Source organism: Ewingella sp. C233 (assembly GCF_055407225.1).
In genome coordinates, this window is record NZ_JBUZRI010000006.1 from 1 (window position 1) to 57,671 (window position 57,671).

48 protein-coding genes, 6 tRNA genes and 1 other RNA gene (1 of these 55 running past the window's edge) are annotated in these 57,671 nt (G+C 53.4%); 43 read left to right on the plus strand and 12 right to left on the minus strand.

The annotated features are described in order from the left end of the window. Nucleotides 1-20 precede the first annotated feature (20 nt). The 6 genes from ACZRKO_RS20300 to yjfF all read left to right on the plus strand — a co-directional run bounded on the left by ACZRKO_RS20300 (nt 21) and on the right by yjfF (nt 5,219). Nucleotides 21-97 (plus strand) — tRNA-Asp (locus tag ACZRKO_RS20300). Between the two features lie 52 nt (nt 98-149). Next, a tRNA-Trp gene (locus ACZRKO_RS20305) sits at nt 150-225 on the plus strand. A gap of 416 nt (nt 226-641) precedes the next feature. Beyond that, the gene (gene ytfQ / locus ACZRKO_RS20310) at nt 642-1,598 is read left to right on the plus strand and encodes a galactofuranose ABC transporter, galactofuranose-binding protein YtfQ (RefSeq protein WP_463739054.1); all 957 of its coding nucleotides are present in this window, start codon (nt 642-644) and stop codon (nt 1,596-1,598) included. A 123-nt stretch (nt 1,599-1,721) separates the two neighbouring features. Further along, nucleotides 1,722-3,203: a galactofuranose ABC transporter, ATP-binding protein YtfR gene (gene ytfR, locus ACZRKO_RS20315; RefSeq protein WP_463739170.1), complete on the plus strand. Its 1,482-nt coding sequence runs from the start codon at nt 1,722-1,724 to the stop codon at nt 3,201-3,203. Between the two features lie 10 nt (nt 3,204-3,213). Beyond that, a complete protein-coding gene (ytfT, locus tag ACZRKO_RS20320; RefSeq protein WP_463739055.1) occupies nt 3,214-4,233 on the plus strand; it encodes a galactofuranose ABC transporter, ATP-binding protein YtfT in 1,020 nt (339 codons plus the stop codon). Then, nucleotides 4,233-5,219 carry a galactofuranose ABC transporter, permease protein YjfF gene (gene yjfF, locus ACZRKO_RS20325; RefSeq protein WP_463739056.1) on the plus strand — a complete coding sequence of 329 codons (987 nt, stop codon included), beginning with the start codon at nt 4,233-4,235 and terminating at the stop codon, nt 5,217-5,219. Before ytfT ends, yjfF begins: the two co-directional genes overlap by 1 nt. A 20-nt stretch (nt 5,220-5,239) precedes the next feature. On the opposite strand, the gene hdfR is transcribed toward yjfF, so the two are convergent. Continuing rightward, nucleotides 5,240-6,067 (minus strand): HTH-type transcriptional regulator HdfR, encoded by an 828-nt coding sequence (gene hdfR / locus ACZRKO_RS20330; RefSeq protein WP_463739057.1) that lies wholly within the window; start codon nt 6,065-6,067, stop codon nt 5,240-5,242. 118 nt (nt 6,068-6,185) lie between these two features. On the opposite strand from hdfR, the gene ACZRKO_RS20335 reads away from it, so the two are divergent. Further along, nucleotides 6,186-6,524 carry a MaoP family protein gene (locus ACZRKO_RS20335; protein ID WP_463739058.1) on the plus strand — a complete coding sequence of 113 codons (339 nt, stop codon included), beginning with the start codon at nt 6,186-6,188 and terminating at the stop codon, nt 6,522-6,524. Between the two features lie 25 nt (nt 6,525-6,549). Here ACZRKO_RS20335 and ACZRKO_RS20340 read toward each other — a convergent pair whose 3' ends face one another. Further along, on the minus strand, nt 6,550-8,091 hold the full coding sequence (locus tag ACZRKO_RS20340; protein WP_463739059.1) for a YifB family Mg chelatase-like AAA ATPase: 1,542 nt from the start codon (nt 8,089-8,091) through the stop codon (nt 6,550-6,552). A gap of 364 nt (nt 8,092-8,455) precedes the next feature. Between ACZRKO_RS20340 and ACZRKO_RS20345 the strand changes: the two genes are divergently transcribed. The 7 genes from ACZRKO_RS20345 to ilvA all read left to right on the plus strand — a co-directional run bounded on the left by ACZRKO_RS20345 (nt 8,456) and on the right by ilvA (nt 16,512). Further along, nucleotides 8,456-9,694, plus strand: a complete 1,239-nt coding sequence (locus tag ACZRKO_RS20345; RefSeq protein ID WP_463739060.1) for an MFS transporter — start codon at nt 8,456-8,458, stop codon at nt 9,692-9,694. A 132-nt stretch (nt 9,695-9,826) separates the two neighbouring features. Continuing rightward, on the plus strand, nt 9,827-9,928 hold the full coding sequence (gene ilvL / locus ACZRKO_RS20350; RefSeq protein ID WP_463739061.1) for an ilv operon leader peptide: 102 nt from the start codon (nt 9,827-9,829) through the stop codon (nt 9,926-9,928). Between the two features lie 137 nt (nt 9,929-10,065). Next, the gene (ilvG, locus tag ACZRKO_RS20355; protein ID WP_463739171.1) at nt 10,066-11,712 is read left to right on the plus strand and encodes an acetolactate synthase 2 catalytic subunit; all 1,647 of its coding nucleotides are present in this window, start codon (nt 10,066-10,068) and stop codon (nt 11,710-11,712) included. After that, entirely contained in the window at nt 11,709-11,972 is a 264-nt protein-coding gene (gene ilvM, locus ACZRKO_RS20360) for an acetolactate synthase 2 small subunit (protein ID WP_463739062.1), read from the plus strand. The genes ilvG and ilvM overlap by 4 nt, the downstream gene beginning before the upstream one ends. Before the next feature lie 17 nt (nt 11,973-11,989). Then, the gene (locus ACZRKO_RS20365; protein ID WP_463739063.1) at nt 11,990-12,919 is read left to right on the plus strand and encodes a branched-chain amino acid transaminase; all 930 of its coding nucleotides are present in this window, start codon (nt 11,990-11,992) and stop codon (nt 12,917-12,919) included. A 192-nt stretch (nt 12,920-13,111) separates the two neighbouring features. After that, on the plus strand, nt 13,112-14,962 hold the full coding sequence (gene ilvD / locus ACZRKO_RS20370; RefSeq protein ID WP_463739064.1) for a dihydroxy-acid dehydratase: 1,851 nt from the start codon (nt 13,112-13,114) through the stop codon (nt 14,960-14,962). Nucleotides 14,963-14,967: 5 nt separating this feature from the next. Continuing rightward, on the plus strand, nt 14,968-16,512 hold the full coding sequence (ilvA, locus tag ACZRKO_RS20375; RefSeq protein WP_463739065.1) for a threonine ammonia-lyase, biosynthetic: 1,545 nt from the start codon (nt 14,968-14,970) through the stop codon (nt 16,510-16,512). A gap of 59 nt (nt 16,513-16,571) precedes the next feature. On the opposite strand, the gene ilvY is transcribed toward ilvA, so the two are convergent. After that, entirely contained in the window at nt 16,572-17,453 is an 882-nt protein-coding gene (gene ilvY, locus ACZRKO_RS20380; RefSeq protein WP_463739066.1) for an HTH-type transcriptional activator IlvY, read from the minus strand. Nucleotides 17,454-17,631: 178 nt separating this feature from the next. Between ilvY and ilvC the strand changes: the two genes are divergently transcribed. Next, complete coding sequence (gene ilvC / locus ACZRKO_RS20385) at nt 17,632-19,107, plus strand: ketol-acid reductoisomerase (protein WP_463739067.1); 1,476 nt, start codon at nt 17,632-17,634, stop codon at nt 19,105-19,107. 90 nt (nt 19,108-19,197) lie between these two features. Here ilvC and ppiC read toward each other — a convergent pair whose 3' ends face one another. Beyond that, nucleotides 19,198-19,479, minus strand: coding sequence for a peptidylprolyl isomerase PpiC (gene ppiC, locus ACZRKO_RS20390; RefSeq protein WP_112165480.1), 282 nt, complete (start codon nt 19,477-19,479; stop codon nt 19,198-19,200). Nucleotides 19,480-19,655: 176 nt separating this feature from the next. On the opposite strand from ppiC, the gene rep reads away from it, so the two are divergent. Next, complete coding sequence (gene rep / locus ACZRKO_RS20395) at nt 19,656-21,674, plus strand: DNA helicase Rep (RefSeq protein WP_463739068.1); 2,019 nt, start codon at nt 19,656-19,658, stop codon at nt 21,672-21,674. Nucleotides 21,675-21,758: 84 nt separating this feature from the next. Here rep and gppA read toward each other — a convergent pair whose 3' ends face one another. Both gppA and rhlB read right to left on the minus strand, forming a co-directional pair. Beyond that, entirely contained in the window at nt 21,759-23,255 is a 1,497-nt protein-coding gene (gppA, locus tag ACZRKO_RS20400) for a guanosine-5'-triphosphate,3'-diphosphate diphosphatase (protein ID WP_463739069.1), read from the minus strand. A 4-nt stretch (nt 23,256-23,259) separates the two neighbouring features. Beyond that, the gene (gene rhlB / locus ACZRKO_RS20405; protein ID WP_463739070.1) at nt 23,260-24,558 is read right to left on the minus strand and encodes an ATP-dependent RNA helicase RhlB; all 1,299 of its coding nucleotides are present in this window, start codon (nt 24,556-24,558) and stop codon (nt 23,260-23,262) included. 118 nt (nt 24,559-24,676) lie between these two features. Here rhlB and trxA point away from each other — a divergent pair, with 118 nt between their 5' ends. The 18 genes from trxA (at nt 24,677) to ACZRKO_RS20495 (ending at nt 40,337) form a co-directional block, all read left to right on the plus strand. Then, nucleotides 24,677-25,003, plus strand: a complete 327-nt coding sequence (trxA, locus tag ACZRKO_RS20410) for a thioredoxin TrxA (RefSeq protein WP_463739071.1) — start codon at nt 24,677-24,679, stop codon at nt 25,001-25,003. A 415-nt stretch (nt 25,004-25,418) separates the two neighbouring features. Then, the gene (gene rho, locus ACZRKO_RS20415; protein WP_140474565.1) at nt 25,419-26,678 is read left to right on the plus strand and encodes a transcription termination factor Rho; all 1,260 of its coding nucleotides are present in this window, start codon (nt 25,419-25,421) and stop codon (nt 26,676-26,678) included. Nucleotides 26,679-26,959: 281 nt separating this feature from the next. Further along, nucleotides 26,960-28,039 carry a UDP-N-acetylglucosamine--undecaprenyl-phosphate N-acetylglucosaminephosphotransferase gene (wecA, locus tag ACZRKO_RS20420; protein WP_463739172.1) on the plus strand — a complete coding sequence of 360 codons (1,080 nt, stop codon included), beginning with the start codon at nt 26,960-26,962 and terminating at the stop codon, nt 28,037-28,039. Between the two features lie 40 nt (nt 28,040-28,079). Continuing rightward, on the plus strand, nt 28,080-29,141 hold the full coding sequence (wzzE, locus tag ACZRKO_RS20425; RefSeq protein WP_463739072.1) for an ECA polysaccharide chain length modulation protein: 1,062 nt from the start codon (nt 28,080-28,082) through the stop codon (nt 29,139-29,141). Between the two features lie 76 nt (nt 29,142-29,217). Beyond that, the gene (gene wecB / locus ACZRKO_RS20430; protein ID WP_463739073.1) at nt 29,218-30,348 is read left to right on the plus strand and encodes a non-hydrolyzing UDP-N-acetylglucosamine 2-epimerase; all 1,131 of its coding nucleotides are present in this window, start codon (nt 29,218-29,220) and stop codon (nt 30,346-30,348) included. Then, nucleotides 30,345-31,607, plus strand: coding sequence for a UDP-N-acetyl-D-mannosamine dehydrogenase (gene wecC / locus ACZRKO_RS20435; protein ID WP_463739074.1), 1,263 nt, complete (start codon nt 30,345-30,347; stop codon nt 31,605-31,607). The genes wecB and wecC overlap by 4 nt, the downstream gene beginning before the upstream one ends. A gap of 19 nt (nt 31,608-31,626) precedes the next feature. Continuing rightward, the gene (gene rffC, locus ACZRKO_RS20440; RefSeq protein WP_463739075.1) at nt 31,627-32,325 is read left to right on the plus strand and encodes a dTDP-4-amino-4,6-dideoxy-D-galactose acyltransferase; all 699 of its coding nucleotides are present in this window, start codon (nt 31,627-31,629) and stop codon (nt 32,323-32,325) included. Nucleotides 32,326-32,329: 4 nt separating this feature from the next. Next, complete coding sequence (gene rffA, locus ACZRKO_RS20445; protein WP_463739076.1) at nt 32,330-33,460, plus strand: dTDP-4-amino-4,6-dideoxygalactose transaminase; 1,131 nt, start codon at nt 32,330-32,332, stop codon at nt 33,458-33,460. A gap of 1 nt (nt 33,461) precedes the next feature. Continuing rightward, nucleotides 33,462-34,712: a lipid III flippase WzxE gene (gene wzxE / locus ACZRKO_RS20450; RefSeq protein ID WP_463739077.1), complete on the plus strand. Its 1,251-nt coding sequence runs from the start codon at nt 33,462-33,464 to the stop codon at nt 34,710-34,712. Then, nucleotides 34,709-35,794, plus strand: a complete 1,086-nt coding sequence (locus ACZRKO_RS20455) for a TDP-N-acetylfucosamine:lipid II N-acetylfucosaminyltransferase (RefSeq protein WP_463739078.1) — start codon at nt 34,709-34,711, stop codon at nt 35,792-35,794. Before wzxE ends, ACZRKO_RS20455 begins: the two co-directional genes overlap by 4 nt. Further along, complete coding sequence (gene wzyE / locus ACZRKO_RS20460; RefSeq protein ID WP_463739079.1) at nt 35,791-37,179, plus strand: ECA oligosaccharide polymerase; 1,389 nt, start codon at nt 35,791-35,793, stop codon at nt 37,177-37,179. Before ACZRKO_RS20455 ends, wzyE begins: the two co-directional genes overlap by 4 nt. Continuing rightward, nucleotides 37,176-37,916, plus strand: coding sequence for a lipopolysaccharide N-acetylmannosaminouronosyltransferase (gene wecG, locus ACZRKO_RS20465; RefSeq protein ID WP_463739080.1), 741 nt, complete (start codon nt 37,176-37,178; stop codon nt 37,914-37,916). The genes wzyE and wecG overlap by 4 nt, the downstream gene beginning before the upstream one ends. Nucleotides 37,917-38,158: 242 nt before the next feature. Continuing rightward, nucleotides 38,159-39,553 carry a bifunctional threonine/serine APC transporter ThrP gene (thrP, locus tag ACZRKO_RS20470; protein WP_463739081.1) on the plus strand — a complete coding sequence of 465 codons (1,395 nt, stop codon included), beginning with the start codon at nt 38,159-38,161 and terminating at the stop codon, nt 39,551-39,553. Between the two features lie 144 nt (nt 39,554-39,697). Beyond that, nucleotides 39,698-39,774, plus strand: a tRNA-Arg gene (locus ACZRKO_RS20475). 71 nt (nt 39,775-39,845) lie between these two features. After that, nucleotides 39,846-39,921 (plus strand) — tRNA-His (locus ACZRKO_RS20480). A 30-nt stretch (nt 39,922-39,951) separates the two neighbouring features. Next, nucleotides 39,952-40,037 (plus strand) — tRNA-Leu (locus tag ACZRKO_RS20485). Between the two features lie 59 nt (nt 40,038-40,096). Next, nucleotides 40,097-40,173 (plus strand) — tRNA-Pro (locus ACZRKO_RS20490). Nucleotides 40,174-40,207: 34 nt separating this feature from the next. Then, a non-coding RNA gene (locus ACZRKO_RS20495) (RtT sRNA) lies at nt 40,208-40,337 on the plus strand. Nucleotides 40,338-40,952: 615 nt separating this feature from the next. Here ACZRKO_RS20495 and hemY read toward each other — a convergent pair. Genes hemY through hemC form a run of 4 tightly spaced genes read right to left on the minus strand, consistent with a single transcriptional unit; the run spans nt 40,953 to nt 45,014 of the window. Continuing rightward, a complete protein-coding gene (gene hemY / locus ACZRKO_RS20500) occupies nt 40,953-42,149 on the minus strand; it encodes a protoheme IX biogenesis protein HemY (RefSeq protein WP_463739082.1) in 1,197 nt (398 codons plus the stop codon). Nucleotides 42,150-42,152: 3 nt separating this feature from the next. Then, nucleotides 42,153-43,313: a uroporphyrinogen-III C-methyltransferase gene (hemX, locus tag ACZRKO_RS20505; RefSeq protein ID WP_463739083.1), complete on the minus strand. Its 1,161-nt coding sequence runs from the start codon at nt 43,311-43,313 to the stop codon at nt 42,153-42,155. A gap of 22 nt (nt 43,314-43,335) precedes the next feature. After that, complete coding sequence (gene hemD / locus ACZRKO_RS20510) at nt 43,336-44,076, minus strand: uroporphyrinogen-III synthase (RefSeq protein ID WP_463739084.1); 741 nt, start codon at nt 44,074-44,076, stop codon at nt 43,336-43,338. Next, a complete protein-coding gene (hemC, locus tag ACZRKO_RS20515) occupies nt 44,073-45,014 on the minus strand; it encodes a hydroxymethylbilane synthase (protein ID WP_463739085.1) in 942 nt (313 codons plus the stop codon). The genes hemD and hemC overlap by 4 nt, the downstream gene beginning before the upstream one ends. A gap of 306 nt (nt 45,015-45,320) precedes the next feature. Between hemC and ACZRKO_RS20520 the strand changes: the two genes are divergently transcribed. The 7 genes from ACZRKO_RS20520 (at nt 45,321) to uvrD (ending at nt 53,714) form a co-directional block, all read left to right on the plus strand. Next, a complete protein-coding gene (locus ACZRKO_RS20520) occupies nt 45,321-47,879 on the plus strand; it encodes a class I adenylate cyclase (protein WP_463739086.1) in 2,559 nt (852 codons plus the stop codon). 133 nt (nt 47,880-48,012) lie between these two features. Next, nucleotides 48,013-48,216: an LPS translocon maturation chaperone LptM gene (lptM, locus tag ACZRKO_RS20525; protein WP_463739087.1), complete on the plus strand. Its 204-nt coding sequence runs from the start codon at nt 48,013-48,015 to the stop codon at nt 48,214-48,216. Between the two features lie 102 nt (nt 48,217-48,318). Next, nucleotides 48,319-49,143 carry a diaminopimelate epimerase gene (gene dapF, locus ACZRKO_RS20530; protein WP_463739088.1) on the plus strand — a complete coding sequence of 275 codons (825 nt, stop codon included), beginning with the start codon at nt 48,319-48,321 and terminating at the stop codon, nt 49,141-49,143. Next, nucleotides 49,140-49,850 carry a DUF484 domain-containing protein gene (locus tag ACZRKO_RS20535; protein WP_463739089.1) on the plus strand — a complete coding sequence of 237 codons (711 nt, stop codon included), beginning with the start codon at nt 49,140-49,142 and terminating at the stop codon, nt 49,848-49,850. The genes dapF and ACZRKO_RS20535 overlap by 4 nt, the downstream gene beginning before the upstream one ends. After that, the gene (gene xerC, locus ACZRKO_RS20540; RefSeq protein WP_463739090.1) at nt 49,847-50,758 is read left to right on the plus strand and encodes a tyrosine recombinase XerC; all 912 of its coding nucleotides are present in this window, start codon (nt 49,847-49,849) and stop codon (nt 50,756-50,758) included. Before ACZRKO_RS20535 ends, xerC begins: the two co-directional genes overlap by 4 nt. Then, complete coding sequence (yigB, locus tag ACZRKO_RS20545; RefSeq protein WP_463739091.1) at nt 50,758-51,474, plus strand: 5-amino-6-(5-phospho-D-ribitylamino)uracil phosphatase YigB; 717 nt, start codon at nt 50,758-50,760, stop codon at nt 51,472-51,474. The genes xerC and yigB overlap by 1 nt, the downstream gene beginning before the upstream one ends. 77 nt (nt 51,475-51,551) lie before the next feature. Then, nucleotides 51,552-53,714, plus strand: a complete 2,163-nt coding sequence (uvrD, locus tag ACZRKO_RS20550; protein ID WP_463739092.1) for a DNA helicase II — start codon at nt 51,552-51,554, stop codon at nt 53,712-53,714. Nucleotides 53,715-53,842: 128 nt separating this feature from the next. Here the strand turns inward: uvrD and ACZRKO_RS20555 are convergent, their stop codons facing one another. Then, nucleotides 53,843-54,316, minus strand: coding sequence for a WbuC family cupin fold metalloprotein (locus tag ACZRKO_RS20555; RefSeq protein ID WP_463739093.1), 474 nt, complete (start codon nt 54,314-54,316; stop codon nt 53,843-53,845). A 433-nt stretch (nt 54,317-54,749) separates the two neighbouring features. Here ACZRKO_RS20555 and corA point away from each other — a divergent pair, with 433 nt between their 5' ends. Both corA and ACZRKO_RS20565 read left to right on the plus strand, forming a co-directional pair. Next, nucleotides 54,750-55,706, plus strand: coding sequence for a magnesium/cobalt transporter CorA (gene corA, locus ACZRKO_RS20560; protein ID WP_463739094.1), 957 nt, complete (start codon nt 54,750-54,752; stop codon nt 55,704-55,706). Nucleotides 55,707-55,829: 123 nt separating this feature from the next. After that, nucleotides 55,830-56,897 (plus strand): AbrB family transcriptional regulator, encoded by a 1,068-nt coding sequence (locus tag ACZRKO_RS20565; RefSeq protein WP_463739095.1) that lies wholly within the window; start codon nt 55,830-55,832, stop codon nt 56,895-56,897. Here the strand turns inward: ACZRKO_RS20565 and rarD are convergent. Beyond that, nucleotides 56,886-57,671 carry the 3' portion of an EamA family transporter RarD gene (gene rarD, locus ACZRKO_RS20570; RefSeq protein ID WP_463739096.1) on the minus strand. The gene runs 105 nt beyond the window's last position, so 786 of the gene's 891 nt are visible here — the last part of the coding sequence; its start codon lies beyond the right edge, outside the window; its stop codon occupies nt 56,886-56,888. The two genes, ACZRKO_RS20565 and rarD, sit on opposite strands and share 12 nt — an antisense overlap.

Sequence of the window (57,671 nt, forward strand, 5' to 3'; positions counted from 1 at the left end):
ATGTAGGTGAAAGAACCGGTGGAGCGGTAGTTCAGTTGGTTAGAATACCTGCCTGTCACGCAGGGGGTCGCGGGTTCGAGCCCCGTCCGTTCCGCCACTTATTAAATTATGCCTGCTTATTTTAGCAGGCATAATGTTAAGCATAATTTAGGGGCGTAGCTCAGTTGGTAGAGCACCGGTCTCCAAAACCGGGTGTCGCGAGTTCGAATCTCTCCGCCCCTGCCATTTAAAAGCCCTTCGCGAAAGCGAGGGGCTTTTTCATTTTTGTGATTCCCAAAATCCCCCTTATGCTTCTATGTAAGTTCAAAAATTGCTTCGGCGATCTCTTCATTCCTATTTTCAACCTCATTTATTAACCTAATCCTGTCTTTTTACTGCTCATTTTTTGTGTTTTTTTAGCTGAATACATGTACTAAATGATTGTTCTACACGTATGTGACCCCGCTCATACTGCTTTTTTGTGTTTGTACTAAAACTACTAATCGTCCTATGACGCTAAAAATCTAACTTACCCCTCTCTCCTTTGTTCTTTGTTGGTCTCAGAGAACAAATAGAAGAAAGGCGCGTTAGTAAGACGTCTTAGCCGTACCCGAAAAGCGACAGCAAAAAAACAGCGTAAGACTCAACGCGAGGAACGAATCATGTACAAGAAATTATTAGTAGCGGCAGCGGTAGCAACAGCATTTTGTGGAATGGCACACGCAGCACCTCTTGTTGTCGGTTTTTCACAAATCGGCTCTGAATCAGGTTGGCGCTCTGCTGAAACGAAAGTGTCGAAACAGGAAGCTGAAAAACGCGGTATTACACTGAAAATCGCCGATGCTCAGCAAAAGCAAGAGAACCAGATTAAAGCGATCCGCTCCTTTATTGCTCAGGGTGTGGATGCCATTTTCATTGCGCCGGTCGTCGCGACTGGCTGGGCCCCGGTTCTAACTGAAGCGAAAGAAGCCAAGATCCCTGTTTTCCTGCTTGATCGTACCATCGAAGTCAGCGACCCCTCTCTCTATACCGCCGCTGTTGCTTCTGACAGCGTACACGAAGGCAAAGTAGCCGGTGACTGGCTGGTAAAAGAAGTGGCGGGTAAGCCATGTAACGTCGTTGAGTTGCAGGGAACTGTGGGTGCGAGCGTCGCATTAAACCGTAAACAAGGCTTTGCCGATGCGCTGAAAGCTGCGCCTAACGTCAAAATTATTCGTTCACAGTCTGGCGACTTCACCCGCAGCAAGGGTAAAGAAGTCATGGAAAGCTTCATCAAAGCTGAGCAAAACGGCAAAAATATCTGCGCCGTCTATGCCCATAACGACGATATGGCGATTGGTGCAATCCAGGCAATTAAAGAAGCAGGCCTGAAACCGGGTTCACAAATCAAAGTCGTCTCGATCGATGGCGTACCGGATATCTACAAAGCCATGCTCAATGGTGAATCCAATGCCTCAGTAGAGCTCACGCCGAACATGGCTGGCCCTGCCTTTGATGCCCTGATCGCCATGAAAAAAGATGGCACACAACCGCCAAAATTCATTCAGACACAATCTACTTTAGTGCTGCCGGATGCAGCGCAAAAAGAGTACGAAATGAAGAAAGACATGGGTTATTAAGCCACAGATGCCCGCTCAGGGAGTGTACTGAGCGGGCGTTTATCATGACAATTCATTCCCATTTCGTCTAAGACGAATGCTGTAGGAGTTGATACCGTGACAGATATTGCACGCCCACAAACCCTGCTCGAAGTCCGCGGCTTGTCTGTTGAATTTCCCGGTGTGAAAGCGCTGGAGAAGGTGGATTTCACGCTAAATCGTGGTGAAATTGTTGCGCTGTTGGGTGAGAACGGCGCAGGAAAGTCTACGTTAATTAAAGCACTGACAGGTGTTAACCGACGTTCTGCCGGTACCATTCATCTCAATGGCCAGGCAATCGATCCCGTCAATACTGCCCACGCTCAGGCGTTAGGAATTGGCACGGTATACCAAGAGGTCAATCTCCTGCCGAATATTTCCGTCGCGGCCAATTTGTTTATCGGCCGTGAACCCACCCGGTTCGGGCTGGTCAATCAACGCAAAATGGAACAACAGGCTCGTGATTTGCTTACCGGTTATGGCCTTAACTTCGACGTCAGTCAGCCCCTCTCTACCTATTCCATCGCTATTCAGCAAATTGTTGCCATTGCCCGCGCCGTAGACCTCTCTGCTCAGGTACTGATTCTCGACGAGCCGACCGCCAGTCTTGACGCCAAAGAGGTCAGCATGTTGCTCGATATTCTTAAGCAACTGCGTGAACAGGGGGTTGGAATGATCTTCGTCACCCACTTTCTTGATCAGGTTTACCGTATCAGCGACCGCATCACCGTTTTACGGAACGGTAAATTGGTCGGCAGCGAACTCACCCGTGACCTTCCCCGTATGGATCTGGTACCGATGATGCTGGGACACAGTTTCGACGAAAACCTGCTCAAGCGGGGAGAGCATCGAGCGATCACCGGAGAGCCGCTGGTCGATTTTAAACAGTACGGGCGGCGTGGCATGGTGGAAAATTTTGATCTGAACGTCCGGCGGGGTGAAATTGTCGGCCTTGCTGGGTTGCTCGGCTCAGGGCGTACCGAAACGGCGCAGCTGATTTTTGGCATCAAAAGTCACGATACTGGCAAAGCGCGCGTGGATGGCAAAACATGCCAGATCAACACGCCGCGCAAGGCGGCTAAGCTGGGGTTCGGTTATTGCCCGGAAGATCGTAAAACTGAGGGAATTATTGGCGCGGCGACGGTCAGGGAAAACATTATTCTGGCATTACAGGCCCAGAGAGGCTGGTTACGCCCTCTCTCAATGAAAGAGCAGAACCAGATCGCCGAAAAATTTATCAAACTCCTCGGTATACGTACGCCCAGTGCTGAACAAGAGATTCAATATCTGTCGGGGGGCAATCAACAGAAGGTTCTGCTTTCCCGCTGGCTGGCGACCAATCCCCGCTTTTTAATTCTGGACGAGCCAACGCGCGGTATTGATGTCGGTGCCCATGCTGAAATTATCCGCCTGATCGAAAAACTGTGCGAGGAAGGGTTAGCACTGCTGGTGATCTCCTCTGAACTGGAGGAGCTGGCGGGCTACGCGGATCGTATCGTCGTCTTGCGCGATCGCCGTCATATTACCGAAATTACCCAAGACCAAATTTCCGTTCCGGCCATTATGAAAGCCATTGCGGTTCAATGAGGGGAAGGCGATGAATAACAGGAGCCTGCCGATGACAGGAAAACCGCGTAAGGTCCGATGGGTATTTCCGAAAGGGGCCACGCAGTTCGGCGCTTTACTGGCGATATTGCTGATTGACAGTCTGGTGGCCCCAGGCTTTTTCTCGATCCATGTTCAGGACGGACGCTTGTTTGGCAGCCTGGTGGATATTTTTAATCGTGGTGCGCCTGTTGCGTTATTAGCGATCGGCATGACGCTGGTAATTGCGACCGGCGGTATTGATCTTTCCGTAGGAGCCGTTATGGCTATCGCGGGGGCAACGGCTGCGACCATGACCGTGCAAGGATATCCGCTATCCGGGGTCATTCTGGCGGCTGTCGCAGTAGGTGCAGCCTGCGGATTATGGAATGGTTTTCTGGTCGCCGTACTGCAAATCCAGCCGATTGTTGCCACCCTGATGTTAATGGTGGCTGGCCGGGGAATTGCGCAGCTCATCACAGAAGGTCAGATCGTCACTTTTGAACATAACGGGCTATCACAGTTTGGTAGCGGCTCATTCTTTTATCTGCCAATGCCGGTGATCATTGCTGCTGTGATGCTGGTGCTGGTCTGGGCTCTTACCCGCAAAACTGCACTTGGCCTGTTTATTGAGTCCGTGGGGATCAACATCCGTTCATCCTTCTATGCAGGTGTAAACGCCAGACTGGTGCTGATTGCCGTGTATGTCATATGCGGCGTCTGTGCGGCGGTAGCCGGAGTGATTGTCACCGCGGATATTCGCGGTGCTGATGCCAATAATGCTGGATTATGGCTGGAACTGGACGCGATTCTCGCCGTGGTGATTGGCGGTGCCTCATTGCTTGGTGGGCGATTTAATTTGCTGCTCTCGGTCATCGGCGCATTGATCATTCAGGGGATGAATACCGGTATTCTGCTGTCGGGCTTCAAACCTGAATTTAATCTTGTGCTGAAAGCGCTGGTTGTTTTGGCCGTTCTGGTGGTGCAGTCGCCGCGGGTCTCGTTAAGTGCCTTATGGCGGAGGAAAGAATAATGCTTAAAAGAAATCTGCCACTGCTGATCACAATTTTGGTTTTTATTGTCGGTTACGGCTATTGCTTCACCCAGTTCCCCGGTTTTGCCTCGACGCGGGTCTTTTTTGATCTGCTGACGGACAACGCTTTTCTCGGCATCGTGGCGGTGGGCATGACGTTCGTCATCCTGTCGGGTGGGATTGACCTTTCTGTCGGGTCAATGATTGCTTTTACCGGCCTGGCATTGGCCAAGCTGATTGGTGTCTATGGTATCGCACCCGGTTATGCCTTTGTTATCGTGCTCTTCGCGGGCGCGATTTTTGGCGGGCTGATGGGCTGGATCATCGACACGCTGAAGCTTCCCGCTTTTATCATTACTCTGGCAGGCATGTTTTTTGTCCGAGGGATGAGTTTCATTGTTTCTGAGGAGTCGCTGCCTATTGACCATCCGCTTTATACAACGCTTGCGAACTTTGCGTGGAAAATGCCCGGTGGCGGACGCTTAACATTACTGGCAGTGATCATGCTGCTGGTTGTGGTGTTTGGGATGATTCTGGCGCACCGAACCCGCTTTGGGAATAACGTTTACGCCGTCGGTGGCAATAGCGTTTCAGCAGCACTGATGGGCGTGCCTGTTAGACGCACCACGATTTATATTTATATGCTGTCGAGTACGCTCGCTGTACTGTCGGGGATCGTCTTTTCACTTTATACATCAGCTGGTTACGCATTAGCAGCCAGTGGTGTCGAGCTGGATGCAATTGCTGCTGTTGTGATTGGCGGAACGCTGCTCAGCGGAGGCGTAGGCACTGTCCTTGGCAGTTTGTTTGGCGTTATGATCCAGGGTCTGATTCAGACTTACATCACCTTTGACGGAACGCTTAGCTCCTGGTGGACCAAAATCGTGATGGGTATTTTACTGTTTATCTTTATCGCCCTGCAAAAAGGCATGGGCTCATTCTGGGTTGCGCGCCGTGCCCGCCATCCGCGACCTGAGCCGGGATGATGAGCGGGAGATCTTTTGGATTATAAGTAGGTATGAAGCGGCGTTTTTAATAACTGCCGGATCAATACCTGCTGGTCGCTGTTTTGCAGCCAGACGGCGTAAAGCGGCCGGATAACCGGTGGGATGTCGTGATAAGCCGACAGTTGCGGGAACTCTTTTTCCCAATGTGTTGGCAAATAGGCGCAGCCACCGGTTGTTTCCAGTAACTGGCGCGTCAGGTGGGCCGACGTTGTGGTCAGCACCGGTTCCTGATCGTTGGTCTGCGCCCGGCTTTCCTGCTGAGTAAAATCCGCACCCCACTCCAGACGCACATAAGGTGCGTGTTCGGTTTTATCTTGCTTATCTGAAGCAAAAAGACGTAACGAGAAATTACCTAACAGCTGGCTGGAGAGCTCGTCCATCTTCGGCGGCTCGGTCGTGATCAAAAGATCCAATTGTCTTTCATGAAGTTGTTTTACCAGCGAATGGCGCAGCGCTACGCGGGCTTCCAGACGTAATGCTTCCCGCTGGCTGTAAAGTGCCTGCAACCACGGCGTCAGGTAAGCCTCCCACAGCGATGCCGTCGCCCCAATTGATAGTTCAGTGTGCTGCAAAGAGCGCACAACCTCTTTCTTTGCCATTTGCCAGGTTGACATCAGGTTTTCCGCGTAAGGCAGCAGGCGCTCGCCTGCGGGCGTTAAACGAATATTATTGCGATGGCGGGTGAACAGATTTGCCCCGAGTTGGGTCTCCAATTGGCGGATGCGAAAACTGACTGCCGATTGCGTCAAATAGAGGGATTCAGCTGCTCTGCCAAAGTGGCGCGTTCTACTGACCTCCAAAAAGGTTTTCAGTAATTCCGTATCCAAAACTATCTCCAATATTTTTTGTCGTTAAGATTTAAATGTTTTGTTTTACACATTAACAAGCCTATCTAATACTCCGCGCCATAACAGCACGACCATGAGTAAATTAGGAGCGTGTCAGATGGCGGAAAGCTTCACCACGACAAATCGTTTTTTTGACAATAAACATTACCCTCGCGGGTTCTCCCGGCATGGCGATTTCACCATTAAAGAAGCGCAAATGCTAGAACGTTACGGCTTTGCATTCAATGAGCTGGACTTAGGGAAGCGCGAGCCTGCAACCGACGAAGAAAAGCTCTTCCTTGAGGTTTGCCGCGGCACCCGCGAACCAGTGACTGAAGCGGAAAAGGTATGGAGTAAATACATTATCCGCACACGTCGTCCTAAAAAGTTCCATACGTTGTCAGGCGGTAAACCGCAGGCTGACGCGGTGGAAGACTACACGGAAAGCGACGATTAACGAAACGGGGCATTGCCCCGTTTTTTTATGCCAAGCTTTTATGTAATTTTAACAATAGCCGATCCATGCATCTGTAGCTTAATGCTTCAGAAATATGGGCTTTCTCAATCATAGACTGATTATTGAGATCGGCTAATGTTCTCGCCACTTTCAGTATCCGGTGCCACGCCCTGACCGATAATCCGAGCTTGTGCAGTACACTTTCCAAAAACTCTGCATCCTCTTTTCTGAGCTCACAATATCTCTCCACTTCGCTGCTACTCAGATGCGCGTTAATTTTACCTGCCCGTACCAGCTGAATATTTCTTGCAGCAATCACCCGTTTCCGTATTAACGCGCTGCTCTCCCTGATGCGCGATGCCTGTCGCTGGCTTTGCTGGCTGAGTACGCCGGGCGGCAGCAAGGGCACTTCGATAGACAAATCAAAACGATCAAGAAAAGGCCCGGAAAGGCGGCTGAGATAGCGCAAAACTTGTTGCGGAGGCGTTCGGTTATGCACTCCCTGATAATGCCCTGTTGGGCTGGGATTCATGGCGGCAATCAGTTGTGCTCTGGCGGGATAGCGTACTTTGGCGCGGGCCCGCGAAATCGTGATCTCGCCGGATTCCATCGGCTGGCGCAGGGCATCCAGCACTTTACGTTCAAACTCCGGCAACTCGTCGAGAAACAAAACCCCGTTATGAGCTAACGAAATCTCGCCGGGCCGAGGCAGTGAGCCGCCGCCCACCAGAGCGCTCATTGACGTACTGTGATGAGGCGCGCGGAAAGGGCGCTTACGGGAAAAATTCCCATCTTCTTCGGGATTGTAGACCAGACTGGCAATCGCCGCTGTTTCCAGCGTTTCCTGGTTAGTTAGCGGCGGCAGTAACCCCGGTAAGCGGCTCGCCAGCATGGTCTTTCCTGTGCCGGGCGGGCCAATCAGCAGTAGGTTGTGGCCACCCGCCGCGGCGACTTCCAGCGCACGCTTCGACTGTTCCTGACCAATGATATCGCCCATATCGGGCTGGTCGGCCGAGATATCAGGTTCTTCACCCCGTTCAACATCAGATAAACTCTCCTCACCTTGCAGGAAGGCGCAGACCTGCAAAAGATGATCTGCGATTTTTGCCACGCCCGTTTCAAGTAACGCCATCTCCTGCTGGTTATCTTTGGGCAGAATCAGTACACGGCCTTCTTTTTGAGCTTCAAGTGCTGCCGGAATAGCACCATTTACGCCGCGTAAAGCCCCTGACAGGCCTAATTCCCCCAGAAACTCATATTCACCCAGCTTATCTCCCGAAAGCTGCTCAGAAGCTACCAGAATAGCCAGAGCAATTGACAAGTCGTAGCGGCCGCCTTCTTTGGGCAGGTCTGCCGGCGCGAGATTGACGGTAATTCGTTTGGCAGGGAAGGTAAACCCGCCATTGATGATGGCGCTGCGGACTCGGTCCCGTGCCTCTTTCACCGTAGTTTCTGGCAGGCCAACCAGCGTCAGGGCCGGTAAACCGTTGCTGATATGCACTTCCACCGAAACGCTTGGCGCCTGAACGCCGAGTGAAGCACGGGTATACACCACCGCTAATGCCATGGATTTTTCCTTGCGATAAGCAATCCTCAGACTCCAGCATGCCTTAATGGCAGTCAGGGTGCTTTTGCGAAGACGTACTTCCCAGGAATCCTCGCAATCATATTTGTTGGTCGTGAAGTTTCAGGAGCGCATTGCGAGCCAGTTCGCACGGCGGGCAACACCCGTTAACACTTTGCGCGATCCGGAAACAAATTAGCCGCCTAATCATGTTGATGGCGACTCATTGAGGGTGTTTAATTCATTTGTATATTAACAATAATTAAACATTCGTGGATGTTGATTAACATCTCCTCTGCCCTCTCTGGTCCATGCCGGAAACTTCAGTGAGCGCACCCCTACACTTTTCCGGGACAGGAAATACATCATGTTCGGTTGGACTTCCAGACAGCGTAATGTCGCTATTGCCAGCTTCCTCAGCTGGACACTCGATGCCTTTGATTTCTTCATTCTTGTTTTTCTGCTGAGCGATATTGCCAGCGCTTTTCACGTCGATATCAAAGAAGTTACATTGGCGATTCTACTGACCCTCGCAGTGCGACCCATCGGTGCGCTGCTATTTGGCCGCGCGGCTGAGAAGTATGGCCGTAAGCCGATTTTGATGGTCAACATCGCCTTCTTTTCGGTGTTTGAGCTTTGCACCGCCGCCGCACCGTCACTGACCGTTTTTCTGATTCTGCGCGTGATCTATGGCGTTGCGATGGGCGGCGTTTGGGGTGTCGCCTCTTCACTGGCAATGGAGACGATTCCTGACCGCTCCCGTGGGTTTATGTCCGGCGTTTTCCAGGCAGGTTACCCCTTTGGTTACCTGCTGGCGGCGGTGGTTTACGGATTGTTTTCCAACATGGTTGGATGGCGCGGCATGTTCGTTATCGGTGCCGTACCGATTTTCCTGCTGCCGTTTATCTGGTTCAAAGTACAGGAATCTCCGGTCTGGCTGGCAGCCCGTGAACGCAAAGAGAGCACTGCGCTGTTACCGGTGCTGAAATCGCAATGGAAGCTTTGCCTTTATCTGGTGATTCTGATGGCGGCGTTCAACTTCTTCAGCCATGGGACGCAAGATCTCTATCCTTCCTTCCTGAAAATTCAGCATGGTTTTGATGCTCATACCGTCAGCCTGATCGCCATCGGCTATACCATTGCCTCGATCATTGGTGGTATTTTCTTCGGCACACTGTCAGAGCGCATCGGTCGTAAAAAAGCCATTATTATCGCGGCCTTACTTTCACTTCCGGTGATTCCGCTATGGGCATTTTCCAGCGGAACCTGGACGATTGGCCTGGGTGCATTTTTGATGCAATTCATGGTTCAGGGCGCATGGGGCGTAGTGCCTTCTTATCTTACTGAACTGGTGCCTGCTAACACCCGCGCCGTGCTGCCGGGGTTCGTTTATCAGCTGGGGAATCTGCTGGCGTCGGTGAATGCCACTTTGCAGGCTTACATTGCTGAAAGCCACGGTCATAACTATGGTTTAGCGATGGCATGGGTGGCAGGTACGGTAGCTATCGTGATTGCCGTATTGGTTTCATTTGGTCGGGATACGCGTGGAAAAGTGATCAATGGGGCAACAAAATCATCAGCGACAGAAATGCGTTCCAGTACCTGATTTTGTTCATTATTTTCGCGTTAATGATGAGCAGGCTACAGATAATAACGTAAGAAAAGTGTTGTCATTAAATATCTAACTGTGATAACTCTGTAGGCAATCGTTCGTAATGAAGAATTGAAGAAACCAAAAATGAAAGCCCTTCTCCTCGTACTTAGCCTAGTCGTGATTAGCGTGGTGGTGATTATTATCCCACCGTGCGGGGCTGCACTTGGACGAAGAAAGGCTTATTAAACAAGCCTGAACCTGAAAAGAACCCCCGCACCGAAAGGTCCGGGGGTTTTTTTTGGTCAGTATAATTTGAGGCGGGAACAGAAAATGAGCAACAGCATAATATTCTGCAAAGAACCGGAAAAGGCAGGGGGATAATGATGAACGGAGCACAGTGGGTAGTACAAGCATTGCGGGCACAGGGTGTCGATATGGTTTTCGGCTACCCGGGCGGAGCAATAATGCCGGTATACGATGCGTTGTATGACGGCGGCGTGGAACACCTACTGTGCCGTCATGAGCAAGGTGCTGCGATGGCGGCCATTGGTTATGCCCGTTCAACCGGTAAAGTCGGTGTGTGTATTGCCACTTCAGGCCCCGGTGCGACCAATCTGATAACCGGTCTGGCTGATGCCTTAATGGATTCCGTACCGCTGGTGGCTATCACCGGTCAGGTGAGTTCAGCCTTCATTGGCACTGATGCCTTCCAGGAAATCGACGTATTGGGCTTATCACTGGCCTGTACCAAACACAGTTTTCTGGTTGAATCGCTGGAGGCGCTGCCGGAAATCATGGCCGAAGCCTTTGCTATCGCCAGCAGCGGACGTCCCGGTCCGGTTCTGATCGACATTCCAAAAGATATCCAACTGGCTACCGGCGAACTGCCACCGCATCTGCTGGCTGTTGAAGAGCAGTTCCCGCATCCCGCCGCTGAATTGCAACAGGCTTTTGAGATGATTGCTGCTGCACAAAAACCGATGCTGTATGTCGGCGGCGGCGTGGGCATCGCTCAGGCAGTACCTGCGCTGCGGGATTTTATCCAGGCCACAGGCATTCCTGCCGTTGCGACGCTGAAAGGGCTGGGCGCGCCGGATGCCAGCGACGCTTGCTATCTGGGCATGCTCGGTATGCACGGTACCAAAGCGGCGAATCTGGCGGTGCAGGCGTGCGATTTACTTATCGCCGTCGGTGCGCGTTTTGATGACCGCGTGACCGGTAAGCTGAATACCTTCGCCCCGGATGCGGCGGTTATCCATATGGATATTGACCCGGCTGAACTGAACAAATTGCGTCGGGCGCATGTGGCCTTGCAGGGGGACCTGAGAACGTTATTATCTGCGCTGAAACAGCCGCTGTCGATCCACGCATGGCGTGACCACGTGATGACACTGAAAGCCCAGGGCGAATGGCAATATGACCATCCGGGAGAGGCGATTTTTGCCCCGTTGCTGCTGAAACAAATTTCTGACCGCAAAGCGGCTGACACCGTGGTGACCACCGATGTGGGCCAGCATCAGATGTGGACAGCCCAGCACATGCAGTTCACCCGCCCTGAAAACTTCATCACTTCCAGTGGTCTGGGCACTATGGGTTTTGGCATTCCTGCCGCCGTAGGCGCACAGGTTGCACGTCCGGATGACATGGTTATCTGTGTTTCGGGCGATGGCTCTTTCATGATGAACGTTCAGGAACTGGGCACCATCAAACGAAAAAAGTTACCGGTAAAAATCCTGTTGCTGGATAACCAGCGGTTAGGGATGGTGCGGCAGTGGCAGGAGCTGTTTTTTGATGGTCGCTACAGTGAAACTAACCTTTCCGATAACCCCGATTTTGTCACGCTGGCCAGTGCATTTGATATTCCCGGCCAACGTATCAGCCGAAAAGATCAAGTCGACGCCGCCCTGGATGCTTTCTTCAATAGCGAAGGTCCTTATTTGCTTCAGGTTTCCATCGATGAAAGCCAGAACGTCTGGCCCCTGGTTCCACCGGGCGCTGGCAACGAAACCATGTTGGAGAAAATGTCATGATGCAGCATAACCTCTCAATCCAGGCGCGTTTTCGCCCTGAAATGTTAGAGCGCGTATTGCGCGTAGTGCGCCACCGAGGTTTCCAGGTGTGCGCGATGAATATGAGTCCGATGGTCAACGCGGAAAATATAAATATTGAATTGACCGTTGCCAGCCTGCGGTCTGTAGATTTACTGTCTTCACAGTTAAGCAAATTGATGGATGTCGCCTGCGTCGAGATCCAACAACACACATCACAACAAATACGCGCGAATGCGTGAGTAAAGGAATAGAGAGAATGACGAAGAAAGCTGATTTCATTTGGTTCAACGGAGAGATGGTTCCTTGGGCGGAAGCTAAAGTTCACGTAATGTCACACGCGCTGCATTACGGCACCTCAGTCTTTGAAGGCGTCCGTTGCTATGACTCCCACAAAGGGCCGGTGGTGTTCCGTCACCGTGAACACATGCAGCGTCTGCGTGATTCAGCAAAAATCTACCGTATGCCGGTAACGCAGAGCGTTGATGAGCTGATGGAAGCCTGCCGCGAAACTCTGCGCACTAATAAACTGGTGAGTGCTTACATCCGTCCGCTGGTGTTTGTTGGCGATGTCGGAATGGGCGTAAACCCGCCAGACGGCTACAAAACTGATGTGATCATCGCCGCCTTCCCATGGGGCGCGTATCTGGGTGAAGAAGCGCTGGAGCAGGGTATCGACGCGATGGTTTCCTCATGGAACCGCGTTGCAGCCAACACCATTCCTACTGCCGCAAAAGCCGGTGGTAATTACCTCTCCTCACTGCTGGTGGGCAGCGAAGCACGCCGCCACGGTTATCAGGAAGGGATTGCACTCGACATCCACGGTTATGTTTCCGAAGGTGCCGGCGAGAACCTGTTTGAAGTGAAGGAAGGCATTCTGTTTACACCGCCGTTCACCTCTTCTGCACTGCCAGGCATCACCCGCGATGCGATCATCAAACTGGCGAAAGATATGGGCTTGGAAGTTCGCGAACAGGTTCTGTCACGCGAATCCCTCTATCTGGCCGATGAAGTGTTTATGTCAGGCACGGCGGCTGAAATTACTCCGGTGCGCAGCGTTGACGGCATTCAGGTTGGTATCGGCAAACGCGGTCCGATCACCAAACAAATTCAGGATGCATTCTTCGGGCTGTTTACAGGTAAAACCGAAGACAAATGGGGTTGGTTGGATCCAATCAACCCGCAATAATTTTACCCGTCATCCTTCGGGCCGCCTCTGCGTTGGCTGCCCTCATTCACCCCGATCACTTACCTGAGTAAGCTCCCGGGGATTCATTCAGTTGCCGCCTTGATGCAGCCCGAATGATTTAGGATAAATAAGAAATCCAGCAGGCGGCGATTGCGTCACCTGCACATCGACTTGATTTGGAGTGAATAGAGCATGCCTAAGTACCGTTCCCATACCACGACTCATGGCCGCAACATGGCTGGCGCCCGCGCATTATGGCGCGCCACCGGGATGACCGATGATGATTTCGGTAAGCCCATTATTGCTGTCGTAAACTCCTTTACCCAGTTCGTGCCGGGACACGTTCACTTGCGCGATCTGGGTAAACTGGTTGCTGAACAGATCGAAGCCTCAGGCGGCGTGGCGAAAGAGTTCAACACCATCGCTGTGGATGACGGTATTGCCATGGGTCATGGCGGCATGCTGTATTCATTGCCTTCACGCGAACTGATCGCTGACTCGGTGGAATACATGGTGAACGCGCACTGCGCCGACGCCATGGTCTGTATTTCCAACTGCGACAAAATCACCCCGGGAATGCTGATGGCGTCACTGCGTCTGAATATTCCGGTGATTTTCGTATCCGGCGGCCCGATGGAAGCAGGTAAAACCAAACTGTCTGACAAAATCATCAAACTCGATTTGGTTGATGCCATGATTCAGGGCGCCAACCCGAACGTCAGCGACGCCGACAGCGAGCAGATCGAACGCTCCGCCTGCCCGACCTGCGGCTCGTGTTCTGGTATGTTCACCGCCAACTCCATGAACTGTCTGACCGAAGCGCTGGGCCTGTCTCAGCCGGGTAATGGTTCACTGCTGGCCACCCACTCTGACCGCAGAGAATTATTCCTGAACGCCGGTCGCCGCATCGTTGAACTGACCAAACGCTATTACGAAAAAGACGACGAAACCGCGTTACCACGCAACATCGCCAGCAAAGCAGCATTTGAAAACGCCATGATCCTGGATATCGCGATGGGCGGCTCGACCAACACCGTTCTGCACTTGCTGGCAGCGGCGCAGGAAGGCGGAATCGAATTCGATATGACGGATATCGACCGTCTGTCCCGCATCGTACCGCACCTGTGCAAAGTGGCACCGAGCACCCCGAAATATCATATGGAAGACGTTCACCGCGCCGGTGGCGTACTGGCAATTCTGGGCGAACTGGATCGTGCGAACCTGCTGAACCGCGACGTCAAAAACATCCTTGGCCTGAGCCTGACTGAAACATTGAATCAGTACGACATCATGCTGACCAAAGATGAAGCCGTGAAAAAAATGTTCCGCGCCGGTCCGGCCGGTATCCGTACCACGCAGGCGTTCTCACAGGATTGCCGCTGGGACACGCTGGATGACGACCGGGCCGAAGGCTGTATCCGTTCGCTGGACAATGCGTTCAGTCTGGAAGGCGGTCTGGCCGTGCTGTACGGCAACATTGCCGAAGCGGGCAGCATCGTTAAAACCGCAGGTGTGGATAAAGATAATCTTATTTTCCGTGGTCCGGCCAAAGTGTACGAAAGCCAGGACGACGCAGTAAGCGCAATCCTCGGTGGCAAAGTGGTTGCCGGTGACGTGGTGGTTATCCGTTACGAAGGGCCAAAAGGCGGTCCGGGCATGCAGGAAATGCTGTATCCGACCACGTATCTGAAATCCATGGGGCTCGGCAAAGCGTGTGCGCTAATCACCGACGGTCGTTTCTCCGGCGGCACTTCCGGTCTGTCTATCGGCCACGTTTCTCCGGAGGCGGGCAGCGGCGGCATGATTGCGCTGGTTGAAGATGGCGACTTTATCGACATCGACATTCCAAACCGCAGCATGGTGCTGGACGTTCCGGCAGCCGAACTGGCTGCGCGTCATGCAGCAGAAGAGGCCCGCGGTGATCAGGCGTGGACGCCGAAAAACCGTGTGCGTGAAGTCTCCTACGCGCTTCGTGCTTACGCAATGCTGGCGACCAGTGCCGACAAAGGCGCCGTTCGCGACAAGTCCAAGCTGGGAGGCTAACGGCCATGGCGGTATCACAACCTCTACCCGACCAGCCGTGTGGCGCGGAATATCTCCGCGCTGTGCTGCGGGCACCGGTTTATGAAGTGGCGCAGGTTACGCCTTTGCAGGTCATGGAAAAGATCTCCACCCGGTTGGGCAACACCATTCTGGTGAAGAGGGAAGACCGCCAGGCAGTTCATAGCTTTAAACTGCGCGGTGCCTATTCGATGATTGCCAGTCTGACCGAAGAGCAGGCCGCACGCGGCGTGATCACCGCGTCGGCCGGTAATCACGCACAGGGTGTGGCGCTCTCAGCCACCAAAAAAGGCATTAAATCCCTGATCGTCATGCCGGTTGCCACGGCGGACATCAAAGTGGATGCCGTGCGTAATTTTGGCGGCGAAGTCATGCTCTACGGCGCGAATTTCGATGAAGCCAAAGGCAAAGCCATCGAGCTTTCACAGCAGCAGGGCATGACCTTTGTGCCTCCGTTTGACCACCCGGCCGTCATTGCCGGGCAGGGCACGCTGGCGATGGAACTGCTGCAACAGGACGCGCATCTCGACCGGGTATTTGTACCGGTCGGCGGTGGGGGTCTGGCAGCGGGCGTTGCCGTTTTGATCAAACAGCTGATGCCGCAGATTCAGGTGATAGGTGTTGAAGCCGAAGACTCTGCTTGTCTGCGTGCTGCGCTGGACGCCGGTGAACCGGTTGATCTGGCGCGAGTGGGTTTGTTTGCCGAAGGTGTGGCGGTTAAGCGTATCGGTAACGAAACATTCCGTCTGTGCCGCGAATATCTTGATGATGTGATCACCGTCGACAGTGACGCTATTTGCGCCGCAGTGAAAGACCTGTTTGAAGATGTGCGCGCTATTGCCGAGCCTTCCGGGGCGCTGGCCTTGGCCGGGCTGAAAAAATACGTTCAGCAGCACAACATTCAGGGCGAACGTCTGGCGCATGTGCTCTCGGGTGCCAACGTCAATTTCCACGGTTTACGTTATGTTTCAGAGCGTTGTGAATTAGGGGAGCAGCGTGAAGCCCTGTTAGCTGTGACCATTCCTGAAGAAAAGGGCAGCTTTCTGAAGTTTTGCCAGCTGCTTGGCGGACGGTCAGTGACCGAGTTCAACTATCGTTATGCCGACGATAAAAGTGCCTGCATTTTTGTCGGAGTACGTCTGACGCGCGGTCATGCTGAGCGCAAAGAGATCATCGATGAACTGCACAACGGCGGTTATCAGGTGGTAGATTTGTCCGATGACGAAATGGCGAAATTACATGTGCGCTATATGGTTGGCGGGCGTCCGAGCAAGCCGTTACGTGAAAGGCTTTACAGTTTCGAGTTCCCTGAATCACCGGGGGCGCTGCTGAAATTCCTGCACACGCTGGGCACACACTGGAATATTTCGCTGTTCCACTACCGCAGTCACGGCACCGATTTCGGCCGCGTTCTGGCCGCTTTCGAACTGACCGATCAGGAACCGGAGTTTGAGAAAAACCTTTCTGCTCTGGGCTTCGACTGCCACAACGAGAGTGATAATCCGGCATTCCGCTTCTTCCTCGCGGGATAGGAAACTGAAGGGCCCACATGGGCCCTTTTTCTTTGCCATCGTTTTGTCGTAAATACGCGCTATAACAGTTGCCAGAACGCATCTATCAGCGGCTCGTTCAGGCGTTTTTTCTGCACGCAGACGCCAAGCTCCAGCGGTGCGCCAAGGGTGACGTTGTCGAGTACGGTAATGCGGTTACGCACTGGTTCCGGGCTGTTCTCCAGCACCACGTCGGGCAGCAGCGCGATACCGCAGCCCAGCGCCACCATTGACACAATGGCCTCGTGGCCGGATACCGTAGCGTAAATCAGCGGGTTCGACAGACGGTTGCGTTTGAACCAGATGTCGATGCGTTTTCGCGCCGGGCCATGCTCTGGCAGGATAAACGGAATCTGCGACCAGTCGGGACTGGCTTCACTGGTTTGCGTGCGTACGGCGCAGGGCAGCGAAGGGGCTATCAGGATCATCGGAATTTCGCCGATCTTGGTGAAATCCACACTGGACGGCAGGGTTTCCGGGTGTCCGGCGATGCCTAAATCCGCCTCGGTGGATTGCACTTTTTCGACCGCATCGGCGGCATCACCGGTGGTCAGCTTGATTTCAACCAGCGGATGCTGCGCCCGGAAACGGTCAAGGATCGGTGGAAGATGGCTGTAGGCGGCCGTCACCGAGCAGAACAAGCGCAGTTCACCGCTCAGCGAAGGACCATGCTGGCCTAGCGAATGACGAAGTTGCTGGTACTGTAACAACGTCTGCTGGGCAAAGGTTTTAAGATGTTCACCCGCGCCGGTCAGTTGCACGGTGCGGTTATCACGCTGAAACAGCGGCTGCCCGAGCTCCTCTTCGAGCCGCTGGATCTGGCGTGAAAGGGTCGACGGGCTGACATGCATGGCCTTCGATGAGCGTCCAAAATGACGGCTTTCAGCCAGATGCAGAAAGAGCTTTAAATCACGCAGATCCATGACCGAGTTATCCAGATTTAAGAGAAATAAGTATGTTGCATAATTCGCAACGTCATCTTCTCAATATATCAATTTAAGCAACGCAATACATGACATATAGTGATTTCACGGCGTTCACCGGCAGACCCGGTGAAACAAAAAATAACAGCATCCTCACCTCGAAGAACGGAGTATTACCATGGCTAACTATTTCAACACCTTAAACCTGCGCCAGCAGCTGGCACAATTGGGCAAATGCCGCTTCATGGGCCGCGATGAATTCGCCGATGAAGCCAGCTACCTCAAAGGTAAAAAAGTGGTGATTGTCGGCTGTGGCGCACAGGGTCTGAACCAGGGCCTGAACATGCGTGACTCCGGTCTGGACGTTTCCTACACCCTGCGTGCCGAAGCGATTGCTGAGAAGCGTGCTTCATGGCGCAAAGCGACTGAAAACGGCTTCAAAGTCGGTACCTACGAAGAACTGATCCCACAGGCAGACCTGGTGGTTAACCTGACGCCTGACAAACAGCACAGCGCCGTGGTTAAAGCGGTTCAACCACTGATGAAAGACGGCGCTACCCTGGGTTACTCCCACGGTTTCAACATCGTTGAAGTGGGCGAGCAAATCCGTAAAGACATCACCGTTGTGATGGTTGCTCCAAAATGTCCGGGTACTGAAGTGCGTGAAGAGTACAAACGTGGCTTCGGTGTTCCGACGCTGATCGCCGTTCACCCGGAAAATGACCCGAAAGGCGAAGGCATGGCGATTGCTAAAGCCTGGGCTGCGGCAACTGGTGGTCACCGTGCCGGCGTTCTGCAATCTTCTTTCGTTGCAGAAGTTAAATCTGACCTGATGGGTGAGCAAACTATTCTGTGTGGCATGTTGCAGGCAGGTTCTCTGCTGTGCTTCGATAAACTGGTGGCTGACGGTGTTGACGAAGCTTATGCAGAAAAATTGCTGCAATTCGGCTGGGAAACCATCACCGAAGCGCTGAAGCAAGGCGGTATCACGTTGATGATGGACCGTCTGTCCAACCCGGCGAAACTGCGTGCTTATGCACTGTCCGAGCAGTTGAAAGGCATCATGGCTCCGCTGTTCCAGAAACACATGGATGACATCATCTCTGGTGAATTCTCCAGCGGTATGATGGCTGACTGGGCAAACGACGATAAAAATCTGCTGACCTGGCGTGAAGAGACCGGCGCATCTGCGTTCGAGAATGCACCTCAGTTCGAAGGAAAAATTGCAGAGCAGGAATACTTCGACCACGGCGTTCTGATGATCGCGATGGTGAAAGCGGGCGTTGAACTGGCCTTCGAAACCATGGTTGACGCCGGGATCATCGAAGAGTCTGCTTACTACGAATCACTGCACGAGCTGCCGCTGATCGCTAACACTGTTGCACGTAAGCGTCTGTATGAAATGAACGTGGTTATCTCTGACACGGCTGAATACGGTAACTACCTGTTTGCTAACGCAGCAGTGCCGTTGCTGAAAGAGTTCATGACCACGCTGCAGGCAGGCGATCTGGGCAAATCTGTTGCAGGCACTAACGTTGATAACGCGCAGCTGCGTGACGTTAACGAAGCCATCCGTAACCACCCGATCGAAGCAGTAGGCCACAAGCTGCGCGGCTACATGACAGATATGAAGCGCATTGCTGTAGCGAGTTAATGAGTTAAAACGGCGGTAAGAAATAGAATTAAAAAGGGCACTGCATGAAAATGCGGTGCCCTTTCTTTTTTACTGCGTCGAAACATAAACTCAGTTGCGGTACAGGATCTTAATGATGTGGTAACCAAACTGAGTGTGCAGCGGGCCTTGTGGCTCGATCAGCGGTGCAGAAAACACCACTTTATCGAACGCAGGAACCATTGCGCCCTGCTTGAATTCGCCTAAATGACCGCCTTTCTTGCCTGACGGGCAGGTTGAGTGTTTTTTTGCCAGCTTTTCGAAATCGCCGCCGTTCTTCAACTGGGCCAGGATTTCATTCGCCTGTTCTTCTTCCTTAACAAGGATATGCATTGCTGCTGCAGTTTTTGCCATGATTGAGACCTTTTATCGAGATGTATTCCAGTGGGCTAATGTAACATTTGCAACTGCGCATGTGGACTCCGGCCTGCATTCCAGACACAACAAATTGCGCCGTAAAGCCTGTCAATCTCACCTGCGCTTTCTGCTACAATCGCCGTCCTTGTCCATCAAGTGAGCAAAATTACGCCATGCGATTAAACCCCAGCCAACAACACGCCGTCGAATTCGTTACCGGGCCCTGTCTGGTTCTGGCCGGTGCCGGATCCGGTAAAACCCGGGTTATCACCAATAAAATCGCACACTTGATCCGTCAATGTGGTTATCAGGCGCGTCATATTGCCGCCGTGACCTTTACCAACAAAGCCGCGCGCGAGATGAAAGAGCGTGTGGCACAGACCCTCGGGCGCAAAGAGGCGCGTGGATTACTGATTTCTACCTTCCATACTTTGGGTCTGGAGATCATCAAAAAAGAGTACGTGGCGCTGGGCATGAAGTCGAACTTCTCCCTGTTTGACGACCAGGACCAGCTGGCGCTGTTAAAAGAGCTGAGTGAAACCTGGCTGGAACAGGACAAGACGTTGTTACAGCAGTTGATCTCGACGATCTCTAACTGGAAGAATGATCTGATCGATCCTTCCGCGGCGGCCAACGTTGCTCGATCCGAACGCGATAAGATCTTTGCGCACTGCTACGGTCTGTATCACGACCATATGCGTGCCTGTAATATTCTTGATTTCGACGACCTGATTCTGCTGCCGACGCTGTTGTTGCAGCGCAATGAAGAGGTACGCGAACGCTGGCAGAACAAGCTGCGTTATCTGCTGGTGGATGAATATCAGGATACCAACACCAGCCAGTACATGATGGTAAAACTGCTGGTGGGTAACCGCGCGCGTTTCACCGTGGTGGGCGATGATGACCAGTCGATTTACTCCTGGCGCGGTGCCCGTCCGCAGAATCTGGTGTTGCTGAAAGAAGATTTCCCCGCCCTCCAGGTGATCAAGCTTGAGCAGAACTATCGCTCTTCGCAACGGATCCTGAAAGCGGCCAACATTCTGATTGCCAATAACCCCCATGTTTTCGAAAAGCGTCTGTTCTCCGAGCTGGGCTACGGCGAAGCACTCAAGGTGATCACCGCCAATAATGAAGACCACGAGGCTGAACGGGTGGTCGGTGAGCTTATCGCGCATCACTTTATGAATAAAACTGATTACGGCGACTACGCGATCCTCTATCGCGGTAACCATCAGTCGCGGTTGTTTGAAAAGATGCTGATGCAAAACCGTATTCCGTATCGTATCTCTGGCGGAACGTCGTTCTTCTCTCGGCCTGAAATCAAAGATTTGCTGGCATACCTGCGTGTACTAACTAATCCCGATGATGACAGCGCCTTCCTGCGCATCGTCAATACGCCACGCCGTGAGATAGGCGCGGCCACGTTACAAAAGCTGGGGGAGTGGGCTAATCAGCGCAATAAAGGTCTGTTCAAAGCCAGTTCGGATTTCGGTTTGAGCCAGTACCTGACGGGGCGAGGCCTGGAGTCGTTGCAGCGTTTCACGCACTGGATGGGCACGATTGCTGACCGCGTTGAGCGGGAGCCGGTTGCTGCGGTGCGGGATCTGATCCACGGCGTGGATTACGAAAGCTGGTTGTTTGAAACCTCGCCAAGCCCTAAAGCTGCCGAAATGCGCATGAAAAACGTTAACCAGCTATTTAGCTGGATGACGGAAATGCTCGAAGGGACTGATCTTGATGAGCCCATGACGCTGACTCAGGTGGTGACGCGTTTTACCCTGCGCGACATGATGGAACGTGGCGAGAGCGACGAAGAGCTGGATCAGGTCCAGTTGATGACGCTCCATGCCTCCAAGGGGCTGGAGTTCCCGTATGTCTTTTTAGTCGGAATGGAAGAGGGGCTGCTGCCGCACCAAAGCAGCATTGACGAAGACAATGTTGATGAAGAGCGTCGTCTGGCCTATGTGGGGATCACCAGAGCGCAAAAAGAACTGTTCTTTACGCTCTGCCGCGAAAGGCGCCAGTACGGTGAAATGCTCCGCCCGGAACCGAGCCGCTTCCTGCTGGAGTTACCGCAGGATGATCTGGAATGGGAGTCTGAGCGCAAAGTGGTCAGCCCGCAGGAAAGAATGGTCAAAGGGCAGAGCCATCTCGAAAAGATTCGTGAACAGCTGGCGAAAGCCAAAAAGTAGCGAAACAGCGCCATAGAACAGTGTCATAAAAAAGGGCGACCATGAAGTCGCCCTGATACTGAGTTCGAAATGAAAACTTGTGCCTTATTTACCGCTCTCTTCGATGTACAGCGGCCAGTGGGCATAACTTTGCCAGTGGCTTTCCTGTTCTAACTCTTCGGCCCGAAGCGGATGCTGTTCCAGCCAGCCGTGCGGCACAATCACATTCAGGTCGTCTTCGTTAGCGCGCAGGCGGACCGCAGGCAGCGTGTCATCCCGGCGACGGCTGGCAAAAATAATCGCCAGTCGCAAAATGCGGCATAAACGCTGTGCCTGACGTGGCGGGACGGCATTTTGCTGACTGAGCAAAGGCAGATCAAGCGCATTGCTTTGATTCTGCAACAGTGTCGCCAGCAACTTTTTCTGTGCCGGGGTAAAACCGGGTAAATCCAGATGACGGATCAGGTAGGCAGCGTGATGAGAAGCCTGTCTGAAGTCTACGCTCAGACCAATTTCGTGGATCAGGCAGGCGCTGTTCAGCAATTCGCGGGCACGTGCATCCAACTGCCAGACGCCTGAAACCTGCTGTGAGAAATTCTCGGCCAGTTGCGCCACGCGTGAGGCCTGTTCGCTGTCGAGCAGGTAGCGGCGCTGTAAATTTCGCAGCGTACGCTGGCGGATATCCTGTTCAATGGGTAAATGCAGCATTCCGTACACCAAACCTTCACGCAGCGCACCGCCGGCGAGGGTCATGGTTTCGATATTCAGGGCTTTGAAGATAGCGATCAGGATGGAAAGGCCGCTTGGGAAAACCAGTGCACGTTCGAGCGTCAGTCCTTCGATCTCGAGCTCTTCCAGTTTTCCGCACTGAATAGCGCGTTGTTTGAGCTGTTGCAGTTTGGGAAGCGTGATCCGCTCGTCCATACCTTGGGCGACCATGATCTCCTGCAATGCTTGCACGGTGCCAGAAGCGCCAACGCAGATTTGCCAGCCGTTCGCCAGCAACTCAGGCGCAACCGGTGTGATCATTTCGAGGGCGGCTTGTTCAGCCTGTTCGAAATTCTCTTTACCCAGATTGCGGTCGCCAAAATAGCGCTCCAGCCAGGTCACACACCCCATCGATAGGCTGATAAGTGTGGTGGCCTGTGCGCCAATACCGGTGACTAATTCCGTGCTGCCGCCGCCAATATCGACCACTAAACGTTTATCCGGGCCACCCGTGGTATGGGCCACGCCATGATAGATGAGGCGGGCTTCTTCTTCACCGGCAATCACCTGCACTGGGCAACCGAGGATCTCCAGCGCTTTTTGCAGGAATTCATCGGCATTGCTGGCCAGACGTAATGTGGCGGTTGCCACCACCCGGATTTGTTCACGCGGAATATCTTGCAGACGTTCCGAGAACAACCTCAGGCATTGCCAGCCGCGTTGCATGGCTTCCTGAGAAAGCAGGTTTTGTTTATCAAGACCTGCAGCCAGACGTACTTTACGTTTGATTTTTGCCAGCGTCTGAATACTGCCGGCCACCTCACGGACAACCAGCATATGAAAGCTGTTCGAACCCAGATCAATCGCTGCGTAGAGTGAGGTGGAGCTCAGCATAATATCAGCCCGTACGCTTACGGTTGCTGCGAGGCGCACTGCTGCTGCGGCGCGAAGATGAACTATTCCCGTTACGGCGCGGGCCGTTGCCGCTGCGCGCGCGCGCCAGACGTTTTGGCGCAGGTAATCCATCGAGCAGGGCATCGCTGTTGTAACGGCTAACCGGAATACTGTGGCCGGTGTAGGTTTCGATCGCGGTTAAGTTCAGCGCATACTCTTCACAGGCGAGGCTGATGGAGTGACCGCTTAAGCCAGCACGGCCGGTACGGCCAATACGGTGAACGTAGTCTTCACAGTCGTCAGGCAGATCATAGTTGAAGACGTGAGTGACCGCAGGGATGTGTAATCCGCGCGCGGCAACATCGGTCGCCACCAGAATATCCAGTGCGCCTTTAGTAAAGTCTTCCAGTACGCGCAGACGTTTTTTCTGCGGCACATCGCCGGTCAGCAAACCAACACGGTGACCATCGGCAGCCAGATGGCCCCAGACGTCTTCACAGCGGTGTTTAGTGTTAGCGAAGATAATGCAGCGATCTGGCCATTCTTCTTCAATCAGCGTCTGCAGCAGGCGCATTTTTTCTTCGTTCGAAGGGTAGAACAGCTCTTCCTGAATGCGGTGACCCGTTTTTTGTTCCGGTTCGATTTCAATCGACTCGGCGTTGTTCATATTCTCGAACGCCAGCTCTTTTACACGGTAAGAGAGGGTGGCGGAGAACAGCATATTAAGGCGCTGAGTCGCGGGTGGCATACGGCGGAACAACCAGCGAATATCTTTAATAAAACCGAGATCAAACATGCGGTCGGCTTCGTCGAGGACGACAACCTGAATTGCACCGAGATCGATATAATTTTGTTTGGCGTAGTCAATCAGACGGCCAGTGGTACCGATGAGAATATCAACACCACTTTCCAGCACTTTCAGCTGTTTGTCGTAGCCGTCACCGCCGTAAGCCAGGCCCAGTTTCAGCCCGGTGGATTCAGACAATGCTTCAGCATCAGAGTGAATTTGTACAGCGAGTTCGCGCGTGGGTGCCATGATTAAAGCACGCGGTTGATTGGTCTGACGACCCTCAGCGGCAGGGTTAGAAAGCAGATAATGGAAAGTAGACGCTAGAAAAGCCAGCGTCTTGCCGGTACCGGTTTGCGCCTGACCTGCAACATCACGCCCAGCGAGCGTGATTGGCAATGCCAATGCCTGAATAGGAGTGCAGTAATGAAAGCCTTTTTTTTCAAGGGCTTCCACTGCAAGCGGGTGCAGGGCGAAGTCGGAAAACTTCTGTTCGGTCAAGTGTGTTTTGCTCATAGTGTGGTAGAATATCAGCTAACTATTGCTTTACGAAAGCGTATCCGGTGAAATAAAGTCAACCTAATGTTGGTTAATGCTACATCAACAAGGTAAAGATAATCCTTTGGAGTAGAACATGAGCGATAAAATTATTCACCTGACCGATGACAGTTTCGACAAAGACGTACTGAAAGCCGAAGGGCTGGTTCTGGTCGACTTCTGGGCTGAATGGTGTGGTCCGTGCAAGATGATTGCTCCGATTCTCGATGAAATTGCCACTGAGTTCGAAGGCAAGCTGACCATCGCTAAGCTGAATATCGATGAAAACCCAGGTACTGCACCTAAATACGGCATCCGTGGTATTCCTACCCTGCTGTTATTTAAAGGTGGTGAAGTCGCAGCAACGAAAGTTGGCGCACTGTCAAAAGGTCAGTTGAAAGAGTTCCTGACAGCTAATCTGTAATCGGTCGGGATGACCAAACCCAGGTGTTTAGCGGGCTGACGTGTTTTTCATATTGTCCGCTAGACGCCTGTCAAGAAGCGTGCTAAGTTTACGCTTACTGCAAATAGAGCTTACCTGTAGTTTGATTCTTACGTTTTATTCTGTGTCAAAAACATCTGCCTAGATCTATAAAGTGACTTTGATAAAAATAAGTTGAACTGGCACTGTGCTTTGACAATCTAACGGTTTTGACAAAATCGGCATTAAGACACCTTCAATATCAGTCTGCCCATCAAGAATAGCCCCATGCGACTGCCTGTGGCCTATATTCAGAAACTGCTAATTGAGTGTCCTACACAAACAGGCATGGATGACCCTGCCATACCCATTCACGACAGATGTTCGAGACATACCCCGAGTTTAAGAACCCACCATTATGAATCTTACCGAATTAAAGAACACGCCGGTCTCTGACCTGATTGCACTCGGCGAAAATATGGGGCTGGAAAACCAAGCCCGTATGCGTAAGCAAGACATTATATTTTCAATCCTGAAGCAACATGCGAAAAGCGGAGAAGACATCTTCGGTGATGGCGTACTGGAAATATTGCAGGATGGATTTGGTTTCCTCCGCTCTGGAGACAGTTCCTACCTCGCCGGTCCCGACGATATCTACGTTTCTCCAAGCCAAATTCGCCGCTTCAACCTTCGCACTGGCGACACCATTTCCGGTAAAATACGCCCACCAAAAGAAGGTGAACGTTATTTTGCCCTGTTGAAAGTTAACGAAGTTAACTACGACAAACCAGAAAACGCCCGCAACAAAATCTTGTTCGAAAACTTAACCCCGTTACATGCAAACTCACGTTTGCGTATGGAACGCGGTAACGGTTCTACCGAAGATTTAACCGCTCGCGTACTTGATTTGGCTTCACCGATTGGCCGCGGTCAGCGTGGTTTAATCGTGGCACCACCGAAAGCCGGTAAAACCATGCTGCTGCAGAACATCGCGACCAGCATTGCGTACAACCATCCTGATTGCGTACTGATGGTATTGCTGATTGACGAGCGTCCGGAAGAAGTAACCGAGATGCAGCGTCTGGTTAAAGGCGAAGTGATTGCTTCTACCTTTGATGAACCAGCATCACGCCACGTGCAGGTAGCCGAAATGGTTATCGAAAAAGCCAAACGTCTGGTTGAGCACAAAAAAGACGTGATCATTCTTCTCGACTCTATCACTCGTCTGGCGCGTGCCTATAACACCGTTGTTCCTGCTTCAGGCAAGGTACTGACCGGTGGTGTGGACGCCAACGCCCTGCATCGTCCAAAGCGTTTCTTCGGTGCAGCACGTAACGTGGAAGAGGGTGGAAGCCTGACGATTATCGCAACAGCGTTGGTTGATACCGGTTCTAAAATGGATGAAGTCATCTATGAAGAATTTAAAGGTACCGGCAACATGGAATTGCACCTCGCGCGTAAAATCGCTGAGAAACGCGTATTCCCTGCTATCGATTACAACCGTTCCGGTACGCGTAAAGAAGAGTTGCTTACGACGTCGGAAGAACTGCAAAAAATGTGGATTCTGCGCAAAATCATCCATCCAATGGGTGAGATCGACGCGATGGAATTCCTCATTAACAAGCTTGCGATGACCAAAACCAACGACGATTTCTTCGATATGATGAAACGTTCGTAATTGGTGCAAAAGTCAGCTAACGCCACGCTAAGTCGTGGCGTTTTTTGCTTTTGGCGGCTAGGATAAGGCAATTTCATCAAATAGCTGGAATTAAGATAAGCGCTGATGGTTTTTCAGTGACTCTTTCTCTACCTTGTCCAAGCAACAGGGACGATACATCAGTAAAGGTATTGCTTTAGACAAAACCATAACTGTCCCATAGGAAATGACCGTAAGGCTGTGAGGTTTTATGACGTTGGCTAGGCTAAGCTGCCTTATCTTTTTGCAGAGATCTGTTGACTGTGAACATGCTCAATATGAGTACTGAACTCCTCTTTATTTTCCTGTTTTCTTTTGTCTTTTTATTTTTGGCCCGCAAGGTTGCCAAAAAAGTCGGCCTGGTTGATAAACCCAATTATCGCAAACGTCACCAGGGGATGATCCCGCTGGTTGGCGGCATTTCTGTCTATGCGGGCATTTGCTTTGCTTTCCTCATCACTAATTATCAAATAGCTCATGGCGCGCTCTATCTGGGCTGCGCGGGCTTACTGGTATTTGTCGGTGCTCTGGACGACCGCTTTGACATCAGCGTTAAAATCCGTGCGTTTGTACAGGCTCTGGTCGCTATTGCCATGATGGTTTACGCCGGTCTGATCCTGAAAAATCTGGGTCATATTATCGGACCCTGGGAGATGATCCTCGGGCCGTTTGGCTATCCGATCACCTTGTTTGCCGTTTGGGCCGCGATCAACGCCTTTAATATGGTGGATGGCATCGACGGACTGCTGGGCGGGCTCTCGAGCGTCAGCTTTGGTGCGATGGGGGTGGTGATGTACATGGGAGGCCACATGGAGCTTGCGCTCTGGTGCTTTGCCATGATTGCCGCGACGCTTCCCTACATTCTGCTCAACCTCGGCATTTTTGGCCCGCGTTATAAAGTCTTTATGGGTGACGCTGGCAGCACGCTGATTGGCTTTACTGTTATCTGGATCCTGCTGCAGAGCACTCAAGGTCTGACGCATCCTATGACGCCAGTCACTGCGCTCTGGCTTATCGCCATTCCCCTGATGGACATGATTGCCATCATGTACCGTCGCTTGCGTAAAGGCATGAGCCCTTTCTCACCTGATCGCCAACATATTCACCATCTGATTATGCGGGCCGGTTTCAGCTCGCGTCAGGCCTTTGTTTTGATCACACTGGCTGCTGCGCTGCTGGCCGCCGTCGGCGTGATTGGCGAGCATCTCGGATTTGTCCCTGAGTGGTTGATGTTGTTACTGTTCCTGCTGGCTTTTCTGTTCTATGGCTACTGCATTAAGCGCGCGTGGCGCGTAGCGCGTTTGCTTAAACGTTTTAAACGACGTCTTCGTCGCGCTCAATAACCCCATCAATTATTCATTATTTAGAGGTTTACTTGTTGTGATGACGTCAGAGACAAACGCCAATAAAGTTGAGGCCAGCATCGATAACGAACTGGATATCCGCGGTTTGTGCTGCACACTGTGGAAGGGCAAACTTTGGATTGTCGGTCTCGGGCTGTTGTTTGCTGTTATTGCGCTGGGCTCTTCGTATTTGATGAAGCAGGAGTGGAGCTCAACGGCCATCACTGACCGTCCCACGGTGAATAATTTATCTTCTTATTTCTCTCAGGCGCAGTTTTTACGCAATCTCGATGTGCGCAACGCGCAGGCCCCGCTGGGCGAGCAAACGTCTATTTCTGAAGACGCCTATAACGAATTTATTATGCAGTTGGGCGCGTATGACACCCGCCGCGATTTCTGGTTAAACAGCCCTTATTATCAGCAACGTAAAGAGGGCGATGCCCGCAGCGACGCCGTCTTGCTTGATGATCTGATTAATGACATCCAGTTCAATGCGCGCGACGGGCTCAAAGTACCTAATGACAGCGCGAAGCTGACGGCAGAAAGCTCAGCCGATGCCAATAAACTGCTGCGCGAATATGTCAATTTCGCCAGCAAGCGTGCGGCGCAGCATTTATACGATGAGTTGCAGGGCGCCTGGGCGGCACGTACACAGTCAATGAAAGCGCAGGTCAAGCGTCAGGAAGCCGTGGCCCAGTCAATTTTCCAGCGTGAGGTGAATAATACACAGCAGGCGCTGAAAATTGCCCAGCAGCAGAAAATTGACAAAAGTCAGACGGATACCCCGGCTGAACAACTGCCTTCTTCGGATATGTTCCTGCTAGGCGCGCCGATGTTGCAGGCCCGTCTGGAGTTATTGCAGGCATCCGGTCCGAATTTTGACCTGGATTACGATCAAAACCGCGCCATGCTGGCGACGCTGAACGTTGGGCCGACACTGAACGCGCATTTCCAGACGTACCGTTATCTGCGCACACCGGAAGAACCGGTGAAGCGCGACAGCCCGCGACGTGCTTTCCTGATGATTATGTGGGGCGTTGTGGGTGGTCTGATCGGTGCCGGCGTTGCGCTGGCACGTCGCCGGAGTGCGATAACCCGATAACCGAATAGAGAGAGGCGAGAGACTTCGCCTGGCGAGCAGGAGCTGTCTGCGCCTAACTGAACAAGAGAGACTCACTGTGAAAGTGTTGACGATATTCGGCACCCGCCCGGAAGCCATTAAAATGGCACCGCTGGTGCACGCTTTGGCTCAGGATGACGCCTTTGAGTCAAAAGTCTGCGTCACGGCCCAGCATCGTGAAATGTTAGATCAAGTATTGCATCTGTTTGGCATCCAGCCGGAGTATGACCTCAATATTATGCAGCCGGGCCAAGACCTGACGGAGATAACCAGCCGCATTCTGAAAGGATTGAAACCTGTTCTGCAGGAGTTCCAGCCTGACGTCGTGCTGGTTCATGGTGATACCACCACCACATTGTCGGCCAGTCTGGCCGCCTTCTATCAGCAGATCCCTGTCGGTCATGTTGAAGCAGGTTTGCGCACTGGCGATCTCTCTTCCCCATGGCCGGAAGAGGGTAACCGGCGCCTGACCACGCATCTGGCGAAATGGCATTTTGCGCCGACTGACACGTCGCGCGCTAATTTGCTGAGTGAAGGGATCCCAGCAGAGAATATTTTTGTCACCGGAAACACGGTTATCGATGCCTTGCTGTGGGTACGCGATCGCGTCAAAGGGGATGCAGGGCTGGCAGAACAACTGGCGGCGCATTATCCCTTTATCGACGCCAGCAAGAAAATCATTCTGGTCACTGGCCACCGCCGCGAAAGCTTTGGCGGCGGATTCGACCGGATTTGCAGCGCACTGGCTGAAATCGCCCTGCAACATCCGCAGGTGCAAATTGTTTATCCTGTGCACCTTAATCCGAATGTCAGCGAACCGGTGAACCGCATTCTGAGTGGCATCGACAACATCAAGCTGATCGACCCGCAGGACTATTTGCCGTTTGTCTATCTGATGGATAAAGCGTATTTGATCCTAACGGACTCAGGTGGCATTCAGGAAGAGGCGCCTTCTCTGGGTAAGCCTGTGCTGGTGATGCGCGAAGCCACCGAACGGCCGGAAGCGGTAAGCGCCGGCACTGTCAGGCTGGTGGGCACAGATACGGTTAAAATAGTAAAAGAAGTGACCCGGCTGCTGAACGACGAAAATGAATATCACAACATGAGCCGGGCGCATAATCCTTATGGCGACGGACAAGCCTGCCGTCGTATTCTTGACGCATTAAAGAATCATCAGGTACCACAATGAGTTTCCAAACTATCTCTGTCATTGGGCTGGGTTACATCGGTCTGCCGACTGCGGCAGCCTTCGCGTCACGGCAGAAAAAAGTCGTGGGCGTGGACATCAATCAGCACGCCGTCGATACCATCAATAGCGGCGCCATACATATTGTGGAGCCGGATCTTGATGCGCTGGTGAAAACCGCCGTCGATGGGGGGTTTCTGCAGGCATTTACCCGCCCACAGCCCGCCGATGCTTTTCTGATTGCCGTCCCGACACCCTTTATAGGTGACCACCAGCCAGATTTGAAATACGTTGAGTCGGCGGCGCGCTCCATTGCTCCGGTGCTGAAGAAAGGCAATCTGGTGATCCTCGAATCCACCTCGCCAGTCGGCACAACAGAACTTATGGCCGAATGGCTGGCGGAATGCCGCCCGGATCTGCGCTTTCCTCAGCAAGAGAGCGACAGCGCTGACGTGAATATTGCCTACTGCCCTGAGCGTGTATTGCCGGGACAGGTGATGGTCGAACTGATTAAAAATGATCGCGTGATCGGCGGTATGACGGCAGTTTGCTCGCAGCGCGCTTGCGATTTATACAATATTTTCCTGCAGGGCGAATGTGTGGTGACGAACTCCCGCACGGCAGAAATGTGCAAGTTGACCGAAAACAGCTTCCGCGATGTGAATATCGCCTTTGCCAACGAACTGTCACTGATTTGCGATGCGCAGGGCATTAACGTTTGGGAACTTATCGCCCTGGCCAACCGCCATCCGCGAGTGAATATCCTCCAGCCGGGGCCTGGTGTAGGCGGGCACTGCATTGCGGTCGATCCCTGGTTTATCGTCGCGCAGAATCCTGACCTGGCACGCTTGATTAAAACGGCCCGTGAAGTGAATGACAGTAAGCCGCATTGGGTGGTGGATCGTGTGAAATCGGCGCTGGCCGATTGCCTGGCGGCCACCGGTAAGCGGGCGTCTGAGGCAAAAATCGCCTGTTTCGGACTGGCATTCAAACCTAATATTGATGACCTGCGTGAAAGCCCTGCCGTTGAGGTGACCCGGTTAATTGCCGACTGGCACGCGGGTGAAACCTGGGCGGTAGAACCGCATGTGCACCATCTTCCTGCTGCACTGGACGGTAAAGCGAGCCTGCATACGGTAGAGGACGCGTTGCAGAATGCCGATCTGCTGATCATGCTCGTCGATCATCAGATTTTCAAAGCGATCCCGGCGGATCAGATTCATCAGTTATGGATTGTTGATACCAAAGGTGTCTGGCGTTAATTACCGACCGGAGACAGATATGCAATTCTGCGGCAGGCTCGAACCTCTCAAATGGGAAAGTGAATTTTTCGGTCTGAGCACGGCGAAATTGTACGCTGATCCTGCCGCTGAAGCCCTCCCGGAAACGGCGTTTACCGCGTTTGCCAGAGTGCAGGCAAAAGTGAACGCTGATGATACCCGCCTGCTCGACACGCTTCAGGCCCGCGGGTTTCGGCTGGTCGAAGGTGAAATTGATCTGTGTATTACCGTTGACGATGCCTCTGGGGTATCCGGCAACGTACAGATTGCTACCGGAGAGGATATCGCGCTGATCCGCGCCGTGGCGGGCGAGGCCTTTCGCCTCAGCCGCTTTCGTGCCCCGTGGTATCAATCCGGGGACAGTGAACGCTTCTATGCGCTGTGGGCAGAAAAGGCGGTGCTGGGCACGTTTGACCATCTAGCGATAATGGTAAAAGAGCCTTCCGGTCAGCTCCAGGGCTTTGTTACCCTGCGCCATACGGCGTCCGGTGAGGCCCGCATTGGCCTGCTGGCGACCTTGCCCGCATGGTGGGGTCATGGCGTCGGTAAACAACTTATGGCGGTGGCAAAACAGTGGTGCGCAGCAAACGGTATCGCACGATTACATGTTGCCACGCAAACCGGCAACCTCGCCGCCCTCAATCTTTATCTCGCCAGTGGGGCAAGAATTTCTCACTCGGCATATTGGCTGTACAGGTGAAAAAATGATCCCTTTTAATGCACCGCCGGTTGTCGGCACTGAAATTGACCACATGCGCTCAGCCATGAGCAGCGGAAAAATGTGTGGTGACGGTGGCTTCGGGCTGCGTTGTCAGCAGTGGTTCGAGCAGCATTTCGGCAGCGCCAAAGTGTTGCTGACACCTTCCTGTACCGCGTCTCTGGAGATGGCCGCGCTGTTGCTCGACATCAAAGAGGGTGACGAAGTGATCATGCCCAGTTTCACTTTCGTCTCAACGGCCAATGCCTTTGTGTTACGCGGCGCAAAAATCGTGTTTGTCGATATCCGCCCGGACACCATGAACATCGATGAAACGCTGATTGAAGCGGCGATCACCGACAAAACCCGCGCCATTGTACCGGTACATTATGCGGGCGTAGCCTGCGAGATGGACCACATCATGCAACTTGCTGAAAAATATAAGCTGTTCGTGGTGGAAGATGCAGCGCAGGGCGTGATGTCGACCTACAAAGGCAAAGCGCTGGGTACTATCGGTCACATTGGTTGTTTCAGCTTTCATGAAACCAAGAATTACACCTCGGGTGGCGAGGGCGGTGCGACGCTGATCAATGACAAAACATGGGTCGAACGCGCCGAAGTCATACGGGAAAAAGGCACAAACCGCAGCCAGTTCTTCCGCGGCCAGGTGGATAAATACACCTGGCGCGACATTGGATCGAGCTATCTGATGTCAGATTTGCAGGCTGCCTATCTGTGGGGCCAGCTCGAGGCCGCCATGCAGATCAATCAGCGCCGTCTGGCGCTGTGGCACAACTACAATGAGACATTGCAAAATTTGGCGCAGGCTGGGCGAATCACGTTGCCGTCGGTTCCACAGGATTGCGTGCAGAATGCGCATATGTACTACATTCGTCTGAACGATATCGAAGATCGGGATGCGTTTATTGCGCACATGAAAGCCGCCGATATTCTGACGGTCTTCCACTATATTCCTCTGCACGCCAGCCCGGCAGGAGAGAGCTTTGGCCGTTTCAGTGGTGAAGACCGCTTCACGACCAAAGAGAGCGAACGCCTGGTGCGTCTGCCGCTGTTTTATAATATGACGGATGAAACTCAGCAGACCGTCATCAGCGCCATGCTGAAATACTTCGCCTAATATGTCTCTGGCAAAGGCTTCGGTCTGGACAGCGGGCTCCACGCTGATAAAAATCGCCGCTGTCCTGCTGGTGGTGAAATTGCTGGCGGTGGCTTTTGGCCCGAGCGGTGTCGGTCAGGCCGGTAACTTCCGCCAGATGGTCACTGTGCTGGGCGTATTGTCTGGCGCCGGTATCTTTAATGGCGTGACCAAATATGTTGCCGAGCATCATCAGGATCCGGCGCGGCTGAAAGCGGTGCTGGGCACGGCATCCAGCCTGATTTTAGGTTTCTCCACGCTGCTGGCGGTGATTTTTCTGCTGGCGGCGGGTCCGATAAGCGAAGGGCTTTTTGGTCACGCCGATTTTCAGCCGGTGATCCGCGCAGTTGCACTGATTCAAATGGGTATCGCCTACGCCAACTATTTTCAGGCGATTCTCAAAGGTTATCGTGATGCCAGAGGCAATGCGCTGGCGGTGATTGGCGGCAGCCTGATTGGATTACTGGCCTATTTACTCTGTTTCTGGCTAGGCGGTTATGAGGGCGCGCTGGCGGGACTGGCACTGGTGCCTGCGCTGGTGGTGCTGCCTGCCGGGTCGATGTTATGGCGTCGTCAGCCTTTCCCGCTGCATTTCCTGCGGCTGGGCTGGGACCGCGCCATCGCCAGCCATCTGGGTAAATTCACGATTATGGCGTTGATCACTTCGGTGACGCTGCCGGTCGCGTATGTGATGATGCGAAACCTGCTGGCTAAATATTACAGCTGGGACGATGTGGGCATCTGGCAGGGCGTCAGCAGCATTTCGGATGCTTACCTGCAATTTATCACTGCCTCTTTCAGCGTTTATTTGCTGCCCACGCTGTCCCGTCTGACCGACAAACAGGCGATATCACGCGAGATAATTAAGTCGCTGAAATTTGTGATCCCGGCGGTGGCCTGCGCCAGCTTTATGGTGTGGTTGCTGCGCGACTTCGCTATCTGGTTGCTGTTTTCCCACCAGTTCGCCGCCATGCGCAATCTCTTCGCGTGGCAGCTGGTCGGCGACGTCCTCAAAGTTGGGTCCTATGTTTTTGGGTATCTGGTGATTGCCAAAGCGTCACTGCGCTTTTATGTGCTGACTGAAATCAGCCAGTTTTTATTGCTGACCGGTTTCGCGCACTGGCTAATCCCGTTACACGGTTCTTTAGGGGCCGCACAGGCTTACATGGCGACGTACATCGTCTATTTCACCCTGTGCAGCGCCGTTTTTGTTATCTATCGCAGACGAGCATGACAACGCTGATTCACGTTTTGGGATCTGACATCCCGCACCATAACCTTACCGTGCTGCGCTTCTTTAATGACGTGCTGGTTGATTGCGCGCCGCCTGAGCAGACCCGCCATTTTATGGTCGCTGCCGCTGACAGCGCGGTTTTTGCGTCATTTACCCGTTTACACATCGACGTCTATCCGGATAAAAAAAGTCTGGCGCAGGCCGTGATCGCCAGTGCACAGCAAAACCGCCGCCAGCGTTTCTTCCTGCACGGGCAATTTAACCCGACGCTGTGGCTGGCTTTGCTGAACGGCAGGATTAAAGCACGGCAGGTGTGCTGGCATATGTGGGGCGCGGATCTGTATGAAGCGTCTGGCAGCCTGAAGTTTCGTCTGTTTTACCTCCTGCGACGCATTGCTCAGGGGCGCGTTGGACACGTTTTCGGTACGCGCGGTGATCTTATTCATTACCATCAGCGGCATCCGCGGGTGGCCTCATCGTTGCTCTATTTCCCGACGCGTATGGATCCCGCTCTGACTCAGCCCGCTGACGTGCCTGAAAAAACTGGCCTGATGACCGTTCTGGTCGGCAATTCTGGCGACACCAGCAATCGTCATATTGAAGCGCTAAACGCACTGCATCAGCAGTTCGGTGCGACTATCCAGGTGATCATTCCTATGGGGTATCCGGCGAACAATCAGTCCTATATCGACGAGGTTCGGGCTGAGGCGCTGAAACTGTTCCCGGCAGAGCAGGTGGAGTTACTGACAGAGGCGATGGTTTTTGATGAGTACCTGAATATGCTGCGCCGCTGCGGGCTTGGGTATTTCATCTTTGACCGCCAGCAGGGTATCGGCACGTTGTGTCTGCTGATTCAGTTTGGAGTGCCTTTTGTCGTCAGCCGTAAAAACCCGTTCTGGCAGGATTTGGCTGAGCAGCATCTGCCGGTACTGTTTTATGGCGATGCGCTGGATACGGCCACCGTTGCCGAAGCGCGCCGCCAGTTACTGAGCACTGACCGTAAGAATATTGCCTTCTTTAATCCAAATTACGTTGCCGGATGGCAACAGGCGCTGAATTTGGCCGCAGGAACATCATCATGACACTGCTCCAGTTCGGCGGTCTTTGCGTGGTTTACGCCTTTTCGCTGATTTTCATTCTGACGCTGACGTACAAAGAGTTTCGCCGCGTCCGTTTTAACTTTAACGTCTTCTTTTCCATGCTCTATCTGCTGACGTTTTACTTCGGCTTCCCGCTGACCTGTCTGCTGGTGTTCCGCTTTGATGTTCAGGTGGTACCGGTGGAATATCTGCTGCAGGCGATGCTGGCGGCGACCTGTTTCTACGGCATTTATTACGTGAGCTACAAAACCCGGCTGAAAAGTCCCTCAGAGACGCTAAGAGTGCCGGTATTTACCATGAACCGGGTGGAAACCCATCTGACGTGGATCCTGCTGGCGCTAGTGGCCATCGTGACCGTCTCGATTTTCTTCCTGCATAACGGTTTTCTGCTGTTCAAACTGAAGTCCTACAGCCAGATCTTCTCCAGTGAGGTCTCCGGTGTGGCGCTTAAGCGTTTCTTCTACTTCTTTATTCCGGCGATGCTGGTGGTCTACTTCCTGCGCCAGAACAGCCGCAGCTGGTTGTTTTTCCTGGTGAGCACGGTGGCTTTTGGCCTGCTGACCTACGTGATCGTCGGCGGCACACGGGCCAATATCATTATTGCTTTCGCCCTGTTCCTGTTCATCGGTATCGTGAGGGGCTGGATCTCGCTGTGGATGTTGGCCGTGGCCGGTGTTATGGCTATCGTGGGAATGTTCTGGCTGGCGCTGAAGCGCTATGGCATGAATGTTAACGGGCCGGAGGCGTTTTATACCTTCCTTTATCTGACGCGCGATACGTTTTCACCGTGGGAAAATCTCGGCCTGCTGCTGCAAAATTACGACAAGATCAGCTTCCAGGGACTTGCCCCGATTATTCGCGATTTCTACGTGTTTATTCCCAGCTGGCTGTGGCCCGGCAGGCCGAGCGTGGTACTCAACTCGGCCAACTATTTTACTTGGGAAGTACTCAATAACCATTCCGGTCTGGCCATCTCGCCGACACTCATTGGCTCACTGGTCGTGATGGGCGGGGTGTGGTTTATTCCGCTGGGAGCTGTGGCGGTAGGCCTTATCATCAAATGGTTCGACTGGTTGTATGAACTGGGCAAAGCGGAGAAAAACCGCTACAAAGCGGCGATTTTGCAGAGCTTCTGTTTCGGTGCAGTATTTAATATCATCGTGCTGGCCCGCGAAGGAGTGGACTCCTTCTTTTCACGCGTGGTCTTTTTCTGCCTGATCTTCGGCGCCTGCCTGATCATGGCAAAGCTGCTGTACTGGCTTTTTGACGCCGTCGGGCTGATTCGTGCGCACCCGTCCCGTATCGTTAACACCATTAATATTGAAGGGATCCCAACGGCGCGCTCGTCGTCGCAGGAACACTCATGAATTCAGATAATAACATCCCAATTTATGCTATCCGTGGTATCGACCTGTGGGGCTTTCGCGACATGGGCCAGTTCCTCAACTACCTTTTTGCCGGTCATCGGGTAAAGCACGGTGCGCTGGTCGCGATGAATGCGGAAAAAGTCCTGACCATGGAAAGTCAGCCGGACATTGCCGAACTCATTGGGCGCGCTGAATATAAATATGCCGATGGCATCAGTATTGTGCGATCGATTCGCCGCAAATATCCGCAGGCGAAAGTCTCACGTATTGCCGGTGCGGATTTGTGGGAAGGGTTGATGCAGCGGGCAGGGCAGGAAGGGACGCCGGTGTTTCTGATTGGCGGCAAACCTGATGTGCTGGAGCAAACCGAAGCGAAACTGCGCGCGCAGTGGAACGTTAACATCGTCGGCAGCCAGAACGGTTTCTTCACGCCGGCGCAGCGGGCATCGTTGTTTGAGCGTGTCAAAGCCAGTCAGGCCTCGATTGTCACCGTGGCAATGGGCTCGCCAAAGCAGGAGATCCTGATGCGCGATTGTCGGGAAGTCCACCCGGATGCCTTATATATGGGCATAGGTGGCACTTATGACGTATTCATCGGCCGGGTTAAGCGCGCACCAAAATTCTGGCAAAAGCTGGGGCTGGAGTGGCTGTATCGTTTGATCCGCCAACCCAGCCGCCTGGGGCGTCAGCTCAAACTGCTTAAATATCTGCGTTACCACTACACCGGTCGTCTCTGATCTCCGCTGCGCCAAGGGTTTTTTCGCCTTTGGCGCCACCTCTCGTTTTCACTCCCCGCTTGCCGACATTTTCAATGGCCGTTGCCAGCTAAACCGCAACTTTCTGATTTGTGGTTTGCAACTGATCACAAAATACGAAACCATACTGCCCGTTTTAGCGCCCCCCACGGGGAAGCAGACTATAAAAATAATATTCCGGTCGCTCCGGAAGGCAAATACAACGACATAAACATTGAGGATCTATGGCAAGTGAAGAAGAAAAGGGTGGACTACACCGCGGGTTAGAAGCCCGGCATATAGAACTGATCGCGTTAGGAGGTACGATTGGTGTTGGCTTGTTTATGGGGGCCGCCAGTACGCTGAAATGGGCCGGGCCCTCGGTATTGTTGGCGTATATTCTGGCAGGCGTCTTCGTCTTCTTCATCATGCGCGCGATGGGCGAAATGTTGCACCTTGAGCCGGTGGCCGGTTCGTTTGCCGTCTACGCGCACAAATATCTCGGTCCTTACTATGGTTATTTGACGGCATGGAGCTACTGGTTCATGTGGATAGCGGTGGGTATTTCGGAAATCACCGCCATTGGCGTCTATGCGCAGTACTGGTTCCCGGATTTACCGCAGTGGATACCGGCGCTGGCTGCCGTCGCCATTGTTGCAGCGGCTAACCTGGCCGCAGTAAAACTGTATGGTGAGATGGAGTTCTGGTTTGCGCTGATCAAAATCACCACCATTATTGTGATGATCGTCGTCGGGCTGGCGGTCATCTTTTTTGGCTTCGGCAATCATGGCGAACCTGTTGGCTTTGCCAACCTGACGGCGCACGGCGGCTTCTTTGCCGGAGGCTGGAAAGGTTTCCTGTTCGCGCTTTGTATTGTCGTAGCCTCTTATCAGGGGGTGGAACTGGTTGGGATCACCGCCGGTGAAGCGAAAAACCCGCAGGTTACCCTCAAGCGCGCCATTAATAACATCCTCTGGCGCATCCTGATTTTCTACGTGGGCGCGATTTTCGTCATCATCACCCTCTTCCCGTGGAACGAAATGGGTACGCACGGCAGCCCGTTCGTGCTGACGTTCGCGAAGATTGGTATCGCCTCTGCGGCAGGTATCATCAACTTTGTGGTGCTGACGGCGGCGCTGTCTGGCTGTAACAGCGGCATGTATAGCTGCGGGCGAATGCTCTACGCACTGGCGAAGAACCGTCAGGTACCGGCGTTTCTCGGGAAAGTGTCGAAAAGCGGTGTGCCGGTGTACGGGATTGCCGTCACTATCGCGGTGCTGCTGATTGGCTCGTGCCTGAATTACCTCATTCCGAACCCGGAGCAGGTATTTGTTTATGTCTACAGCGCCTCCGTACTGCCGGGTATGGTGCCGTGGTTCGTGGTGCTAATCAGTCAGCTGCGTTTTCGTGAAGCCCACGCTGAGAAGCTGAAAGACCATCCGTTCAAGTCAATCTTGTTCCCTTACACCAATTATGCGACGCTGGTTTTCCTCGCCTGTGTGCTGGTGGGAATGGCAATTAACCCGGATACGCGGATTTCTTTGCTGGTAGGCGGGATTTTCATCGCAGCGATCAGCCTGATATACTTCGGCCTCGGGATGAACAGGCACGCTTCCCTGACGGCTGAAAAGACAAAATAACGTCGTAAGTCATAGGGAGGGGAGTGTGAGATGCCTATTTTTAGCGCGTATTGGACAAAGAGCAGCCAAGCGAAACTTTTCCAATAAAAAGCACTAGACAGGGTGGCATGAAAACCGTAGTATCCCCTCCCGCAACGGCGCTAAGCGCCCGTAGCTCAGCTGGATAGAGCGCTGCCCTCCGGAGGCAGAGGTCTCAGGTTCGAATCCTGTCGGGCGCACCATTAGTTTGCGCTAGAGTTGCGGTGGTCATGTTTGAAGTTAAGCAGTCCACGATGTAGAAGAGTTTGAAATGGTGGCTATAGCTCAGTTGGTAGAGCCCTGGATTGTGATTCCAGTTGTCGTGGGTTCGAGCCCCATTAGCCACCCCAAATTTTTAAATGATTTTGTGAATGTGACATGCGATGGTGGCGGAATTGGTAGACGCGCTAGCTTCAGGTGTTAGTGTCCTTTGGATGTGAGGGTTCGAGTCCCTCCCTTCGCACCACACACAAAAAGCATTTAAATGATGCAGTTAGCGTCAAGAAGTAGTAAGATGCACGACATCGGCGAGTAGCGCAGCTTGGTAGCGCAACTGGTTTGGGACCAGTGGGTCGGAGGTTCGAATCCTCTCTCGCCGACCAATTCGAAGAAACCTGCTTTTCAAAGCAGGTTTTTTTTCGTCCCAAGTTTATGAGGATGAGAACCTCCGAAGGAGGTTTGAGCCGAGCGAAGCGAGACCACGTTGCTTTAGCAACGGCCCGCAGGGCAAGCATCGAAGATGCGCGTAATCCTCTCTCGCCGACCAATTCGAAGAAACCTGCTTTTTTAAAGCAGGTTTTTTTTCGCCTGTAGTTTGCCGTTTATGCCTTCTTTCCCTGCTGTTGCTCAGAAACGACATTCCGCCTGTTAATTGTCGTTGTGCGGTGACATTCAACTGCATGAAAGTCAAAGCATTATTGCCCGCCCGGTCAGGCTGTCTCTGACAGGCAACACTAATTGGTGTTAAGTCGATTTGTGCTTTGTGCTGCCTTGGATGAATCAGCGATCTTTCTAAATAAAGGCAATAATTACATGATAAAAATCAATTAGTTATGTGGTTTTCGGTTTTCAGGAGCTTAATAAGCCTCAATATGGCACGCGTCCTGCAATATCAGATATGTAGATGCTCATTCCACCTCTTATGCTTGCTATCTGGCTTCATAAACCTGGGAATGATGCAGAGCCAATTTATAGTGCCTATTGTCTATCTGCCCGATAAACACCTCTCATCAGGTATTTATCAACCAGCAGGCAAAACGTTGAGTGAGGCGCTCCCCCTGTTGTCCATGACCTGATTGTTTTCGACACTTGCTGACCGGCAAGTGTTTTTTTTGCGCATAAAAAAAGCTCCCGAAGGAGCTTTTAGGCGGTCAGTTTACACTTACTGTCCTTGTGAATTATTCAAGGTCAGCATTAATCCCTTATGGCGCATCTCTGCGGCTTCTGCAGGTTTGTGCAGCTTATCGAGTGCATCTGCCAGCCATGCATAATCATAGGCATCAGGGCGTTGTTTCAGCGCTTCACGGAAAGCCTCAGCGGCTTGCTGCCATTCACCATGCTTCATCAGCAACTGCCCCAGCGTACTGTTAAGCAGCGGCGTGGCCCCATTCTGCTTGATGATCTGACGTAACGTCTTCTCCAGCTGTTCCGGATTGCCTGAACGCAGTTTTGGCATCATGGCGATCAGGCGTTCATCGTACTGGCGCTTCAACCCGTCGAGGATCACTTCCTGCGCTAAATCTTGATCGTTGCATTCAATCAGATGTGCAGCCATCGCGACCTGTAGGGCAACTTCATGGCGGGTTTTACGATTCTGGTCTTTCCACCAACGCTTCAGACCTTCACTGCCTTCCTCCGCCATCATCTGATTCATCATGCCGATGTACGCTTGCTCCTGCAGTACACGCAGCTCTTCATCATCATGAATACCTGCTTTGGACATCGATGGCAGGATTTCCAGCAGTGAACCGTAAGCCCCGGTACGCAAATAGGCTTGTTCGGCCAGACGCAGAATTTCCGGATGGCGCGGCGACTGACCAATCAGGCGGTCAACGCCGTGGCGTGCGGCGTGGATTTCTCCCTGTGCCAGCTGAATGCGCACACGGGTGATATCCACCGGCATCTGGTCGGTATCGGCGATTTCAGCCGCGCGTTCCAGATACTGATTGGTGCGGATGTCATCACCGCGTTGCTGAGCGGCTTCGGCAGCGAGCAGGTAATTCACCACTGGCTGATCCGCGTGGTCAGCATGACGCGCCAGCAGTTTTTCCATCTGGCGATGATCGCCTTCCGCCAGCTTCAGCATTGCGGCCTGAGTCTGTTTACGCGCTTTGGAGCTTTTGCGGCCGGCAAACCAGCCGCGGGTGCGTGCCCCTGTGCGGAAAACGCGGCGCAAAATCCACTCGATGAAAAACAATACCAGCATCAGCACCACAAACATGATGGTTAACCCGGTGACGCTGGTCTCAACGTTGTAATTGTCCGTCTGGATCAGGACATAGCCCTGATGTCCTGCGAGCATCGGTCCGACGACAATCCCGGCAATGATGATAATGAATAACACGAAAACCTTGAGCATGTGTTATTCCCCCTGAGCAGTGGCTGCGGGCTGTTGAAGCAGATTACGTACACGGGTCTGCATCAGTTTTTCCAGCATAGGCTGACTTTTCAGCTGGTCGGGAACGTCCATCGAAATTGATTGCTGACTGAGACTGTCCACCTCTTCAAGGAAGGCTTTAGTCGACGGGTCACTGGTATCGAAATAGGCGCGAACCCAGGTCGAGACCGACTCAAGAGATTGTTTATAGATTTCATCCTGATGGCGCGGAACCGCCTGAGCGGCAATCAGCAGACGTGAACGGATATTCTCACGCAGATAGACGTCCTGATTCGGTGCCAGCAGTGGCTCGGCGCTGCTGTCGCGACGGCGGATCGTAATGAAATCTGACATAAAGTTGTGCCAGCTTTTGGTCAGATTCTGACGCCACTCGGTGAGTGAGCCCGACAGACTGGTGCCGTCATCGTCCATTGGTGCTTCATCGCTGTCATTGTCGGCCAGGCGCAAGTTATCGACCTGATTAGAGAGCTGATTCACTTTCAGGATAATGCCGTCGAAATCGACCTGCGCGACGGCGGAGAGGCTGGAGACATCCTCATTGAGCGCGCGGCGTACCTCAATCAGGCTCGGATCATTCATGTCGGCCAGGCTGGCGTCGGCGCTTTTCAGCAGCGCGGCGGCGGTGGTGACATCCTGATCGCTCCACAGTTTACGACCGGCCAGTTTCACGAGGAAATCGGCCTGAGCCAGCATCCAGGTTTTGGCATCGCTGCCGGAGATACTGGCGACTTTATCCTGTAATTCATTCAGCTGGCGGCTAAACGACGCCTGCTGACGTTCACCGGCCTGCTGCGACTTATCTTGCTCGCCAAGCAGCGCGGTAATTTGCTGTTTATCCTGATGCTGGCTTTTTTGTAAGGCAATCAGCTGGTCCTGCAACTCATCGACCGCTGCTGTTTGTCTGAGCGTCTGCTGGTGTCCGTGATAATAGAGGCCTGCGCCCAGAGCAATCACCAACACGATGGCAATCGCGCCGAGAGCCGGAGCAGTACGCTGTTTTTTACGCAAGGCGTTAAGTTGCTCGTCTTGCTGTTTGTCACGTGAATCAACATCTGGCTGTTGGGGGCTCTCAACCGCTGGGGTGATCACATCATCCTGTGCGGAAGGATTTTTTTGTTCCGTCATCTTGGCACATCCCTTAGTCAGGTTATTTTAATGCGCGGATCAGCGCATCATTATCTGCGTTTTCAGCGACCCGGATGTCGCTCCAGCCTAATTGGCGGGCGAGGGTCGCTAAGCGTTCGCTGACCACGACCAGGCTACAGCGCAGTAACCAGGTGTCACGGTAGTATTCAGGAACTAACGTATGAAGCAGTTGTAGCATTTCACCGCTGGTGACGACCAGTGTCGTAATGCCTGCGCGCTGCCAGCTTGAACTTTGCTCACTGCCGTCATAAAAAATCGGGCTGCGCTGGTAGCATTCGCAATAAATGACCTCAACGCCGCGTTGGCGAAGCGTTTCGGCCAGCAGTTCCCGGCCGCCATTGCCGCGCAGGATCAGGGCTTTTTTGCCTGCCAGATTCTGTAAATCCGGCAGTTGTAACAAGGTTTCGCTGGTTTCGCCATCATGAGGATAGACCACACGAAGGCGGCTCATACGATGGAAAAGCAAACCTGTCGTGCGGCCAATCGCATAGTAATGCACGTTTTCAGGCCATTTCTGCCGGGATTGCTGCAACGCCCGATCGGCGTATTTCACCGCGTGCTGAGACAGAATGAACACCAGATCTTGCTGATTTAATGAGGATAGCAGGTTCGGCAGGGTTGCGAGTCCGTCGCCTGGCGCAAAATCTATCAATGGAGAATGATAGGCAACCCGGCCAAGCGTGCGCAGCCGGCTGACCAGCTGTTCACCAAAAGGAGAAGGGCGGGTTACCAATATTGTCATCGCGGTAGATTTCCCTGATAAACGTCCTGCAGAATCTCACGGGCGCCGTTGGCCAGTAACTCTTCGGCTAAATCCACACCCAGTCGTTCTGCATCAGCGGTATTCCCGCGACGTTCGCCGCGCACCATCTGGCTGCCATCCGGCGCGCCAACCAGTGCGCGTAACCAGATTTGATCGCCATTCACTTCAGCGTAGCTGCCAATCGGAACCTGACAACCCCCTTCAAGGCGCATATTCATCGCCCGTTCGGCCAGCACGCGCAGTGTGGTTTCACGGTGGGCCAGAGGTGCCAGCAACTCACGGGTATCGTTATCATCAAGACGACATTCGATACCGACGGCGCCCTGTCCAACGGCAGGAAGACACTCTTCCGGCGACAGCGCCACGCGGATGCGGTCTTCGAGGTTTAGACGTTTCAAACCGGCAACCGCCAGAATGATGGCGTCATAATCGCCTTTGTCGAGTTTGCCCAGACGGGTTCCGACATTGCCGCGTAAATCGCGGATCACCAGATCAGGACGTTGTTCGCGAAGCTGGCACTGGCGGCGTAAGCTGGACGTGCCGACAATGCTGCCAGCAGGCAGGGCCGCGAGATTGGCAAAATTGTTGGAGACGAAGGCGTCACGCGGATCATCGCGTTCGCAAATTGTCACCAGACCGAGGCCTTCTGGGAATTCAACCGGCACATCTTTCATCGAGTGTACGGCGATATCCGCGCGGCCATCCTGCATCGCCAGCTCGAGTTCTTTGACGAACAGGCCTTTACCGCCGACTTTCGCCAGAGGAGTATCCAGAATGATGTCGCCACGCGTCACCATCGGCACCAGCTCAACCTGCAAACCGGGGTGAAACGCCATTAATTGGGTTTGAACATATTGTGCCTGCCACAGCGCCAGAGGGCTCTGTCGGGTAGCAATTCGAATGATTTTGTCTAACATGTTTGTTACCGTTTTACTGATTCACTGACCATCCTACCACCGACATAGGAAAGCTGTCAGCGTAAGAAGCCATAGTCAAAGGAGGGGAACGGGCACAAAAGGAATTTGTTACATCCGTGAGCAGGAAGTAAAATGTAAAGTAGCGGAAGAATAATTGTGGTGCGTTACTTCCTTTACGGTCAATCAGCAAGGTGTTAAATTGATCACGTTTCCAGCATTTAACCGTCAACTAATTTCTTTTTTACGATAAATGACAGTTTTTGGAACGGGGTTCTTTCTAGACACTGGAAAATCAGGCGAACAGTCTTGTACCTCTATATCGAGACACTGAAGCAGAGATTGGATGCAATAAACCAGTTACGTGTGGATCGCGCTTTAGCGGCCATGGGACCGGCTTTCCAGCAGGTCTACAGTCTTCTGCCAGTTTTACTACATCACCATCACCCTCTGATGCCTGGATACCTTGACGGCAAGGTTCCGCACGGCGTCTGCATCTTCACGCCTGATGATACCCAAACCACCTACCTTGCTGACCTCGAAGATAAATGGGGCAGTACCCTCGAAACCATGGCGAAAGGCGAATTGCCGATCACCGGCGTTTACTCGATGGGCAGCACTTCCTCTATCGGCCAGAGCCACACCTCGGATCTGGATATTTGGGTCTGTCACCAGTCCTGGCTCGACAACGAAGAACGCAACCGCTTACAGCAAAAATGCAGCCTGCTGGAAAAATGGGCCGCCTCGCTGGGCGTGGAAGTCAGCTTCTTCCTGATCGACGAAAACCGCTTCCGTCACAATGAAAGCGGCAGTCTGGGTGGTGAAGACTGCGGTTCGACGCAGCACATTCTTTTACTCGACGAATTTTACCGTACTGCCGTACGTCTGGCCGGGAAACGTATTCTGTGGAATATGGTGCCGGGCGAAGAAGAGGGGCATTACGACGAATACGTGCTGTCGCTTTATGCTCAGGGCGCACTGACGCCAAATGAGTGGTTGGATCTCGGCGGGCTCAGCACGCTGTCGGCCGAAGAGTATTTCGGTGCCAGCCTGTGGCAGTTGTATAAAAGTATCGATTCGCCTTACAAAGCCGTACTCAAAACCTTGCTGCTCGAAGCGTATTCGTGGGAATACCCGAATACGTCGCTGCTGGCAATGGACATCAAAAAGCGTCTGCATCAGGGCGAAATCGTCTGTTTTGGCCTCGACTCTTATTGCATGATGCTCGATCGCGTGACCCGCTACCTGACCCAGATTGAAGACACAACCCGCCTTGATTTGGTCCGTCGCTGCTTCTACCTGAAAGTGTGCGAAAAGCTCTCCCGCGCTCGTGCCTCAGTGGGCTGGCGTCGCGAAATTCTCAGTCAGCTGGTCAGTGAATGGGGCTGGAGCGAAGAACGTCTGGCAATTCTCGATAACCGCGCCAATTGGAAAATCGAACGGGTGCGCGAAGCGCATAACGAATTGCTTGATGCGATGATGCAGAGTTACCGTAATCTGATCCGCTTCGCCCGTCGCAACAATTTAAGCGTCAGCGCCAGCCCGCAGGATATCGGCGTGCTGACTCGTAAATTGTACGCCGCCTTCGAAGCGCTGCCGGGAAAAGTCACGCTGGTGAACCCGCAAATTTCACCTGATTTGTCAGAGAGCGACTTAACCTTTATTCACGTGCCAATTGGCCGCGCCAACCGCACCGGCTGGTATCTGTATAACCGGTCGCCGTCGATGGAATCTATCGTCAGCCATCAGCCGCTGGAATATAACCGCTACCTGAATAAGCTGGTGGCCTGGGCCTATTTCAACGGTCTCCTGACGTCCACCACGCGCCTGCATATTAAAAGTGGCAACCTGTGTGATATCGCCAAACTGCGCGAACTGGTGGCTGACGTATCACATCACTTCCCGCTGCGTCTGGCAGCACCGACGCCTAAAGCGCTGTACAGCCCGTGTGAAATTCGCCATCTGGCTATCATTGTTAACCTTGAACACGATCCGACCGCTGCTTTTCGTAATCAGGTGGTGCATTTCGACTTCCGTAAACTCGACGTATTCAGCTTCGGCCAGCAGCAGCAATGTCTGGTGGGCAGTATTGATCTGCTCTATCGCAACTCGTGGAATGAAGTGCGAACCCTGCATTTCAGCGGCGAGCAGGCGGTGCTGGAAGCGCTGAAAACCATTCTGGGCAAAATGCATCAGGATGCTGCGCCGCCGGAATCGGTGGAAGTGTTCTGCTACAGCCAGCATCTGCGCGGCCTGATCCGTACCCGTATTCAGCAGTTAGTCTCGGAGTGCATCGAGCTGCGTCTGTCGAGCAAACGTCTTGAGCCGGGCCGTTTTAAAGCGGTGCGTGTTGCCGGGCAGACCTGGGGATTATTCTTCGAGCGCCTGAGCGTATCGGTGCAGAAGCTTGAAAATGCGATTGAATTCTATGGCGCGATCTCCAACAACAAATTGCATGGCTTGTCCGTCAAAGTACAAACCGACCAGGCGCATTTACCGGCGGTGATTGACGGTTATGCCAGTGAAGGGATCATTCAGTTCTTCTTCGAAGAGAGCAGCGATGATGTCGGTTTCAACATCTATATCCTTGATGAAGCCAACCGCGTTGAGGTTTACCACCACTGCGAAGGCAGTAAAGAAGATTTGGTTCGTGACGTCAGCCGTTTCTATTCCTCTTCACATGACCGCTTTACCTACGGCTCCAGCTTTATCAATTTCAACCTGCCGCAGTTCTACCAGATTGTGTCACTCGATGGCCGTACTCAGGTGATCCCTTTCCGCAATAATCCGCTCGCGCAACTTTGTGCCACAGTGGCCGATAATGCAGCAGAAACGGCGAAGGTACCGCAGCGTTTCCAGATACATTAAACCCACTCCGGCGGGATTTTTCCGGCCCTGAATCACTAAACCGCGCCGTCTGAGATTGTCGATTCCTATTGCTTTTCATGATCCACCTGCGATTATAGAGAGCTTGGTGGCATGAATTACAGGCATTCATAAAATGAAAAAGGTTTTACTCTGGTCTTTGGCCGCAGCGGTACTCTTTACTCTTTCGGGGTGTGGACTGAAAGGCCCACTCTATTTCCCGCCGGCTGATAAATCGTCGAAACAAAAAACCAGCCAGACGCCAGGCGTCCCAGGTGATGGATCATCTCAGCAAAATGGCGTGTCACCAGAGAAACTGGGCACCAATTCCAGGGACTAACTGAGTGACCAGATTGTCCTTCCCGCGTGAATGATGCGGGAAAAGACCATAGTTTACAGGATCATCGCTACTGGATCTGACCAGCGGTAAGCGGAGCAAAATATGCAGTTCTCCAAAATGCACGGCCTGGGCAACGACTTTATGGTCGTCGATGCCGTCACTCAAAATGTTTATTTCTCTCCTGAATTGATCCGCCGTTTGTCTGACCGTAACCGTGGTGTAGGCTTTGACCAGTTGCTGGTTGTGGAACCCCCTTACGATCCTGAACTCGATTTTCACTACCGCATTTTCAACGCTGACGGCAGCGAAGTGGCGCAGTGCGGTAACGGTGCCCGCTGTTTTGCCCGCTTTGTTCGAATTAAAGGCTTAACCAATAAACGTGACATTCGCGTTAGTACGCAAACCGGTCGCATGGTATTAACCGTCACCGAGGACGAACTGGTGCAGGTCAATATGGGCGAACCCATTTTCGAACCGCAGCAAGTTCCCTTCCGGGCGCCTAAGCAGGAAAAGACCTACATCCTGCGCGCCGAAGAGCACACTGTCTTCTGCGGCGTCGTCTCGATGGGCAATCCGCACTGTGTATTGCAGGTAGAAGATGTGCTCACCGCCAGTGTGGAATTGCTGGGCCCGATGCTGGAAAGCCACGAGCGCTTCCCTGAGCGTGTGAACGTCGGTTTCATGCAGGTTGTCGACCGTGAAACCGTAAAACTGCGCGTTTACGAGCGCGGTGCGGGCGAAACTCAAGCCTGCGGAAGCGGTGCCTGTGCGGCCGTTGCGGTCGGGATCCTCCAAGGTTTACTCTCTGAAGACGTCCTGGTTGAACTGCCGGGCGGTAACCTCGAGATCAGCTGGAAAGGACCGGGTCATTCGCTGTATATGACCGGCCCCGCCACTCACGTATATGACGGATTTATTCATCTATGAACAATCTTGACGACCAGTTAGAAGCCGCCGTTGCCATCGCGCTTGACGATGACAGCGTGATGCAATATCTGCTGCAAAACCCAGATTTCTTCATTCGCAATGCGCGCAGCGTTGAACAAATGCACGTGCCGCATCCGGTTAAAGGCAGTATTTCGCTGGTGGAATGGCAGTTAGGCCGCCAGCGCCATCAGATTGGTCAACTGGAAGAAGAGATCACTCTGCTGATGGAGCAGGCATCTGTTAACGAAGCCTTGTTCGGCCGCTTAATTGAATTGCAAGCCACGCTGGCGGCGGCTGGCAGCCTGCAAGATATGCTTAACCGCCTGCAACGCTGGGCTCGCGGTCTGGGACTGGCCGGTGCGAACGTCCGGCTGTTTAGCGAAAGCTGGCGCATTGGCGCACCGTCGGACTTTACCCATCTAGGGCTGAGCCGCAGCGCGTTTGAGTCACTGCGTATTCAGCGCCTGGGTGACACCCACCATTTCCTCGGCAGCCTTAACGGCCCCGAACTGTTGCTGGTATTGCCGCAAGCCAAGGCCGTCGGTTCCGTTGCGCTCTCTCTGATGGGCGAAAACGGCGAGTTGGGCATGCTGATTTTCAGCAGCCGCGACGCACAACATTATCAGCCGGGCATGGGCACCGTGATGCTCAACCAGCTGGCGAAAATGCTGCCCGGTTTACTGGAACGTTGGATTGAACGGGTATGAACTACGCTGACTCGCCACTGAATCCCGCGGTCGAGGCATTTTTACGTTATCTGCGCGTTGAGCGCCAGCTCAGCCCGCTGACGTCCGGCAGCTACGAACGCCAGCTCGACGTCATTATCGGCATGGCCGGTGAAATCGGTATTACCCACTGGGAGCAGCTCGATGCCCCAAAAGTGCGGATGTTACTGTCAAAAAGTAAACGCGCCGGACAGGGCGAAACCAGCCTTGCTTTACGGATGTCCGCCTTGCGCAGTTTTCTTGACTGGCAAGTGAGCCAGGGGATGCTTAGCGTCAATCCGGCGAAGGGCATCGCCACGCCGCGCATGAAAAAACATCTCCCCAAAAATCTTGATGTTGATGAAGTCGACAAACTGCTAAGTATCGACGACAGCGACCCGCTTGCCGTGCGCGACCGCGCCATGCTGGAAGTCATGTACGGTGCAGGGTTGCGTCTGTCGGAACTGGTGGGTATCGACATTAAACACGTGGATATGCTCTCCGGCGAAGTCTGGGTGGTGGGGAAAGGCAGTAAAGAGCGAAGGCTGCCTCTGGGCCGTACCGCCGTTGTCTGGCTGGGAAAATGGCTGGAACGCCGCCAGGACTACTCTCCGCAAGATGATGCCATGTTTGTCTCCAATCAGGGCAAGCGTATTTCTGCCCGCAATGTACAAAAGCGCTTTGCCGAGTGGGGTGTGAAGCAGGGGGTGAACAGCCATATTCACCCGCATAAACTGCGCCACTCTTTCGCCACCCATGTCCTTGAATCCAGTGGAGATCTTCGCGGTGTGCAGGAGTTGTTAGGCCACTCAAGCCTGTCCACCACGCAAATCTACACCAGCTTAGACTTTCAACATTTGGCGTCGGTGTACGATGCCGCGCATCCACGGGCCAAACGAGGAAAATCCTGATGAAGTTCTATCGACCGTTGAAACGCATTGAAGCGATCACCTTCGATTTAGACGACACGCTGTATGACAACCATGACGTTATCCGCCGTACCGATGCCGAAACACTGAAGTTTATTCAGGGTTTTCATCCGGCGTTGGAGAGCATGGCAGCGGACACCATCCGTCTTATGCGCGCAGAGTTACTGGCGCAGGACGCTGAGATTTACCACGACGTGACCGAATGGCGTCGTCAGGCGGTATCGCTGGCCATGACCCGCGCGGGCCTGAGTGACGGCGATGCAAAGCAGGGCACGAAAGCCGCGATGGAAACTTTCGCTTACTGGCGCAGCAAAATTTATATCTCTGAAGAGAACCATCAGGCGCTGGCCGCACTGGCCGAGCGCTGGCCTTTGGTGGCGATCACCAACGGCAATGCAGATCCTCATGCCTGTGGACTGGCGCAATATTTCCAGTTCACCTTACGCGCGGGCGATCATGGCCGGGCGAAGCCTTATGCTGATATGTATAAAAAGGCGGCGTTGAAACTGGATTTACCGCTGGAGCAGATCTTGCACGTGGGCGATGACCTCACCACCGACGTGGCCGGTTCGGTGGCATGCGGGATGCAGTCATGCTGGATAAACCTGCGTGAAGACAACCTGATGCACATCAAAGATGCCCGCCTGTTACCCCACATTGAGATTTCGCAGTTGGCATCGCTGACAGCATTGCTATAATCCCCGCATTCTCTGTATAAATTCACAGTAGAAAAGCGTCCTCCGGGAGGCTTTTCTCTTCCAGACCAACGGTGCCTATGGACGTTTCTGACCTGCTCGACAGCCTGAATGAAAAACAACGTGAAGCCGTGGCCGCGCCGCGCAGCAATCTGTTGGTGCTGGCAGGAGCAGGCAGTGGCAAAACCCGCGTCCTGGTTCACCGTATTGCCTGGCTTTTGTCGGTAGAAAACTGCTCGCCGTACTCCATCATGGCGGTGACGTTTACCAACAAAGCGGCGGCGGAAATGCGCCACCGTATTGATCAGCTGATTGGCACCAGTCAGGGGGGGATGTGGATCGGCACTTTCCACGGTCTGGCGCACCGTCTGCTGCGCGCCCATCACCTTGACGCCAACCTGCCGCAGGACTTTCAAATTCTCGACAGCGATGACCAGCTGCGCCTGCTCAAACGTATCGTTAAAGCACTGAATATCGACGATAAACAGTGGCCTCCTCGTCAGGCGATGTGGTACATCAACGGCAAAAAAGATGAAGGATTACGCCCGCAGCACGTTGAAACCTATAACAACCCGGTGGAAGCGACCTGGCTGCGCATCTATCAGGCCTATCAGGAAGCCTGCGATCGCGCCGGGTTGGTGGATTTCGCCGAACTGCTGCTGCGCGCCCATGAGCTGTGGCTGAACAAACCGCATATCCTGCAACATTACCGCGAACGCTTTACCAACCTGATGGTGGATGAGTTTCAGGACACCAACAGCATTCAGTACGCATGGATCCGTCTGCTGGCGGGCAACAACAATAACGTGATGATTGTTGGCGACGATGACCAGTCAATCTATGGCTGGCGTGGTGCGCAGGTCGAAAACATTCAGCGCTTCCTGAAAGACTTCCCGAACGCAGAAACCATTCGTCTGGAGCAAAATTACCGCTCCACCAGCACCATTCTGACCGCCGCCAATGCGCTGATCGCCAACAACAGCGGCCGCATGGGAAAAAATCTGTGGACCGAAGGCGTGGAAGGCGAACCGATTTCACTCTACTGCGCATTCAATGAACTCGACGAATCGCGCTTTGTGGTCAACCGCATCAAAGCCTGGCAGGACAACGGCGGGGCGCTGAAAGACTGTGCAATTTTGTACCGCAGCAACGCCCAGTCACGCGTACTGGAAGAAGCGCTCTTACAGATGGCGATGCCGTACCGCATTTATGGCGGGCAGCGCTTCTTCGAACGTCAGGAAATCAAAGACGCCTTGGCGTATCTGCGTCTGATGGCAAACCGCAATGACGATGCTGCGTTTGAGCGCGTGGTGAACACGCCGGTGCGCGGCATTGGGGATCGTACCCTCGACGTTGTGCGCCAAACCGCCCGTGACCGGCAGCTGACTATGTGGCAGGCCACGCGTGCACTGTTGCAGGATAAAGTGCTGGCGGGCCGCGCAGCCTCTTCGTTGCAGCGTTTCTGCGAACTGGTGGACGCTCTGGCCCATGAAACCGCCGATATGCCGCTGCACGTGCAGACTGACCGGGTAATAAAAGACTCGGGGCTGTTCATTATGTATGAGCAGGAAAAGGGCGAGAAAGGGCAGGCGCGTATTGAGAACCTTGAGGAGCTGGTGACGGCAACGCGCCAATTCAGCTATCAGGATGAAGATCAGGATCTGATGCCGTTACAGGCCTTCCTCTCCCATGCCGCACTGGAAGCAGGCGAAGGGCAGGCGGACGCCAATCAGGATGCCACCCAACTGATGACCCTGCACTCGGCCAAAGGGCTGGAGTTCCCGCAGGTGTTTATCGTCGGTATGGAAGAGGGGATGTTCCCGAGCCAGATGTCGCTGGATGAAGGCGGCCGTCTGGAAGAGGAACGCCGTCTGGCCTACGTAGGTGTGACGCGTGCGATGCAAAAACTGACGCTGACCTACGCCGAAACCCGCCGCCTGTATGGCAAAGAGGTTTACCACAAGCCTTCACGCTTTGTGGGCGAGTTGCCGGAGAACTGCGTCGAAGAGGTTCGCCTGCGTGCGAGCGTGTCGCGTCCGGTTAGCCATAAACGCATGGGCACGCCGGTTAGCACCAGCGACACCGGCTTCACCCTCGGCCAGCGCGTAGTGCACCCGAAATTCGGCGAAGGCACCATCGTGAACATGGAAGGCAGTGGCGAACACAGTCGCCTGCAAGTGGCCTTCCCCGGCGAAGGCATTAAATGGTTAGTCGCCGCCTACGCCCGCTTGGAAGCTGTATAAGCTAGCTTACTGGCGAGGTTGAGCCCAGGTAGTGCTCGACATCCTCATGGACTACGTGTCCATTCCGGTGTCTCCGCGCTGTCTGGGTTCAACCTCGCTGCGCCGCTGACGCTTAGCCTTTAATATTTTTACTGAAAAATATCACCCACATCGGCCGTCGCATACCACGCCAACGTTTGTTTAACACGCTCGTCGCCTTCGGGAGCTGAACCAGGCAGGTAATCTTCTTCAGTGACCGGTTGGTAAGCGCCGCGTTTCACTTCAAAGATCACACCGCCTTCATCCAGCGACAGCACGCTGTGCCAGGTGTTGGCGGGAATTTCCAGCAGGCGCGTTTCTGCGCCGAGCCACAGGCGGTCGGTGACTTTGCCTTCGGCGTCATAAATCAGCACCAGAAAACGCCCGCGCAGCGCGGTGAGCATCTCCCAGGTGTGCGGATGGCGATGCACGCGTACGTATGTGCCGGGTTCCATGGCAATCGCCAGACGCTGGACATCATCTTCTGGTGCCGGGTGAATATTCAGGTTCTGACGCAGGCGGGGTGAGTTGGACGCCTTGGTGATCAGTTCGCACATCATGTCTTGGTTAATCTGTTTAATCATCGGAGTTCCTGTGCGGCACGCGCCGGAAAAGGGCAGAATCAAGGCCGTCGAGTGTAGCCAAAAAACCTGCGGCATATAAGTCCGTGCAGGTTATCGCGATAGCCTGAATATTATGCATAAATGTTGCGGGATTACTTTTGTTCGAGGTTGACACTGTTTTTCTTCTCGGCGTAACATGCGCGCACTAATATTTTTGAGGACCTTCGCCTTGGACACACCCAGTAGATACTGGCTCGATAACCTGTTCTTCAGGTACCACTTCTAAGGCTATCCTCTTTGCTGATAGCCTTAGTGGTTGTCAGCGACCCCCGTTCTGTCGCTGTGAGTCGGATCTGAATTTGGTCTGAAACACGCCGGTGACGTCTTTCTCACCCTGTGTTTTCCTGTGCTTCAACGCGTTGTCCATACCTGTCACCATTGGGAGAACGGGCACATGCTGAGTGCTTTTAAATTAGATAACAGCCGCTTATCCCGTTTAGAACTGGACGAGGAAGATTGTGACGACCTGAAAACGTCGTTGTGGGTCGACCTGATTGAGCCAGATGAACAGGAGCGTGAGCGTGTTCAATGTGAGTTAGGCCAGAGCCTGGCAACCCGCCCGGAACTGGATGATATCGAAGCGTCGGCTCGTTTCTTCGAAGACGAAGACGGTCTGCACATTCACTCCTTCTTCTATTACGAAGATGCGGAAGACCATGCGGGCAACAGCACCGTGGCATTTACTATTCGTGAAGGCCGCCTGTATACGCTGCGCGAGCGCGAACTGCCTGCATTTCGTCTCTACCGTATGCGTGCCAGAAACCAGACGCTGGTGGACGGTAACGCCTATGAACTGCTGCTGGACCTGTTTGAAACTAAAATCGAACAGCTGGCAGACGAAATCGAAAATATCTACAGCGATCTGGAAAAACTCAGCCGCGTGATCATGGAAGGTCAGCAGGGTGATGAATATGACGCGGCGCTCTCCACGCTGGCGGAGCTGGAAGACGTGGGCTGGAAAGTCCGTTTGTGTTTGATGGATACCCAACGTGCCCTGAACTTTCTGGTACGCAAAGCACGTTTGCCGGGCAGCCAGCTTGAACAGGCCCGTGAAGTCTTGCGCGATATCGAATCGCTGCTGCCGCATAACGAATCGCTGTTCCAGAAGGTGAACTTCCTGATGCAGGCGGCGATGGGTTTCATCAACATCGAACAGAACCGCATCATCAAGATCTTCTCGGTGGTTTCCGTGGTGTTCCTGCCGCCAACGCTGGTGGCATCAAGCTATGGTATGAACTTCAAGTTTATGCCGGAACTGGATCTGACCTTCGGTTACCCGGCGGCGATTGGCCTGATGATCCTGGCCGGTCTCGCCCCTTACCTCTACTTCAAGCGTAAAAACTGGCTTTAAGCTTTCAACCTGCCAGCCCGGTGCTGGTAGGTTTCTTCCCTCCAGCTTCCCTTCCCGGTTTCCCTCCACTGTCTGAATTGTGTTAGAAATGTGCCTCCGCTTACGCCAATGCAGAATGAAATCATGTTGATGGAAAGGATTGCTCCTTGGGGCCAGTGGTCACTGCTGGTTATCGCCTCGTTAATCCTCGGTTTTCTCTTTCAGGCTTTCCACGTACCGGCCGCCCTGCTGCTGGGGCCGATGATTGTCGGCGTAGTGATGGGTTTACTCGGTGCCACGGTGCGCATCGCGCCGGTTTTCTTCAAAATTGCTCAGGGTATTTTGGGGTGTATGATCGCCCAAAGCCTCTCGCCCTCCATATTACCGCCCCTGCTCAATGACTGGCCGATGGTGCTGCTGGTCCTGATCGCCACCCTGCTGGCGAGCGGCCTGTCGGGCTGGTTGCTGGTGAAATTCAGTAGCCTGCCGGGGCCGACGGGCGCATGGGGCTCTTCTCCCGGCGGTGCGAGTGCCATGGTAGCAATGGCCGGTGACTTTGGGGCCGATGTGCGTCTGGTGGCTTTCATGCAGTATTTGCGGGTGTTGTTCGTGGCAACGGCCGCAGCGTTTGTCGCGCGCATCAGTCTCGGCGACAGCGCTCAGGCGGCAGCTGCCGTGATCTGGTTTCCGCCACTGGACTGGCGTTTCGCCGGTACGTTGCTGCTGGCGCTGGCGGGCGTCTGGCTTGGGCCATTGTTACGTATTCCTTCCGGCGCGCTGTTATTGCCTGCGGTGGTGGGGGCGGCGCTGCATTCGACCGGCACCATGACATTGCAGGTGCCTGAGTGGCTGCTGGCGATGGCCTATACGTTGATTGGCTGGAGCGTGGGTCTGCGTTTCACCCGACCCATTTTTAAACTCGCGCTAAGAACCCTGCCGCAGATGATTGCATCGATTATCGGACTCATGCTGGTTTGCGGGGGAATGGCATGGGTGCTGACAAAGGTGCTACATGTGGACATGCTGACGGCTTATCTGGCCACCAGCCCCGGCGGGCTGGATACAGTGGCCATTATCGCGGCAGGCAGTGATGTGAATTTAGGGTTTGTGATGGCCATGCAAACGCTGCGTCTGCTGACCATCATCGTGACCGGTCCGGCCATGGCGAGGTTTATTTCGCGCCGTGCCAGACCGCCCTCCTCAACGCCGTAGGCGGCGCTGGGTGTAAAGCGCATCGGTAACAAAGCACAGCAAACCGGCCCAGATAAAGCCGAAGGTCACCAGCTGGGACGTCGTGACGGACTCGCCGTACACCGCCACGGCAAGAATAAACATCAGCGTCGGCCCCAGATACTGGAAGAAACCCAGCGTCGACAGCTTCAGGCGCGTGGCGGCAGCGGTGAAGAACAGCAGCGGAATAGTGGTGATAATGCCCGCAGACATCAGCATCAGGTTCAGCGACCACGGATTAGCCGGCAGATGACTGGTCGCGGTGTCGGCGATGAAAAACAGATAGATTGCCGCGACCGGTAACAGCCACAGTGTTTCAATCAGCATGCCGGTCTGCGCCTCTACACCGATACGTTTACGCAATAATCCGTACAGCGCAAAGCTGAGAGACAGCCCAAGAGCAATCATCGGTACCGAACCATAAACCCATATCTGATAGCTGACGCCGATAAACGCCAGCACCACGGCGACCCATTGCATCCGGCGAAACCGTTCGCCTAAAAACATCATGCCCAACAGCACGTTAACCAGCGGGTTGATGAAATAACCCAGGCTGGCTTCCAGCAGATGATTATTATTGATAGCCCAGATATACAGCAGCCAGTTTCCGCCGATGATCACGGCCGTTAGCAGCAGCAGTGCCACTTTCTTCGGCACTTTCAGCACCTGACGCACGTTCCCCCAACTGCGGCTGACCGACAGTAACAGCAGCATAAAGAAGAATGACCAGATCACCCGATGCGTGAGGATCTCCTC

Excerpts from the sequence above, each read along its gene's own strand:
- ytfQ (WP_463739054.1), top strand. The coding sequence starts at position 642 with ATGTACAAGAAATTATTAGTAGCGGCAGCGGTAGCAACAGCATTTTGT.
- ytfT (WP_463739055.1), top strand. The coding sequence starts at position 3,214 with ATGAATAACAGGAGCCTGCCGATGACAGGAAAACCGCGTAAGGTCCGA.
- yjfF (WP_463739056.1), top strand. The coding sequence starts at position 4,233 with ATGCTTAAAAGAAATCTGCCACTGCTGATCACAATTTTGGTTTTTATT.
- ACZRKO_RS20335 (WP_463739058.1), top strand. The coding sequence starts at position 6,186 with ATGGCGGAAAGCTTCACCACGACAAATCGTTTTTTTGACAATAAACAT.
- ACZRKO_RS20340 (WP_463739059.1), bottom strand. The coding sequence starts at position 8,091 with ATGGCATTAGCGGTGGTGTATACCCGTGCTTCACTCGGCGTTCAGGCG.
- ACZRKO_RS20345 (WP_463739060.1), top strand. The coding sequence starts at position 8,456 with ATGTTCGGTTGGACTTCCAGACAGCGTAATGTCGCTATTGCCAGCTTC.
- ilvL (WP_463739061.1), top strand. The coding sequence starts at position 9,827 with ATGAAAGCCCTTCTCCTCGTACTTAGCCTAGTCGTGATTAGCGTGGTG.
- ilvG (WP_463739171.1), top strand. The coding sequence starts at position 10,066 with ATGAACGGAGCACAGTGGGTAGTACAAGCATTGCGGGCACAGGGTGTC.
- ilvM (WP_463739062.1), top strand. The coding sequence starts at position 11,709 with ATGATGCAGCATAACCTCTCAATCCAGGCGCGTTTTCGCCCTGAAATG.
- ACZRKO_RS20365 (WP_463739063.1), top strand. The coding sequence starts at position 11,990 with ATGACGAAGAAAGCTGATTTCATTTGGTTCAACGGAGAGATGGTTCCT.
- ilvD (WP_463739064.1), top strand. The coding sequence starts at position 13,112 with ATGCCTAAGTACCGTTCCCATACCACGACTCATGGCCGCAACATGGCT.
- ilvA (WP_463739065.1), top strand. The coding sequence starts at position 14,968 with ATGGCGGTATCACAACCTCTACCCGACCAGCCGTGTGGCGCGGAATAT.
- ilvY (WP_463739066.1), bottom strand. The coding sequence starts at position 17,453 with ATGGATCTGCGTGATTTAAAGCTCTTTCTGCATCTGGCTGAAAGCCGT.
- ilvC (WP_463739067.1), top strand. The coding sequence starts at position 17,632 with ATGGCTAACTATTTCAACACCTTAAACCTGCGCCAGCAGCTGGCACAA.
- ppiC (WP_112165480.1), bottom strand. The coding sequence starts at position 19,479 with ATGGCAAAAACTGCAGCAGCAATGCATATCCTTGTTAAGGAAGAAGAA.
- rep (WP_463739068.1), top strand. The coding sequence starts at position 19,656 with ATGCGATTAAACCCCAGCCAACAACACGCCGTCGAATTCGTTACCGGG.
- gppA (WP_463739069.1), bottom strand. The coding sequence starts at position 23,255 with ATGCTGAGCTCCACCTCACTCTACGCAGCGATTGATCTGGGTTCGAAC.
- rhlB (WP_463739070.1), bottom strand. The coding sequence starts at position 24,558 with ATGAGCAAAACACACTTGACCGAACAGAAGTTTTCCGACTTCGCCCTG.
- trxA (WP_463739071.1), top strand. The coding sequence starts at position 24,677 with ATGAGCGATAAAATTATTCACCTGACCGATGACAGTTTCGACAAAGAC.
- rho (WP_140474565.1), top strand. The coding sequence starts at position 25,419 with ATGAATCTTACCGAATTAAAGAACACGCCGGTCTCTGACCTGATTGCA.
- wzzE (WP_463739072.1), top strand. The coding sequence starts at position 28,080 with ATGACGTCAGAGACAAACGCCAATAAAGTTGAGGCCAGCATCGATAAC.
- wecC (WP_463739074.1), top strand. The coding sequence starts at position 30,345 with ATGAGTTTCCAAACTATCTCTGTCATTGGGCTGGGTTACATCGGTCTG.
- rffC (WP_463739075.1), top strand. The coding sequence starts at position 31,627 with ATGCAATTCTGCGGCAGGCTCGAACCTCTCAAATGGGAAAGTGAATTT.
- rffA (WP_463739076.1), top strand. The coding sequence starts at position 32,330 with ATGATCCCTTTTAATGCACCGCCGGTTGTCGGCACTGAAATTGACCAC.
- wzxE (WP_463739077.1), top strand. The coding sequence starts at position 33,462 with ATGTCTCTGGCAAAGGCTTCGGTCTGGACAGCGGGCTCCACGCTGATA.
- ACZRKO_RS20455 (WP_463739078.1), top strand. The coding sequence starts at position 34,709 with ATGACAACGCTGATTCACGTTTTGGGATCTGACATCCCGCACCATAAC.
- wzyE (WP_463739079.1), top strand. The coding sequence starts at position 35,791 with ATGACACTGCTCCAGTTCGGCGGTCTTTGCGTGGTTTACGCCTTTTCG.
- wecG (WP_463739080.1), top strand. The coding sequence starts at position 37,176 with ATGAATTCAGATAATAACATCCCAATTTATGCTATCCGTGGTATCGAC.
- thrP (WP_463739081.1), top strand. The coding sequence starts at position 38,159 with ATGGCAAGTGAAGAAGAAAAGGGTGGACTACACCGCGGGTTAGAAGCC.
- hemY (WP_463739082.1), bottom strand. The coding sequence starts at position 42,149 with ATGCTCAAGGTTTTCGTGTTATTCATTATCATCATTGCCGGGATTGTC.
- hemX (WP_463739083.1), bottom strand. The coding sequence starts at position 43,313 with ATGACGGAACAAAAAAATCCTTCCGCACAGGATGATGTGATCACCCCA.
- hemD (WP_463739084.1), bottom strand. The coding sequence starts at position 44,076 with ATGACAATATTGGTAACCCGCCCTTCTCCTTTTGGTGAACAGCTGGTC.
- hemC (WP_463739085.1), bottom strand. The coding sequence starts at position 45,014 with ATGTTAGACAAAATCATTCGAATTGCTACCCGACAGAGCCCTCTGGCG.
- lptM (WP_463739087.1), top strand. The coding sequence starts at position 48,013 with ATGAAAAAGGTTTTACTCTGGTCTTTGGCCGCAGCGGTACTCTTTACT.
- dapF (WP_463739088.1), top strand. The coding sequence starts at position 48,319 with ATGCAGTTCTCCAAAATGCACGGCCTGGGCAACGACTTTATGGTCGTC.
- ACZRKO_RS20535 (WP_463739089.1), top strand. The coding sequence starts at position 49,140 with ATGAACAATCTTGACGACCAGTTAGAAGCCGCCGTTGCCATCGCGCTT.
- xerC (WP_463739090.1), top strand. The coding sequence starts at position 49,847 with ATGAACTACGCTGACTCGCCACTGAATCCCGCGGTCGAGGCATTTTTA.
- yigB (WP_463739091.1), top strand. The coding sequence starts at position 50,758 with ATGAAGTTCTATCGACCGTTGAAACGCATTGAAGCGATCACCTTCGAT.
- uvrD (WP_463739092.1), top strand. The coding sequence starts at position 51,552 with ATGGACGTTTCTGACCTGCTCGACAGCCTGAATGAAAAACAACGTGAA.
- ACZRKO_RS20555 (WP_463739093.1), bottom strand. The coding sequence starts at position 54,316 with ATGATTAAACAGATTAACCAAGACATGATGTGCGAACTGATCACCAAG.
- corA (WP_463739094.1), top strand. The coding sequence starts at position 54,750 with ATGCTGAGTGCTTTTAAATTAGATAACAGCCGCTTATCCCGTTTAGAA.
- ACZRKO_RS20565 (WP_463739095.1), top strand. The coding sequence starts at position 55,830 with ATGTTGATGGAAAGGATTGCTCCTTGGGGCCAGTGGTCACTGCTGGTT.